31 protein-coding genes, 13 tRNA genes and 4 rRNA genes (2 of these 48 only partly in view) are annotated in these 57,671 nt (G+C 48.2%); 44 read left to right on the top strand and 4 right to left on the bottom strand.

All coding sequences use genetic code 11. The annotated features are described in order from the left end of the window. From sat to G7035_RS11700, 3 genes are all read left to right on the top strand, one after another. Positions 1-1,094, top strand: the 3' portion of a protein-coding gene (gene sat / locus G7035_RS11690; RefSeq protein ID WP_019688710.1) for a sulfate adenylyltransferase. It extends 76 nt beyond the left edge of the window; 1,094 of the gene's 1,170 nt are visible here — the last part of the coding sequence; its start codon lies off the left edge, out of view; it ends in the stop codon at positions 1,092-1,094. Positions 1,095-1,162: 68 nt separating this feature from the next. After that, entirely contained in the window at positions 1,163-1,939 is a 777-nt protein-coding gene (gene cwlD / locus G7035_RS11695; protein WP_019688709.1) for an N-acetylmuramoyl-L-alanine amidase CwlD, read from the top strand. 59 nt (positions 1,940-1,998) lie between these two features. Continuing rightward, complete coding sequence (locus G7035_RS11700; RefSeq protein ID WP_019688708.1) at positions 1,999-3,105, top strand: Mrp/NBP35 family ATP-binding protein; 1,107 nt, start codon at positions 1,999-2,001, stop codon at positions 3,103-3,105. Between the two features lie 33 nt (positions 3,106-3,138). On the opposite strand, the gene gerD is transcribed toward G7035_RS11700, so the two are convergent. Continuing rightward, positions 3,139-3,870, bottom strand: a complete 732-nt coding sequence (gene gerD / locus G7035_RS11705; RefSeq protein ID WP_019688707.1) for a spore germination lipoprotein GerD — start codon at positions 3,868-3,870, stop codon at positions 3,139-3,141. A gap of 106 nt (positions 3,871-3,976) precedes the next feature. Next, entirely contained in the window at positions 3,977-4,756 is a 780-nt protein-coding gene (pdaB, locus tag G7035_RS11710; protein ID WP_016818661.1) for a polysaccharide deacetylase family sporulation protein PdaB, read from the bottom strand. 95 nt (positions 4,757-4,851) lie between these two features. Between pdaB and G7035_RS11715 the strand changes: the two genes are divergently transcribed. The 37 genes from G7035_RS11715 (at position 4,852) to G7035_RS11895 (ending at position 35,126) form a co-directional block, all read left to right on the top strand. After that, positions 4,852-5,466, top strand: coding sequence for a stage II sporulation protein M (locus G7035_RS11715; protein ID WP_019688706.1), 615 nt, complete (start codon positions 4,852-4,854; stop codon positions 5,464-5,466). Between the two features lie 195 nt (positions 5,467-5,661). After that, the gene (locus G7035_RS11720) at positions 5,662-5,892 is read left to right on the top strand and encodes a hypothetical protein (protein ID WP_013312131.1); all 231 of its coding nucleotides are present in this window, start codon (positions 5,662-5,664) and stop codon (positions 5,890-5,892) included. A 365-nt stretch (positions 5,893-6,257) separates the two neighbouring features. Continuing rightward, positions 6,258-7,811, top strand: a 16S ribosomal RNA gene (locus G7035_RS11725). A 117-nt stretch (positions 7,812-7,928) separates the two neighbouring features. Beyond that, positions 7,929-8,045: ribosomal RNA gene (gene rrf / locus G7035_RS11730) — 5S ribosomal RNA — on the top strand. Between the two features lie 39 nt (positions 8,046-8,084). Continuing rightward, positions 8,085-8,161, top strand: a tRNA-Ile gene (locus G7035_RS11735). Between the two features lie 20 nt (positions 8,162-8,181). Next, positions 8,182-8,257, top strand: a tRNA-Ala gene (locus G7035_RS11740). Positions 8,258-8,441: 184 nt separating this feature from the next. Next, positions 8,442-11,366 (top strand): 23S ribosomal RNA (locus tag G7035_RS11745). A gap of 150 nt (positions 11,367-11,516) precedes the next feature. Then, positions 11,517-11,633: ribosomal RNA gene (gene rrf, locus G7035_RS11750) — 5S ribosomal RNA — on the top strand. Together the 16S, 23S and 5S rRNA genes with 13 tRNA genes alongside form the textbook arrangement of a ribosomal RNA operon. An 18-nt stretch (positions 11,634-11,651) precedes the next feature. Continuing rightward, a tRNA-Asn gene (locus G7035_RS11755) sits at positions 11,652-11,727 on the top strand. Between the two features lie 3 nt (positions 11,728-11,730). Further along, positions 11,731-11,803 (top strand) — tRNA-Thr (locus tag G7035_RS11760). Positions 11,804-11,814: 11 nt separating this feature from the next. Continuing rightward, positions 11,815-11,886 (top strand) — tRNA-Glu (locus tag G7035_RS11765). 11 nt (positions 11,887-11,897) lie between these two features. Next, positions 11,898-11,973, top strand: a tRNA-Val gene (locus G7035_RS11770). 55 nt (positions 11,974-12,028) lie between these two features. Continuing rightward, a tRNA-Gln gene (locus tag G7035_RS11775) sits at positions 12,029-12,103 on the top strand. 4 nt (positions 12,104-12,107) lie between these two features. Beyond that, positions 12,108-12,183, top strand: a tRNA-Lys gene (locus G7035_RS11780). Positions 12,184-12,195: 12 nt separating this feature from the next. Next, positions 12,196-12,276 (top strand) — tRNA-Leu (locus G7035_RS11785). A 10-nt stretch (positions 12,277-12,286) separates the two neighbouring features. Beyond that, positions 12,287-12,361 (top strand) — tRNA-Gly (locus tag G7035_RS11790). A gap of 5 nt (positions 12,362-12,366) precedes the next feature. Then, positions 12,367-12,443, top strand: a tRNA-Arg gene (locus G7035_RS11795). A 22-nt stretch (positions 12,444-12,465) separates the two neighbouring features. After that, a tRNA-Pro gene (locus G7035_RS11800) sits at positions 12,466-12,539 on the top strand. Between the two features lie 9 nt (positions 12,540-12,548). Next, positions 12,549-12,619, top strand: a tRNA-Gly gene (locus G7035_RS11805). Positions 12,620-13,346: 727 nt separating this feature from the next. After that, entirely contained in the window at positions 13,347-16,139 is a 2,793-nt protein-coding gene (gene ppc, locus G7035_RS11810) for a phosphoenolpyruvate carboxylase (protein WP_019688705.1), read from the top strand. 190 nt (positions 16,140-16,329) lie between these two features. Next, positions 16,330-16,896 carry an RNA polymerase sigma factor SigW gene (sigW, locus tag G7035_RS11815; RefSeq protein ID WP_013373239.1) on the top strand — a complete coding sequence of 189 codons (567 nt, stop codon included), beginning with the start codon at positions 16,330-16,332 and terminating at the stop codon, positions 16,894-16,896. Between the two features lie 150 nt (positions 16,897-17,046). Continuing rightward, positions 17,047-17,670: an anti-sigma factor gene (locus G7035_RS11820; protein ID WP_017427767.1), complete on the top strand. Its 624-nt coding sequence runs from the start codon at positions 17,047-17,049 to the stop codon at positions 17,668-17,670. A gap of 221 nt (positions 17,671-17,891) precedes the next feature. Further along, positions 17,892-18,725 (top strand): diadenylate cyclase CdaA, encoded by an 834-nt coding sequence (gene cdaA, locus G7035_RS11825; protein WP_013373237.1) that lies wholly within the window; start codon positions 17,892-17,894, stop codon positions 18,723-18,725. Next, positions 18,722-20,191, top strand: a complete 1,470-nt coding sequence (locus tag G7035_RS11830) for a CdaR family protein (RefSeq protein WP_016818745.1) — start codon at positions 18,722-18,724, stop codon at positions 20,189-20,191. The genes cdaA and G7035_RS11830 overlap by 4 nt, the downstream gene beginning before the upstream one ends. A gap of 59 nt (positions 20,192-20,250) precedes the next feature. Then, positions 20,251-21,591 carry a phosphoglucosamine mutase gene (gene glmM / locus G7035_RS11835; RefSeq protein WP_017427765.1) on the top strand — a complete coding sequence of 447 codons (1,341 nt, stop codon included), beginning with the start codon at positions 20,251-20,253 and terminating at the stop codon, positions 21,589-21,591. Positions 21,592-22,222: 631 nt separating this feature from the next. Next, positions 22,223-24,055, top strand: a complete 1,833-nt coding sequence (gene glmS, locus G7035_RS11840; protein ID WP_016818743.1) for a glutamine--fructose-6-phosphate transaminase (isomerizing) — start codon at positions 22,223-22,225, stop codon at positions 24,053-24,055. Positions 24,056-24,197: 142 nt separating this feature from the next. Next, entirely contained in the window at positions 24,198-24,512 is a 315-nt protein-coding gene (locus G7035_RS11845) for a helix-turn-helix domain-containing protein (RefSeq protein WP_049789292.1), read from the top strand. A 295-nt stretch (positions 24,513-24,807) separates the two neighbouring features. Further along, positions 24,808-25,044 (top strand): hypothetical protein, encoded by a 237-nt coding sequence (locus tag G7035_RS11850; protein ID WP_154654553.1) that lies wholly within the window; start codon positions 24,808-24,810, stop codon positions 25,042-25,044. An 824-nt stretch (positions 25,045-25,868) separates the two neighbouring features. After that, the gene (locus tag G7035_RS11855) at positions 25,869-27,008 is read left to right on the top strand and encodes a pentapeptide repeat-containing protein (protein WP_019688704.1); all 1,140 of its coding nucleotides are present in this window, start codon (positions 25,869-25,871) and stop codon (positions 27,006-27,008) included. A 29-nt stretch (positions 27,009-27,037) separates the two neighbouring features. Then, a complete protein-coding gene (locus G7035_RS11860; RefSeq protein ID WP_019688703.1) occupies positions 27,038-27,580 on the top strand; it encodes a hypothetical protein in 543 nt (180 codons plus the stop codon). A 22-nt stretch (positions 27,581-27,602) separates the two neighbouring features. Further along, a complete protein-coding gene (locus G7035_RS11865) occupies positions 27,603-28,262 on the top strand; it encodes a hypothetical protein (RefSeq protein WP_019688702.1) in 660 nt (219 codons plus the stop codon). Continuing rightward, positions 28,259-29,683, top strand: a complete 1,425-nt coding sequence (locus G7035_RS11870) for a phage baseplate assembly protein V (RefSeq protein ID WP_019688701.1) — start codon at positions 28,259-28,261, stop codon at positions 29,681-29,683. The genes G7035_RS11865 and G7035_RS11870 overlap by 4 nt, the downstream gene beginning before the upstream one ends. Positions 29,684-29,712: 29 nt before the next feature. Continuing rightward, complete coding sequence (locus tag G7035_RS11875; protein WP_019688700.1) at positions 29,713-30,147, top strand: DUF4280 domain-containing protein; 435 nt, start codon at positions 29,713-29,715, stop codon at positions 30,145-30,147. 11 nt (positions 30,148-30,158) lie between these two features. Further along, positions 30,159-30,803: a hypothetical protein gene (locus G7035_RS11880; RefSeq protein WP_029515233.1), complete on the top strand. Its 645-nt coding sequence runs from the start codon at positions 30,159-30,161 to the stop codon at positions 30,801-30,803. Positions 30,804-30,903: 100 nt separating this feature from the next. Continuing rightward, a complete protein-coding gene (locus G7035_RS11885) occupies positions 30,904-33,192 on the top strand; it encodes a hypothetical protein (RefSeq protein WP_029515232.1) in 2,289 nt (762 codons plus the stop codon). Positions 33,193-33,210: 18 nt separating this feature from the next. Continuing rightward, the gene (locus G7035_RS11890) at positions 33,211-33,624 is read left to right on the top strand and encodes a hypothetical protein (protein ID WP_019688699.1); all 414 of its coding nucleotides are present in this window, start codon (positions 33,211-33,213) and stop codon (positions 33,622-33,624) included. Between the two features lie 665 nt (positions 33,625-34,289). Next, the gene (locus G7035_RS11895) at positions 34,290-35,126 is read left to right on the top strand and encodes a hypothetical protein (RefSeq protein WP_019688698.1); all 837 of its coding nucleotides are present in this window, start codon (positions 34,290-34,292) and stop codon (positions 35,124-35,126) included. A 1,420-nt stretch (positions 35,127-36,546) separates the two neighbouring features. Here G7035_RS11895 and G7035_RS11900 read toward each other — a convergent pair. Further along, on the bottom strand, positions 36,547-37,425 hold the full coding sequence (locus tag G7035_RS11900) for a hypothetical protein (RefSeq protein ID WP_016818710.1): 879 nt from the start codon (positions 37,423-37,425) through the stop codon (positions 36,547-36,549). Between the two features lie 121 nt (positions 37,426-37,546). Here G7035_RS11900 and G7035_RS11905 point away from each other — a divergent pair, with 121 nt between their 5' ends. Next, positions 37,547-38,488, top strand: a complete 942-nt coding sequence (locus G7035_RS11905; RefSeq protein ID WP_019688696.1) for a zinc-binding dehydrogenase — start codon at positions 37,547-37,549, stop codon at positions 38,486-38,488. A 521-nt stretch (positions 38,489-39,009) separates the two neighbouring features. Here G7035_RS11905 and G7035_RS11910 read toward each other — a convergent pair. Then, positions 39,010-39,177 carry a helix-turn-helix domain-containing protein gene (locus G7035_RS11910; RefSeq protein WP_016818708.1) on the bottom strand — a complete coding sequence of 56 codons (168 nt, stop codon included), beginning with the start codon at positions 39,175-39,177 and terminating at the stop codon, positions 39,010-39,012. A 306-nt stretch (positions 39,178-39,483) separates the two neighbouring features. On the opposite strand from G7035_RS11910, the gene G7035_RS27360 reads away from it, so the two are divergent. The 3 genes from G7035_RS27360 to G7035_RS11925 all read left to right on the top strand — a co-directional run. After that, positions 39,484-39,861: a TnsA endonuclease N-terminal domain-containing protein gene (locus G7035_RS27360; RefSeq protein WP_019688695.1), complete on the top strand. Its 378-nt coding sequence runs from the start codon at positions 39,484-39,486 to the stop codon at positions 39,859-39,861. 1,249 nt (positions 39,862-41,110) lie between these two features. Next, on the top strand, positions 41,111-56,104 hold the full coding sequence (locus G7035_RS11920) for a non-ribosomal peptide synthetase (RefSeq protein ID WP_115293081.1): 14,994 nt from the start codon (positions 41,111-41,113) through the stop codon (positions 56,102-56,104). 154 nt (positions 56,105-56,258) lie between these two features. Next, a protein-coding gene (locus G7035_RS11925) for a non-ribosomal peptide synthetase (RefSeq protein ID WP_044786320.1) crosses the window boundary here: on the top strand, positions 56,259-57,671 show its 5' end (the start). The gene runs 1,896 nt beyond the window's last position; 1,413 of the gene's 3,309 nt are visible here — the first part of the coding sequence; it begins with the start codon at positions 56,259-56,261; the stop codon falls past the right edge of the window.

Consider the following 57,671-nt stretch of genomic DNA (forward strand, 5'->3'; position numbering starts at 1 on the left):
AGGTTGCAGGTGAATTGTTTCCTATCCCTGTAAACTCATGGACGATTTCTGATTTGGATTTAATTGGAGTAGGTGCCTTTTCTCCATTGACGGGATTTATGAATGAGTCAGATTATCGTTCAGTGGTAACGGATATGCGTCTTGCTGATGGTACAGTCTGGAGTATTCCCATTACTCTTGCAGTAGTAGAAACCATAGCCAGTGAACTGAAACTAGGTCAGCAGGTGGCTTTGGTGGGGGAAACAGATGGTATCATCTATGCTGTACTTGATATTGAAAGTATTTATCAGGTTGACCAGGCAGAGGAAGCCAGATGTGTATTCAAGACGGCTGACCCGGCCCATCCTGGCGTAAATAAATTGTTAGAACGACCTGCTACCTATGTAGGTGGAACGGTGCAAGTGCTGAATCGACCAGAACCCACACAATTTAGCGAATTTTATTACACACCAGCACAGACACGTAGCTATTTTGTTGAAAAGGGCTGGAAGACAGTGGTCGGTTTTCAAACACGAAATCCGGTACACCGAGCACATGAGTACATCCAAAAAAGCGCGATGGAAATTGTGGATGCTTTATTTCTAAATCCGCTCGTTGGAGAGACCAAGTCAGATGACGTTCCAGCAGATGTGCGTATGAAGAGCTATCTGGTGTTGCTGGACAACTATTATCCGGCTGATCGAGCCTTTCTGGGGGTCTTTCCTGCTGCCATGCGATACGCTGGTCCTAGGGAGGCCATTTTCCATGCTATTGTGCGGAAGAACTTCGGCTGCACTCATTTTATTGTCGGAAGAGATCATGCGGGTGTACGGGACTATTACGGTACCTATGAAGCGCAGGAAATTTTCAAGCACTTTACACCTGAAGAGCTGGGGATTACCCCGTTGTTTTTTGAACACAGCTTTTACTGCACCCAATGTGGAAATATGGCCTCAAGTAAAACATGCCCACATCCCAAGGAGCAGCATTTGACGCTCTCTGGCACCAAAGTGAGGGAATTGTTACGCTCCGGGGTTTGTCCGCCACCAGAATTTACACGACCGGAGGTTGCTCAAGTGCTGATTGAAGGTATGAAAGAATATGTTCATGCCTGAGTTGTACTAACTACACGCCTCGTCCCATATAGATTATTAGTATCTGTATAGGACGGAGGCGTTTTGTTATGCAAAAAAACAATCGTAAAAAAGAGGTCACACTGTGGATTCGCTATCGGACGCTGCAAAAAATGCTGTTAGGCTGTTGTCTCGCTGTTCTATTCATCATGCTGACATTGTATGAGATACCTGCTTCGAGAGCGTGGATTCATTGGAGTCTACCGCTTACTGGTAAGGTAATTGCTATAGATGCCGGACACGGAGGGCCTGATGGAGGAGCGGTTAGCAAAGAGGGGGTCATTGAAAAGGATATTAATTTGGCGATCGCTTTTTATTTGCGAGATTATTTGCAGCAAGCAGGGGCAGTTGTCGTCATGACACGTGAGGATGACCGCGATCTGGCGCAGCAAGAAACAAAAGGCTATTCCAGAAGAAAAACGGAGGATTTAAAGCAACGGGTACGTATGATTGAGGAGCAGCAAGCGGACCTCTTTTTAAGTATTCATATGAACAGTATCCCGTCGAGCCGTTGGAGTGGAGCCCAGACCTTTTTCGTACCTAATCATGCAGATAACGAGAATTTGGCATCCTTAATTCAGGAAGAAATCAAGCGCAACCTGGAAAATACGGACAGAGTGGCTAAGACCGTAAACACGGTCTATTTATTAAAGGCACTCAAAATGCCGGCAGCTCTTGTAGAAGTCGGATTTTTGTCCCATCCAGAGGAAGCCAGACGACTCAGTGACGAGAACTATCAGAGACAAGTGGCCGCATCTATATATAAAGGGATTTTGCGTTACAGTGCCGGGGAAAAGGCAACCTCATCAGCACCTGAAGCCAGATAGTGGTATACTGTAAGTGTTTACCACTACGTAAATCAATAAAGCAGAGGTGCTGATTATTCATGCAATCGAGAGAGCAAGTTATAGAGCTACTTCAGCAAGTGCGAGAGCCTCAAACGGGACGCCGTTTGGTTGACCTCCATTTTATTCGGGATGTGGTTGTTAAAGAGGATCGGGTATCATTGACTGCTATTACCCTGGATAGCCAAGAAGAGACTCGAACGGAACTGGATCGGGAAATCCGGCAGACGTTAGAAAAGGCGGGATTAAGTCACGTGCATATTCGTATTCGTGAGGCATCTGAGTCTGAAAAGTCAGCTATACAAAATGGAGAGGATACCGAGGAGGTAGCTGATCCGGTTTTGGCCAAAGGACATGCTGTCGGTATGGAAGAACATGAGCTGCTTAATCCAGCATCTGGCGTACGATTTATTGCCATTGCAAGCGGAAAAGGTGGTGTCGGAAAATCGACAGTAGCTGTGAATTTGGCGGCAGCTCTAGCCAGACAGGGTAAGCGAGTGGGTTTAATTGATGCTGATATCTATGGATTCAGTGTGCCGGATATGCTTGGGGTAGAGGACGTACCTTCTGTCGAAGATGGTATCATTCAGCCAGTGGAACGATTTGGTATCAAAATCATGTCCATGGGCTTCTTTGTGAGAGAAAACAATCCTGTTATTTGGAGAGGTCCCATGCTGGGGAGAATGCTTAGACAGTTTTTTAGTGATGTCGAATGGGGCAAGCTGGACTATATGATACTCGATTTACCACCAGGTACTGGTGATGTAGCGCTTGACGTACATCAAATGATTCCGCAGAGTGAAGAAATCATTGTCACTACTCCGCATGCGACGGCAGCTTTTGTAGCTGCACGTGCAGGGGCAATGGCCCTTCAAACGGATCATAAGGTCATAGGCGTCGTGGAGAATATGTCCTATTATGTGTCCTCCACTGGAGAAAAAGACTATGTTTTTGGACGGGGAGGCGGGGCTATGTTGGCAGAAACACTTCATACGAAACTTTTGGCACAAATTCCGCTGGGTATCCCAGATAATCATCCGTCAGAAGCCGATTTTTCTCCATCCGTATATAAATCGGAGTCGGCGACAGGAGCTATTTATAATAATATAGCCGCCCAAATTACCGGGTTGCACATGGAATCTGAATAATAAAAAAGGCTGGTTGTTGAACCAGCCTTTTTTTTACTGACCTCCTCCTTGACCTCCTTCACCACCACCTTGTTCTCCTTCACCACCATCACCATCTTGCTTTTGATCCCCGGATCCACCTTGCTCTCCGCCTTTTTTCTCAACCTTAGGTTGAAGTTCTTCTTGCACAACAGTTTTGAGTAAATTCATGACCTCAAGCCGAAAAATCGGATTCTGCATAGCATCATGCATGACTGTCATAGATTGTTTGCGATATTCCGGGGTTTTAGTTAAGTCCATATACATCTTGGTCAGTTCTGGCGATTTTAGCATCTCTTCAATTGATTTTTGGTAAGAAGGGTCTTTTATAAGCTGCATATGAAGCTGTTTGCTTTGACTGTTGATGGCTTTGGCAAATTCTCCGGCAAAACGCGGATCAGTCATAATTTTTTCGATTTCTTTTTTATATTCAGGTGAGATCAAAGTATCTTTTACTGCAATTTTCATCTGTTCAGCGGATTGTGTGGACATAAGCATTTTCATTCCCATGCTGCCTCCAGATCCACCTCCTCCACCACTTTGACCGGATTGTCCCTCTTTTTCCCCGGTTAAGGCTTCTTCTACGGCTTTTTTTCCATCATCACTTTTCAGGATATCAACCACCATCGTTTTCATCTCTTTATAACTGTTCTGGGGAGGTGCAGAACCCTGATCCGAGCCGCAGCCGCTCAGTGCAACGCCCAGTACGCATACCATGCTAACAAATCGCAAACGAGTCCAATTCATGGCCGTATTCCTCCTTTATCATGAATGTGGATAGTATGCGGATGATTGGGGAGAAATATGTCGAGTTGCTTTTGGTTTTTAGCTGAGAACGATGTAAAATAACTCCTTAAAGACCCAGAGCTTGATCGCGAACCTCTTTACCTTTTACTGTACCTTGTTGAAGCAGTTCGGATACAGTCACAAATTCATAGCCTTGTGCCCGCAACTTGTCGATAATGATGGGCAACGCTTCATGAGTTTGTTTACAAGAATCACTGGCATGAAGAAGGACGATATCACCGGGATGTGCTTTATTTACAACACGGTCGATTATGACCTGCGTACCAGGGTTTTTCCAGTCCAGGGAGTCAGTATCCCATTGAATGGTTTTGTAGCCTAAAGTGCTGGCAACTTGAAGTACCCTTTTGTCAAAGTCACCATTAGGCATACGGATTAACTTCGGGGATTGTCCAGTCAGCTCGGTTAATGTGGTATGAGCCGTTGAAATCTGCTTACGAATCTCTTCATCGCTTAAGCTGCTATAGTTTTCGTGTTTATGGCCATGACTGCCAATCTCAAATCCGCTTTCTTTAATTTGATTCACGAGTTCTGGGTGTGTTTTGCTCCAAGGGGCAGAAAGAAAAAAGGTGGACTTGGTCACTTTTTTATCTTCGAGAACTTTTAAAATGGGAGCAGTACGCTTATCACCCCAGCTAATGTCGAATGTGAGAGCGATCAGCTTTTTATCCGTAGGCACACTGTAAACGGCAGTTGGCGCTTCCTCGGAAAAAACCGTAACATTATCGGTTTCTACATAAATGACCCCGGCAGTAAAGACGGCCGCTGCCATTACGATCAAGAATCGTTTAATTTTTTTGCCGTTCAATACATAGAAAAAAGAATTCATGGTTAATGCCCCTTTCATCCTAGAAGTGCTTGTTTACTTAAAGCTATGCCAGGGGTTGTCAATTATTCCATTGGACTAGTAGGAGGAATCAACAAATGGGACTAAGAGCATTTTTTTATGATTTACGCACGACAAGACGGCTAATTTTGATCGCTGCACTTTTTTTCTGCGCAAGTATTGTAGTGGGATGGCTAAGTACAGGTGTTATTCAGTCTATGTTGGCACGACAAATGGAGGGACTGGGGGGAGTGGCACAACGATTGCAGAACTCTGAGCATCCACAATGGAGTTTTTTTGTGTTTATCTTTTTCAACAATGCAATCAAATGCGTGCTAGTAATATATACCGGAGCTCTTTTTGGAATCGTACCGTTTATATTTTTGATTGTGAACGGAATGGTTTTAGGTTTTGTAGTACACCTGCAGACAGATATGGGAAGAAGTATGTATGAAATTGTCGTAAAAGGATTATTGCCTCATGGTGTAATTGAATTGCCTGTTTTGATTATCGCCTGTGCCTTCGGTTTGAAGTTTGGGGTCAATATAATATCTACCCTAGGTACAAGCATAGGACTAAAACGCAAAGGTACTGGCCCATCGTGGGAGGTTTTTTTGAAACAAACGTTGACCGTGTCAATATGGTCTGTCATCTTTCTATTTATAGCAGCTGCGATTGAGAGCGGCATAACTTATCGTTTATTGTCGCATTAAAATAATATGGCCAATTATTTATATATTTCCCGAAAATTGAACATAACAAAGGGGAGAGCGTAAAGAAAAGCATTAAAGATTACTTGGAGTAAGTTTGAAACCTTAGCAGTTGAGTTTAAAAACAGGTAAAGTTTGGAACAATTAATTGAGCAAATATAAGTACTATATAATCTGCTGATAAGGGAGTATGGTCATATGTTGGGAATGCTGTTTAACGAAAAAGAATGCAAGGAACTTGACTACGTTCTTCGTAAGGAACTAGATGAAATGCTGCTTGATATGAGTGATACCCGATTGGACCAGGATATCCGTTATGCTATAGCACTTCGATATAAAACAGTTTTCCGCATGTATGCCCGTTTTGCACCCGCCAAGGAACTATCCAAATATGCACGCAGAGGCCGTGTCCCGCAAACCAAACAATAAAAAGATAAAGAAGAACTATATCAAACCGAGATATCAGGAAGTAAATATACTTTCTGATATCAAAAAAAGTATTGACTCTATTCAATATTTATGTTAAATTAACTTTCGTTCCTTTTTGAAGGATTTGCTCGAAAAAAGAATTAAAAAAAACTCTTGCAAAATTCAAAAAGAGATGATATATTATAAAAGTCGCCGCTGAGATGCGGTGATGAAGCAAAGTAAGATATAATGAAGGCTTGATCTTTGAAAACTGAACAACGAGTGAGTGAACCGATTTTGTTCGCAAAATCAAATAAAGAGATATTTTATCTCGTCAGTTTCAAAATGAGCTAATCGCTCTTTCTATAACCAACTTCGGTTGGTCTTTAATGGAGAGTTTGATCCTGGCTCAGGACGAACGCTGGCGGCGTGCCTAATACATGCAAGTCGAGCGGGGTTGTTTAGAAGCTTGCTTCTAAACAACCTAGCGGCGGACGGGTGAGTAACACGTAGGCAACCTGCCCACAAGACAGGGATAACTACCGGAAACGGTAGCTAATACCCGATACATCCTTTTCCTGCATGGGAGAAGGAGGAAAGGCGGAGCAATCTGTCACTTGTGGATGGGCCTGCGGCGCATTAGCTAGTTGGTGGGGTAAAGGCCTACCAAGGCGACGATGCGTAGCCGACCTGAGAGGGTGATCGGCCACACTGGGACTGAGACACGGCCCAGACTCCTACGGGAGGCAGCAGTAGGGAATCTTCCGCAATGGGCGAAAGCCTGACGGAGCAACGCCGCGTGAGTGATGAAGGTTTTCGGATCGTAAAGCTCTGTTGCCAGGGAAGAACGCTTGAGAGAGTAACTGCTCTTGAGGTGACGGTACCTGAGAAGAAAGCCCCGGCTAACTACGTGCCAGCAGCCGCGGTAATACGTAGGGGGCAAGCGTTGTCCGGAATTATTGGGCGTAAAGCGCGCGCAGGCGGCTCTTTAAGTCTGGTGTTTAATCCCGAGGCTCAACTTCGGGTCGCACTGGAAACTGGAGAGCTTGAGTGCAGAAGAGGAGAGTGGAATTCCACGTGTAGCGGTGAAATGCGTAGAGATGTGGAGGAACACCAGTGGCGAAGGCGACTCTCTGGGCTGTAACTGACGCTGAGGCGCGAAAGCGTGGGGAGCAAACAGGATTAGATACCCTGGTAGTCCACGCCGTAAACGATGAATGCTAGGTGTTAGGGGTTTCGATACCCTTGGTGCCGAAGTTAACACATTAAGCATTCCGCCTGGGGAGTACGGTCGCAAGACTGAAACTCAAAGGAATTGACGGGGACCCGCACAAGCAGTGGAGTATGTGGTTTAATTCGAAGCAACGCGAAGAACCTTACCAGGTCTTGACATCCCTCTGACCGGTCTAGAGATAGGCCTTTCCTTCGGGACAGAGGAGACAGGTGGTGCATGGTTGTCGTCAGCTCGTGTCGTGAGATGTTGGGTTAAGTCCCGCAACGAGCGCAACCCTTATGCTTAGTTGCCAGCAGGTCAAGCTGGGCACTCTAAGCAGACTGCCGGTGACAAACCGGAGGAAGGTGGGGATGACGTCAAATCATCATGCCCCTTATGACCTGGGCTACACACGTACTACAATGGCCGGTACAACGGGAAGCGAAGGAGCGATCTGGAGCCAATCCTAGAAAAGCCGGTCTCAGTTCGGATTGTAGGCTGCAACTCGCCTACATGAAGTCGGAATTGCTAGTAATCGCGGATCAGCATGCCGCGGTGAATACGTTCCCGGGTCTTGTACACACCGCCCGTCACACCACGAGAGTTTACAACACCCGAAGTCGGTGAGGTAACCGCAAGGGGCCAGCCGCCGAAGGTGGGGTAGATGATTGGGGTGAAGTCGTAACAAGGTAGCCGTATCGGAAGGTGCGGCTGGATCACCTCCTTTCTATGGAGAATCGTTTCCTGCAATGGAAACATTCAAATATGAAGCGTAGCTTCAAAACTCAGGTTTAGGCCTGTTACTCACTCGTTGCTCAGTTTTGAGAGCTCAAACTCTCAAGCGTTTGGTGGCGATAGCGGAGGGGTTCCACACGTACCCATCCCGAACACGACCGTTAAGCCCTCCAGCGCCGATGGTACTTGGACCGCAGGGTCCTGGGAGAGTAGGACGCCGCCAAGCGCAACCACTAAAGAATAATTTTTTTTGGTGGTTTATTATGGGCCCTTAGCTCAGCTGGTTAGAGCGCACCCCTGATAAGGGTGAGGTCGGTGGTTCGAGTCCACTAGGGCCCACCATAAATTTTATATTTTCTTTTGGGGCCATAGCTCAGCTGGGAGAGCGCCTGCCTTGCACGCAGGAGGTCAGCGGTTCGATCCCGCTTGGCTCCACCAATAGTTTTATCATTGCACCTTGAAAACTGGATACCGAAACGAAATTGCGTTTTAGAATATTCCTTTAAGCTGATCTTGTGTAAACAAGTGAAATAAAGGTAGCAGATAAGGAGAGATATTTTGCCTTTGGCAAAAATCACTCTTTATTAAACATTGACATTTTCTTTCGTGAAAGAGAAGTCTAGGTTAAGCTACAAAGAGCACACGGAGGATGCCTAGGCGCCAGGAGCCGACGAAGGACGTGGCGAACAACGATAAGGCCTCGGGGAGCTGTAAGCAAGCTTTGATCCGGGGATGTCCGAATGGGGAAACCCGGCTGTCTTCATCGACAGTCACTACTCATTGAATTCATAGGTGAGTGAGAGGCAGACCAGGGGAACTGAAACATCTAAGTACCCTGAGGAAGAGAAAACAATAGTGATTCCGTCAGTAGCGGCGAGCGAACGCGGATTAGCCCAAACCAAGGAGCTTGCTCCTTGGGGTTGTGGGACGTCTCACATGGAGTTACAAAGGAACCGGTTAGATGAAGAGGTCTGGAAAGGCCCGCCAGAGAAGGTAAAAGCCCTGTAGTTCAAAATCCGTTCCCTCCGAGACGGATCCCGAGTAGTGCGGGGCACGTGAAACCCCGTATGAATCCGGCAGGACCATCTGCCAAGGCTAAATACTCCCTGGCGACCGATAGTGAAGCAGTACCGTGAGGGAAAGGTGAAAAGCACCCCGGAAGGGGAGTGAAATAGATCCTGAAACCGTGTGCTTACAAGAAGTCAGAGCCCGATCTATGGGTGATGGCGTGCCTTTTGTAGAATGAACCGGCGAGTTACGTTCCCGTGCAAGGTTAAGGTGAAGAGCTGAAGCCGCAGCGAAAGCGAGTCTGAATAGGGCGCATGAGTACGTGGACGTAGACCCGAAACCGGGTGATCTACCCCTGTCCAGGGTGAAGGTGCGGTAACACGCACTGGAGGCCCGAACCCACGCATGTTGAAAAATGCGGGGATGAGGTGGGGGTAGCGGAGAAATTCCAATCGAACCCGGAGATAGCTGGTTCTCCCCGAAATAGCTTTAGGGCTAGCCTCGGAAAAAAGAATCGTGGAGGTAGAGCACTGATTGGGTGCGGGGCCCGCAAGGGTTACCAAGCTCAGTCAAACTCCGAATGCCATAGATTTAGTTCCGGGAGTCAGACAGTGAGTGCTAAGATCCATTGTCGAAAGGGAAACAGCCCAGACCATCAGCTAAGGTCCCCAAGTGTGTGTTAAGTGGGAAAGGATGTGGAGTTGCACAGACAACCAGGATGTTGGCTTAGAAGCAGCCACCATTGAAAGAGTGCGTAATAGCTCACTGGTCGAGTGACTCTGCGCCGAAAATGTAACGGGGCTAAACACACCACCGAAGCTATGGCTTGATGCGTTGCATCAGGGGTAGGGGAGCGTTGAATGCGGGTTGAAGGTGTACCGGAAGGAGCGCTGGACTGCATTCAAGTGAGAATGCCGGTATGAGTAACGAAAAGATCTGTGAGAATCAGATCCGCCGAAAGCCTAAGGGTTCCTGAGGAAGGTTCGTCCGCTCAGGGTAAGTCGGGACCTAAGGCGAGGCCGATAGGCGTAGTCGAAGGACAACAGGTGGAAATTCCTGTACCACCGTAATCCGCTATGAGCGATGGGGTGACGCAGTAGGGTAGTGACGCGGACTGATGGATGTCCGTCTAAGCAGTGAGGCTGATGTGTAGGCAAATCCGCACATCGTAAGGCTGGGCTGTGATGGGGAGCGAAAATTACAGTAGCGAAGGTCATGATCTCAGACTGCCAAGAAAAGCCTCTAGCCAGGAGAAGGTGCCCGTACCGCAAACCGACACAGGTAGGCGAGAAGAGAATTCTAAGGCGCGCGGAAGAACTCTCGTTAAGGAACTCGGCAAAATGACCCCGTAACTTCGGGAGAAGGGGTGCCTCGGTAGGGTGAATAGCCCGAGGGGGCCGCAGTGAAAAGGCCCAAGCGACTGTTTAGCAAAAACACAGGTCTGTGCGAAGCCGCAAGGCGAAGTATACGGGCTGACGCCTGCCCGGTGCTGGAAGGTTAAGGGGAGTGGTAAGCCTTCGGGCGAAGCTATGAACCGAAGCCCCAGTAAACGGCGGCCGTAACTATAACGGTCCTAAGGTAGCGAAATTCCTTGTCAGGTAAATTCTGACCCGCACGAATGGCGTAACGACTTGGGCGCTGTCTCAACGAGAGATCCGGTGAAATTTTAATACCTGTGAAGATGCAGGTTACCCGCGACAAGACGGAAAGACCCCATGGAGCTTTACTGCAGCTTGATATTGAATTTGGGTACGATCTGTACAGGATAGGTGGGAGCCGTAGAACTTTGAGCGCCAGCTTGAAGGGAGGCATCCTTGGGATACCACCCTGATCGTATCTAGGTTCTAACTTGGTACCGTAATCCGGTACGAGGACAGTGTCAGGTGGGCAGTTTGACTGGGGCGGTCGCCTCCTAAAGAGTAACGGAGGCGCCCCAAGGTTCCCTCAGAATGGTTGGAAATCATTCGAAGAGTGCAAAGGCAGAAGGGAGCTTGACTGCGAGACCTACAAGTCGAGCAGGGACGAAAGTCGGGCTTAGTGATCCGGTGGTACCGCATGGAAGGGCCATCGCTCAACGGATAAAAGCTACCCTGGGGATAACAGGCTTATCTCCCCCAAGAGTCCACATCGACGGGGAGGTTTGGCACCTCGATGTCGGCTCATCGCATCCTGGGGCTGAAGTAGGTCCCAAGGGTTGGGCTGTTCGCCCATTAAAGCGGTACGCGAGCTGGGTTCAGAACGTCGTGAGACAGTTCGGTCCCTATCTGTCGTGGGCGTAGGAAATTTGAGAGGAGCTGTCCTTAGTACGAGAGGACCGGGATGGACGTACCGCTGGTGTACCAGTTGTTCCGCCAGGAGCACCGCTGGGTAGCTATGTACGGAAGGGATAAGCGCTGAAAGCATCTAAGCGTGAAGCCCCCTCAAGATGAGATTTCCCAGTATGTAAGACCCCTTGAAGACGACGAGGTAGATAGGTTGGGGGTGGAAGTGCAGTAATGCATGGAGCTGACCAATACTAATCGGTCGAGGGCTTATCCTAAAGATAAGACGCAATGAGTTTCGGATCCAGTTTTCAGGGTGTAACCTTGAAGGTATGTAGAAGTACATACGACAAGCGTATGGCGATTCATTCACACGATCCGTGATGAACCGAATAACCTTACGGAAGAATTTGCGAGGCAAATTCATGTTTGGTGGCGATAGCGGAGGGGTTCCACACGTACCCATCCCGAACACGACCGTTAAGCCCTCCAGCGCCGATGGTACTTGGACCGCAGGGTCCTGGGAGAGTAGGACGCCGCCAAGCGAGTTTTATAATTATTATTCCCTGATAGCTCAGTTGGTAGAGCACTCGACTGTTAATCGAGTTGTCACAGGTTCGAGTCCTGTTCGGGGAGCCATTTGCTCTCATAGCTCAGTAGGTAGAGTGCATCCATGGTAAGGATGAGGTCACCGGTTCGATCCCGGTTGAGAGCTTGTTACAGGATGGCCCGTTGGTCAAGGGGTTAAGACACCTCCCTTTCACGGAGGTAACAGGGGTTCGAATCCCCTACGGGTCATAGGATAGTATGGAGGCTTAGCTCAGCTGGGAGAGCATCTGCCTTACAAGCAGAGGGTCGGGGGTTCGATCCCCTCAGCCTCCACCATATTTTGTTCTCTTACATGGATGAAATATGGGGGAATTGTGAATCATATGCATATTGGGGATTAGCCAAGCGGTAAGGCAACGGACTTTGACTCCGTCATGCATAGGTTCAAATCCTATATCCCCAGCCATTAAGAGCCATTAGCTCAGTTGGTAGAGCACCTGACTTTTAATCAGGGTGTCGAAGGTTCGAGTCCTTCATGGCTCACCATTATCATTGTATGCGCGTGTGGCGGAATTGGCAGACGCACTAGACTTAGGATCTAGCGTCTTTGACGTGGGGGTTCAAGTCCCTCCACGCGCATCTTGTTTTTGCGGACGTGGCTCAGCGGTAGAGCATCGCCTTGCCAAGGCGAGGGTCGCGGGTTCGATTCCCGTCGTCCGCTCCATATTTGCGCCCTTAGCTCAGCTGGATAGAGCGTTTGACTACGAATCAAAAGGCCGGGAGTTCGAATCTCTCAGGGCGCGCCATATTTTTAAAAAAATATAATATCGGGATGTAGCTCAGCTTGGTAGAGCACCTGGTTTGGGACCAGGGGGTCGCATGTTCAAATCGTGTCATCCCGATACTGATTTGCGGGTGTAGTTCAATGGTAGAACTTCAGCCTTCCAAGCTGATAGCGTGGGTTCGATTCCCATCACCCGCTTACCGATTACCTAGAAGCCGAAAGGCTTCTTTTTATTTTGTCCACAATATATTAACTTCTATGTATATAGATCATTAAATGATGTCTCTTGCCATGCACGGTTGGGGATGACTTGTGCATATCCTACATAGGCATTTATCACCTAGACCCGGATTTCCCCTCTTACGGCCCCCTTTTTCCTGTAGTAAGGCTAAATTCGTGATCAAATCCATTGAAAATAGGAATCCTATAATTATTATGTTACGAAATTCATGGGGATAACTTTATACCTGCTCCTTTTGTTCTACACACTCTTCTTTATTTATGTGGGTAACACGTAGGGATTAATGAGTAAACAGATTTAGAATACTGAGATTATGGCTTATTTGTGTATATCTTTGTGGATAGAGCGCAATGAATTTCACTTTGTCAACAAATAATAAACATATACACATCATGACACAAGAATTTGTACCTTTGGAAACACGCTTTTTAAAAGAGACTGTGCATAATGTTTCGCACATTTTTAGCGCTTAAAATCAGTTTTATTTATTAATTTCATTTTTATGTATAAGTGACCAATATATTCTCCAAAAAAGTATTTCAAAAGCATGATTTTTTCCTGTAAATTTTGCAGCTTTTCATACGTTTTTATTGTATGATGTTAAGAAAGTGTCAAATTTCGTGTGTATACGTACCTTTGCTACAACTGAATATGGTGTGGAACAGATCAGATGGGGGGAAAAGCATGACTGAGCTTACGTTAACCGCTAACAAAAACCAATCCAACAATCTGCTGCGGCGGGACGTTCGTTTTCTAGGAAATATTCTTGGTGAGGTTTTGGTTCATCAAGGTGGCAACGAACTTTTGGATATCGTGGAGAAAATACGTGAGGCAAGTAAATCGTTACGTGCCGGGTATCAGCCGGAGTTATACGAGAATTTTAAACAAATGGTCAGTGGACTGGATACGGATATTCGTCACCAGGTTATTCGCGCGTTTGCGATTTACTTTCAGTTGGTGAATATCGCTGAGCAAAACCATCGTATTCGTCGTAAGCGGGATTATGAGCATTCCGCTGGTGAAGAGGTTCAACCCGGTTCTATCGAAAGTTCCGTTCAGGAGCTTAAACAAGGAGGCTTCTCCGCTGAGGACGTTAGCAACATGCTGAATGAACTCTCCTTGGAGCTGGTCATGACTGCACATCCTACAGAAGCAACACGACGAGTAATTCTGGATATCCACAAACGTATTTCTGAAGACGTCATGCTGCTGGATAATCCGATGCTTACCTTGCGTGAGCGAGAACAGGTACGGGAAAATCTGCTTAATGAAGTAATTACACTGTGGCAGACGGATGAACTGCGTGATCGAAAGCCAACTGTATTAGATGAAGTAAGAAATGGAATGTATTATTTTCATGAGACCTTGTTTCATGTATTGCCAGATGTATACCAAGAATTGGAGCGATGTTTGGATAAATATTATCCTGAGCAAAAATGGCACATTCCAACTTATTTGAGATTTGGTTCTTGGATCGGTGGAGACCGGGACGGGAATCCATCTGTTACAGCTCATGTGACTTGGGAAACGTTGTGTATGCAACGCAAGCTGGCTTTGAGAGAGTATCAGCACACGCTGAAGGAACTCATGGGTTACTTGAGCTTTAGTACCAGCATTGTGCGAGTTTCTGATGATTTGTTGGCTTCTATTGAAGAAGATCGCGCCCATATCACACTTAAAAAAATGGAAGTATGGCATAACGAAAAAGAGCCTTATCGCATCAAACTAGCATATATGATTGCTAAGGTGAATAACGTTTTGGATGAGAGCAAACAGGGTACTAAGGAACGCTATAGCTCCGCAGAAGAGCTTATTGCAGATCTGAATGTGATTGCCAGCAGCCTGCGTCATCATTTTGCTGATTATGTGGCAGACACGTATATTCAAAAGATGATTCGTCAGGTAGAGCTATTCGGCTTTCATACAGCTACGCTGGATGTACGTCAGCACAGTCAGGAGCATGAAAATGCGATGACTGAAATTCTTTCTAAAATGAATATTGTGTCAGATTACAGTAAGCTGTCAGAGGAAGAAAAAATAGATCTGCTGGAACAGCTGCTAAATGAACCCCGTCCGATTACTTCGCCATATTTGAAATATAGCGATAGCACACAGGAATGTCTTGATGTATATCGTACGATTTATTTGGCTCAGGAGGAATTTGGCAAGCAATCCATTACAAGCTACTTGATCAGTATGACTCAGGGTGCCAGTGATTTGCTTGAGGTTATGGTATTAGCCAAAGAGGTAGGCCTTTTCCGCATTGAGAAGGATGGCACTGTCATTAGTACGCTGCAATCCGTTCCTTTGTTTGAAACGATAGATGATTTGCATGCTGCACCTGATATTATGAGAAGATTGATGAACCTGCCTGTATATCGACAATCTGTAGCCGCGATGGATGAGCTTCAGGAGATCATGCTCGGCTACTCGGATAGTAATAAGGATGGCGGTGTGGTTACAGCGAACTGGGAACTTCGGGTCGCTATGAATAGCATTACGGAAGTAGTGAACGAGTATGGCGCAAAAGTGAAGTTTTTCCACGGACGTGGAGGAGCGCTGGGGCGCGGAGGAATGCCACTTAACCGCAGTATTCTGGCTCAGCCTCCTCATACCATTGGTGGAGGAATTAAGATTACGGAGCAAGGCGAAGTGCTATCATCCCGCTACTCGCTCAAGGGGATTGCATATCGGAGCTTGGAACAGGCGACATCGGCGTTAATTACGGCTGCTGCGTATCATCGCTCAGGAAAGAAAGAAGTGTTCGAGGAAAGCTGGGAGGAGATTATTGCCCGTATTTCCGAAGTATCACTGGAGAAGTATCAGGATTTGATTTTCCAAGATCCAGATTTCTTCACTTTCTTCAAAGAATCTACACCGTTGCCTGAGGTAGGCGAGCTGAATATTGGATCTCGTCCTTCCAAGCGTAAGAACAGTGAACGTTTTGAGGATTTGCGCGCTATTCCATGGGTCTTTGCGTGGACACAAAGTCGTTACTTGCTACCTGCTTGGTATGCGGCAGGAACAGGTTTGCAAAGCTACTATCAAAACAATGAAGATAACCTTAAAGTGCTACAAACGATGTTTAGAGACTCTGCCTTCTTCCGGTCGCTTATTGATACACTCCAAATGGCAATCGCTAAAGCGGATTTGCTGATTGCAGAGGAGTATGCTGGGATGTCGGATAACGAAGAAGCACGGCAACGTATATTCGGGCAGATTTCTGCAGAGTTCAAGCTGACATCTGAATTGATTTTGAAAATAACCGGACAATCTGAGATTTTGGACGATGTACCTGTTATTCAGGAATCTATCCGGTTGCGTAATCCTTATGTCGATCCGTTAAGTTATTTGCAGGTTCAATTGCTGAGTGAGCTACGCGAGCTGCGTAATCAGAACGGTGATGACGCTGAAATGCTGCGTGAGGTACTATTGACGATTAACGGAATTGCCGCAGGCTTGAGAAACACAGGCTGATATAGTTTGGCCGTATGATACAGGCAATCGGGTACTCATGGAGTGCCCGATTGTGCTGTGTTTATAGTAATGAAGCGCGAGTTTGTTACTTGTGTCCACACTTCAGTTGATTTCTGGATAAAATTAAACTACGATGAATAATCATAAACATGTAATAAGTAACCCATCAGCAAGTCTGGGGGAGTATAGAGTGGATAATATGGAAAGCCGCTTGGTTAGGCTGGTGCAGAAAGGTGATCAGCGAGCTTTTGCGGAGTTAGTCGAGTTATATAAAGATCGGATTTTTCATCTTTCCTACCGGATGCTAGGTAATCGTCATGAGGCGGAGGATTTGGTGCAGGAAACTTTTTTGCGTGTGTATCGTAACCTGGAAAAGTATGACCATGGACAGAAGTTCTCAACCTGGATTTATCGGATTGCTACAAATCTGTGCATTGATCGTCTGCGAAGGAGAAAACCTACATACTCACTTGATGCTGAAATGAATGATCAAGAAGGTGTTGATGGGTACGCCATGCTTGCTAGTGAAGAGCTTACCCCTGAAGGGAGTACGCTGTTGTCGGAAACGCAAGCTTTAATTCATGACGCCATTGACAGCCTTCCGGATAAATACAAGACGATTATGGTTCTACGATACTTGCAGGAGCTTTCCTTACAGGAAATTAGCGATGTGCTCAATCTCCCAGTTACCACAATTAAGACAAGAGTACACAGGGGACGGGATTTTCTACGCAAAAAACTGGAGCACAAGCTATAAATGCTGTGCATACATTCTAGGAAAAGAGCCTGCGTAGATGTTTTTATGAAACATAATGTTCGTTGTAACGTATGTAAGATGAGCAAAGTTTCTAAGCCGGAGCATGTTATGTTGAGAAACACGGAAGAATATTAGAAAGGATTGGCTCATATGGATTGCAAACAAGCCGTCTCTTTTATGCATGACTATCTAGATGGCGACCTGTCTGAGCAGGACAAACATGAGTTGGAACAACACTTGTTAGTCTGCCCGGAATGCCGCATGCGTTTTAAAGAGCTGGAGCGGACGGATGCGATGCTTTACGGTACACGCTATCATCAAGTGCCGTGTGTATCGGATGAGCTGACATTTCGCATTATGAATGCTTTGCCGCCGCATAAACGACAGCCTGCGGTGCCTATGCTAGCTTGGGTGAAGAGGCATCCCGCTGTAACAGCCGCCGCCTTCTTCCTTATTGTGATATGCTCAAGTATGGCCAGCTTTTCTAGCACGGACCATCAATTAGTAGTCAAAGGAAGCAATCTAGATCAAGTTGTTATTCAGGGCGATACTGTAATTGTACCTGAAGGGAAATCCATTGCCGGAGATTTAACAGTACAGAATGGTGAGGCACGTGTATACGGTGATGTAGAAGGAAATCTTACTGTGATTGACGGCTCGTACTATCAAGCTTCAACCGCCCATATTGCAGGACAGGTTAAAAGTATCGATCAAACCTTGGACTGGATTTGGTACAAGGTTACCGATTTGTTCGGGGGACCGTCTTCTCCATAAAAGAAGCTTGAAATGGCAAGAACGATATCGAGCGCCTTTTTCCGCTGGAAAAGGCGTTTTTTTGTATCTAGGTCTGGCGAATTGTACTGTATTTTACTGATTTTGGCGATTCTTTTGTCGCACAGCTTGCAACGCGAGCCTGATCGTTATAACCTAGATAGAGAGAGCATACTGTGTACATATTACACCCACTCACTACAGAAAATTGCGGGGGCATGCGCATGTTGGATTATTTTGCGGACCTGACTTGGAAAGAGTCCATTAAAGATATTATCGACATTTTAATCGTAACCTATATTATGTATCAGCTTATTTTACTTGTTCGCGGAACGCGAGCAGTTCAATTGTTAAAAGGGATTCTGTTCCTGGTTGTTATTTGGGCGGTTAGTACCTGGTTTGATTTGTACACGCTCAAGTGGTTGATGAATCAGATGTTCACCTTTGGTGTAGTGGCTATTTTTATTATTTTTCAGCCTGAGTTACGTCGTGCTCTAGAGCAGTTGGGGCGTGGTAAACTATTTGGGCGTTCGTCAGTAGATGATGAAGAGATCAATAAGTTAATTGGAGAAATGATTAAGGCGCTGAATTATTTATCACGTAGAAAAATAGGAGCATTGGTCGTATTTGAGCGCGAGACAGGACTGAACGAATATACGGAGTCTGGTATCAAGACACAGGCCGTAGTTAGTTCTGAACTGCTAATTAACATCTTTATTCCCAATACGCCTTTGCATGATGGTGCAGTGATTATACAAAATAAACAGATTGCCTCTGCGGCCTGCTATTTGCCATTATCGGAAAATCCCTTCATTAGCAAGGAGTTGGGAACCCGTCATCGGGCTGCAATTGGGGTGAGTGAGGTAACGGATGCCGTAACTGTCGTGGTATCGGAGGAAACAGGGCAAATTTCGTTGGCTATCAATGGTCAGGTCGTGCGTGACATTAAGGAAGAATCCCTAATCTCCAAGCTGTATGAGGAGTTGCGGCCAACACCGTCTTTGAAGGAAAAACGCGGCTCATTCTGGAATCGGAGGGGAGGCCGTGGAAATTCATGATGGACAAATGGATTAACAATAATACGATTTCCAAGATATTGGCGCTTGCGGTTGCTATAATGCTGTGGGGAATGGTTCATCTGGATACAGGTACTCCTTCGTCTACATTGACCGTTTCCTACAATAATAAAATAATTGATAATGTGGCCATTCAGGCCAGTGGTCTGGATGATTCAAAATATGTGCTGTCTACGATGGACACTGATCATGTAAAGATGGAGGTCAGAGGACAGCGCTCTGTCCTGACTACTTTTTTCGCGGATAATTATCAGGCAAAATTAAACTTAAGCGGCTTAGGAGCAGGCACTAAAACATTGTCACTTGAACCGGATTTACCGGATGGGGTGGAATTGGTATCCATGACTCCTAACCGTGTTACAGTAACAATTGAGGAAAAACAAACGAAATCATTTAATGTATCTATAGTACCTAAGGGTAGTCCAGATGCGGGGCTACAGCTCGGTAAGCCTGTGATTGCTCCTCAAACAGTAAAGGTTACTTTACCCAAAAGCCAGCTGAATACCGTTACTGCGGTGCAAGGGGCTGTTAACACGGATGGCATCTCAGAAAAGTTTGAACAGAAACGGGTAAAGCTGAAGGCCTATAACAAAAAGGGGCAGGAACTCACAGGTGCGGTCATTGAGCCATCCACTGTGTCAGTTGAAATCCCGGTCACTCAGCAGGCGAAGTCTGTGCCTGTCAAAATAGTCTATTCCGGAGAGCTGCCAGACGGATTGGCGCTTTCTAAAGTAAACGCAAATGTGAAGGAAGCAGCGGTATATGCATCACAGGATGTATTAAGCAGCCTGAGCTCTTATGTCACGGCTACACTCGATCTGAGTCAATTTACAGAAGCGGGAACCCGTACAGTTCAAGCTAATTTGGCAGCTCCCTCAGGTTCTGATAAAATCGAGCCAGGGTTAATACAAATTCAGGTGACCGTCGTTCCTTCCAATGAAGTAACAGATACGGAACGGACGCTGTCAGGCATCCCAATCGTTTTACAAGGTGCAGGAGATGGAGCTAACGCAACTATTATAGCACCGGCAGGCAAGACGATGGATGTTACTGTGAAGGGCCCGCAGGATTTGGTAAACAATTTAACCAATGATGACGTTAGTTTGGTGGCAAATGTAAGTGGCCTCGCGGCTGGTCAACACGAGGTTACCCTAAAAGTAGGCTTGCCTAAATACATTACGCAAGCCGGGAATGCCGGCCAACTAAAGGCAACGGTAAACATTGAGAGCCCTTCTACGCCTGCTGTAACGAATCCGAATAGTGAGAATGAATCAAACCCCTCTGGTAGTGGTGATAAGGGGCAGGAGAGGCCACAGGAGGGGCAAGGCAATCAAGGTGGCAACTCTGACGCAAATACCGGGGACAACGCAGCTGCGGAGGATAAAACAAGTCCTCATAACGGCGCAGAATCTTCTGCGAATGGAACCTCGGAGAACGGTCAGCCATAACATGTTTTATCTGTAGTAAATGATCAAGATTATTAGACAAAAAAAGGGAGTCATTTTACATGGGGAAATATTTTGGTACAGATGGTGTACGAGGCGTTGCTAATCAGGAACTAACAGCCGAACTGGCATATAGCATTGGCCGCTGCGGCGGATATGTTTTAGCAGGTAATGTAGAGAAACCGACAGTTGTTATTGGTATGGATACACGGATATCTGGACTGATGTTGGAATCGGCACTGGTAGCCGGCTTGTTGTCTATTGGGGCTAATGTGGTTCGCCTAGGTATTGTTTCGACGCCTGGGGTGGCATATCTCACACGGCAATTGAAAGCGGACGCTGGTGTCATGATCTCAGCATCTCACAATCCTGTTGAGGACAACGGGATTAAGTTTTTTGGCGGCGATGGGTTTAAATTAACCGATGAAACGGAATTGAAAATTGAAGAGCTCATGGATGCGAAAGAAGACCAATTGCCTCGTCCGATTGGCAGCGGATTGGGCACGGTTGTTGTAGACGAGCATTCCCGCTACGATTATCTGGAGTTTTTGAAAACAACAATCAGTCATTCTTTTGAAGGCCTAAAAATAGTATTGGACTGTGCAAACGGAGCAGCTTATGAGCTGGCGCCGAAGCTTTTTGCGGATTTGGGAGCTGAAGTGCATACGATCGGCGCGGAGCCAAACGGATTGAATATCAATGATCATTGCGGCTCGACTCATCCTGAAAAGCTAAAAGAGGAAGTGCGCCGCTTGAAAGCGGACATTGGTCTTGCCTTTGACGGCGATGCCGATCGCCTAATCGCAATTGATGAGAACGGGGAAGAGGTTGATGGAGACTATATTCTCTGTATTTGCGGAGATGCAATGAACCGGGCTGGAAAACTCAAGGACAGCACTATTGTATCGACAGTAATGAGTAATATCGGTTTTTATAAAGCTACTGAAAAGCTAGCTCTCAAGACTGCAAAAACTGCGGTCGGAGACCGTTATGTGATGGAAGAAATGCGTCGGGGTGGATTTAATCTGGGCGGTGAGCAGTCTGGTCATGTTATTTTCCTGGACCACAATACGACAGGCGATGGCATGCTGACGGGGATTCAATTGGTAGATACCCTGAAAGCTTCTGGCAAGAAGATGAGCGAACTAAAATCGCTTATGAAACAATATCCACAAGTTCTTGTAAATGTACGTGTGCAGGACAAACGTAATTACGAGGGGAACCCTGCGATTGCAGAAGCGATTGAACAGGTGGAACAACAATTGGGCGATAATGGGCGTGTATTGGTCCGTGCTTCAGGTACAGAGTCACTTATTCGTGTGATGGCCGAAGGCCCGGATAAGGATGAGCTGGAGCAATTTGTCGGACAGATCGTAGATGTCGTGAAAAAAGAATTAGTTTAAAATTTTGTAAACGTGGGTTGCCTGTTAAACACAAGCAGGCAACCGCGTTTGCGTTTATTCACTAATGCTTTAATGCCTTTAGGGTGTAATTATGAATAAAGTGTCATTGCCAAATGATGCTCTGCTGAATATAATATAGGGATGCTGTGACTCAGATAGAGAAAGCGAGGGTTGTGAGGTAACGTATTACAAGCGCCAGAGCTTGATTTTGTGCGGGGGAACTTGGTGGAGAAGCAATAGATTCCGTTGAGATGATGTTGCTCGCAATCGGTTCACGACAAAGCAAGCTGACGAGGTGAAGGTGTTCGAAACATTCGGCGGGGACCTTCCGGTGAAGCATCAACCCGTAAACCGGCAGCGGAAAATGAACAGGCAACTGTTTACACAACGCACCGGTAGATGCCCAAATTATTTTATAACCTAAATTATAAGATTCATTTCATGAATGTGCGGCCATCATCATTGGCGTGCGCGGTTTGGGAATTTCGTTACATTCGTGAAGAGATGCCTGTAAATTCTATAGTTATCATTGACAACTTCATAGATGAATGAACTTTATTCCACAATCTACCGCACACGTTAGTCCTGTGATGAGTCGTCTTGTGAAATGATGATCGGGAGGATAACGAATATGTGTGGCATTGTAGGATATATTGGTAATCAGAATACGCAAGAGGTATTGATTGACGGACTGAAGAAGCTGGAGTATCGCGGGTATGATTCTGCGGGTATTGCCGTGTTTACAGATTCAGGACTGCAAGTAGCCAAGGCAAAAGGTCGTCTGGCGAATCTGGAAGCTAAACTGGATGGTACACCGTTGGTAGGCCATGCAGGCATCGGACATACACGTTGGGCAACACACGGTAAACCTTCTGATGAAAACTCCCATCCGCATTTGGATGAGAGCCAAAAGTTCTCTGTAGTTCACAACGGAATTATTGAGAACTATCTGGAACTGAAGGAACAGCTGATCAGCGAAGGTCATACCTTTATTTCCGAAACGGATACAGAAATCATTTCCCATCTGGTTGCGCGTGAGTATGAAGGAGATATTGTTAAAGCAGTACAAAAAGCAATTACCTTTATGCGCGGTGCTTTTGCACTGGGAGTGCTGACCGAGCACGAGCCTAATAAGCTGGTAGCTGTTCGTCAAGCCAGTCCGTTGGTTATTGGTGTGGGAGAAGGCGAGAACTTTATCGGTTCCGACATTCCGGCTATTCTGAAATATACACGCAATGTATTTATTTTGAACGATGGCGAAATGGCTGTTCTGACTAGTGATGCTGTCGAATTAATGACAATCGAAGGCCAATTTATTTCTCGGGAAATGATTCATGTCGAATGGGATGCTGTTACAGCGGAAAAGGGCGGCTATGAGCATTTCATGTTGAAAGAAATTCACGAACAGCCTAAGGCTTACCGTGACACGATGTTGGGTCGTATCGATAAAGATACTAAAAAAGTTGTTCTTCCAGAGCTGAAGCTGACAGAAGAACAAATTAAAAATATCCGCAACATTCAAATTGTAGCGTGTGGTACAGCTTACAATGCTGGTTTGATTGGCCGTACGGTTATTGAAAGTATGGCTCGTATTCCGGTAGAAAACGATGTAGCTTCCGAGTATCGCTACCGTTCTCCTATCGTAACACCAGAGACATTGGTGATCGTGGTGAGTCAATCCGGTGAAACTGCTGATACATTGGCAGCACTGCGTGAAGCACAAGCAAACGGGGCTCATGTACTGGCGATTACAAATGTAGTCGGCAGCTCTATCGCCCGTGATGCAGATGATGTGTTGGTTACACTGGCAGGACCGGAAATTGCCGTAGCCTCCACCAAAGCGTATTCTTCCCAGTTGATTGCATTTTATCTGTTGGGTCTGTATCTGGCTCAAGTACGTGGCACACAAACGGATGAGCAAGTAGCTCATGTGCTGGCTGCTATGGAATCACTGCCAGAGCAAGTAGAAGAGATGTTGGGTAAAGCAGATGCGATCAAAGCCTATGCTGAGCAAATTGCTAGCAACAAGCACTTATTCTTTATTGGTCGTGGTCAAGACTATGCTGTAGTACAGGAAGGTTCCCTGAAGCTCAAGGAAATCTCCTACATTCATTCCGAGGCATATGCTGCGGGTGAACTGAAGCATGGTACACTGGCATTGATCGAAGAGGGAATTCCAGTTATCGCTTTGGTAACACAGGAATCCGTGTTGGAAAAAACCGTGAGCAACATTAAGGAAGTCAAAGCTCGTGGCGGTGACGTGCTTGCAATCACATATGAAGAGCATGCTGTCGAGCTGTTGAAATCCGTAGATCAAGTATTTGCAATTCCAAAAACACTTCCGATTCTGTCGGCTGCTATTTCAGTTATAGCTCTCCAACTGTTGGCTTACTACGCATCGCTTGCACTAGGTCATGATGTTGATAAACCACGTAACCTGGCGAAAAGTGTTACTGTAGAATAAGCTCTAGTAAAATTCTAAATTCATTGTCTGGTGATAAAAAAAAGTGTGGAACCAGTAAAAAAAGTCTGGAACTATTCATTTTACAAACATCAAGAAAGATCCCGATGATATATCGGGATCTTTTTAGTTTAGGAGGGCAATTTTGTCTACAATAGGCCAACGAATTCGAACGATTAGAAAAACAAACAACTTAAATCAAATAAAGTTTGCAAATATAATTGGAATTTCTGAAGGAACGTTGAGTGAGCTGGAGCAAAATAAATACAGACCCTCTCTTGATATAATTATAGCAATTAAAGAAAACTTCAATTCCCATATAGAGTGGTTAATCGTTGGAGATACGCCTGTATCAAAGAACACTATTTTTAATTTAGCCATTGAAGCTCAGGAATTAGAACTTATTCTTTGTTTCGAGAACTTACTAAAGAAGATAGAGATGAAATTATTGATTTTATAAAACTGAAGATTGTTCGGTACTAATCTTTTACGGGAGTTCCTTAATAATATGTCTTAGAAATACTGATTTTAATCTTGGTACATAAAAGTCACGAATTATCCATATACCGATTATTCCTGGCATTTATATATAAAAAAATTAACAATGACTATAATATGAATAGAGAAAGGAGTGTAATAATTCATATCCCTAAATTCACTTAGCATATTGCTTTTGTAACATCCCACGGTTTCTGTTTCAGCAGGTTTTTTATACTTGCTCAAGAGCCGTACGTGAGAAATGGTTAGAAAGAGCTTTGAAAGAAGGCGGTTGGAATCTCAGCATTAGATATACCCCAACTGATCTAAAATCAATTTACATAAGAAATGAATTTGAAGATTATGAAGAATGTAGATTGGTGGTAAAAGAATCATTACAAGGACTTGACATAGAGACCTATTTACAGAGTGTTCAACTAATGAAACTTGCAAAAGAAATATTGAAAGATTATGGAAGAAGACATAGTCATAGTAAGGAAGATACCCCCTACTGAGTAATTGAAGTGCACCCCACAGGAGCTTTAATACAGCCTTAAGACTAAAAGCGGTTAATTCTTTGAGATTGGCCGCTTTTGCCTTTTGAAATTGCTGTGTAAAGCTAGTTCAGAAAAGTATTATTTTCTTTCTTTTAATAACTTTTTAGCTCATATACAAGAGTAATTTACCATTTATGGATATGTAAAGAATAATATCAGAGAATGGACAGAAGAAATGTTCAGCAATATTCTTTGAACATGCTCTCGCTCTACACGTCTATGTCCAAAATAAGAGCTCAACCTATAGTGGTTCCTAGTATGCGGATAGCCAATGACCCGAAGTTAATTCGGCGACAAGGAAAAGGGAAGCCTGTCATTACACCCACAGAATCCTATGTTTCTTTGCCTCTGGAAGAGGTTTGATTCCCGTTGCTCTACCTGCTCATCCCGCTCTCTGAGCGGGTTTTTGCTTTTTATTGAGTAGAGTATAGAAATGAGATTATTAAGTCTTAAAGGTTCACTATGATTTATAAACATCATATGAAACGAGGAAAGATGGAGGGATAAATTAATTATATTTACTCACTCTCCTAAGCTAAACGATTTGATAGATTAATTGTATAGCAATGTCTTTATTGTATACATTGTAAATAACACGTATTATGGTTTTTTCTGTAAACAAAATCACTATTCTATCCGATACATACATAAGGACGATTTATTGTTAAATATACCCTTGAAAATTATGATTTCACATATCATTTATATAAAATTCAGATTTAGGATATTGAATATTTTTTTGCGCAGTATTGTAATTTCGGTTGTAAGAAAGGAGATGGAACGTGAATCGTGAGGAAATTCTTCAACATTTTGCAAATGAGGTCTACGAACCGTTAAAGCATCAAATGTTATTTACGTTTGAAGCCTCTTTTCAAAATCGTAAGCATGCTTTGGCGAAGACATTTCGTAATTCACTGGAGCAACTACTCGGGAAAGTCAAGCAGATGCAGCAAGAGGGTAACAAACAGGCGTTGGGATATATATCTTACTCCATGCTTCGTACCGAATTAGCAAACGGAAGGGCGACCTATCTAGTGGAGGCCATGGACAAGACGTGGTTTATGGATCGCTATCCTTGCCGGGATGCTTATGATGCAGAATGGGCTTTTCGCTATTTGGACGAGTGGGAGACGGAATTAAGTAAGCATGCCAAGAAATATGGCGGAAGAATCGGATTAGATGATATTGAAAGGATGAAATTGCGCGCGGCAATACATATTCATCAATATATCATTGCTTTGGCACGTTTTAGTATCACAGAGGAATGGCTGGATGCAATACAGTTTGCTCATGAAATACAGTTGGAAGATGTGTTCGAACTGAGAGTCGGAGAGTATTTAGATCGAAGCGAAGTCGTTTATAAAAGGGATGTGCGTGTCAAAGATTCGACGGTGATGAAAGAGTGGCTTGAGGAAAAGAAGCCATATGACTACATACATGAAGTTTTTCGGGGAATTGACGGATCTCAAGGAGATTATGAGGGAATACGTCTGCAATATGCCGATTTGAGTGAAAGTTCTTTTAACAATAGTGTTTTTAGAGGAGGAAATTTGATCGGCTCCTGTTGGAATAAAGCCTGTTTACAAGAAGCGAATTTTAGCGGCTGTTTGATTCAGGAAGCCCGTTTTGAACAAGCCAACTTAAAAGGAGCATCTTTCCGGGATGCAATAGCTGTACCTGGAATTTACCAGTCTGGATATTGGGAAAGACCTGGTTTTCAACCCGTAAGTTTTGCAGGAGCGAATCTTACAGGAGCCCAGTTTCAGGGAGCTTACTTGAAGAATGCAGATTTTACCGGGGCCATATTGCAGGGGGCTGACTTTATGGGTGCAGCGTTTGAGGGAGCCTGCTTCAAAGAAGCGGTGCTGGATGGAGCCCGATTTAGTTTAGGTATGCATCCAGTCGTACAGAGTCTAATTTAATTTGGATAACACAATGTGGAGCAAACGGAATGGAGGGACGTGGCATAGTGGAATATTTTCTTTGTCAGCAGGATGATCGGATGTTGTATGCTGCTGTACCCGTGTGGGATGAAGAGGCAAATGCAGAGATGATGGACCTAAATGACTGGACGAATTGGCCCCCATCTTATGCTGCACAGTTTAAGGTTAATGGTCACGATTATACAGTTTACTCTGATATTTTAATGGGTTCAAGGATGATGGTATCTGATGCTGTGCATGAATTGTTACAGGTCTTTGTGCCGGGCTTGTTCAGCCGCATGGCTTTGCTTCGGGATATGGAACGTTCGCAGCAAAAGTTGTATTGGATGATTCAACCCCCTTTAGTGGATTGTTTGGGTGAGCAAAGCCAATTTCGTCCCGGAGGAACATTGATGAAGCTGGTCGTAGATCGAAAACGTACCGAGGGGAAATCCCTATTGCAAGTCCAAGGGTTGCGTGAAACCTGCATGTTGGTCAATCTGGCATTGGCGGAAAGTCTGTTGCGGAGAGGGACAAGTGGCATCACCTTTCAGGAAGTCGCCATGCAGTAATAAAGATGGGAGTGGATGATGTATGGAACATCTGGATAAGAAAATTGTCTCGTTGCTACACACAGTAACAGCAGAAAATACCGAAAATGATCAATCTTTAATTGAGCATGAAGGGTTGAATCACGCTCACGGGAAGGAACCGTTTGGACAGCCCTTACAAACATTTATGCAACTCGGTGGGAAAAGATTGATTTTTGCTCAGCGACATTTGCTGGATGAACGCATCAGTATTACGATGCCAAAGAGCTTTCGGGATATGCCCATGCACGAGCAACGATTAAAATATCCCTCTCATCATCGTCCGGATTTTATTTTTACCAATGACGCAGGCACGATTAATTTAACCTTCAAGCATACCGAGAGTCCATTACAAACCGAAGAGTTGGAGAACTTTACGCATGAGATGGCTCAGGTGGTAAAACAAACCCAGAAGTTGACTGAATGGTTTGGCCATGAAGTGCTGGAGAACGAAGAGTGTCAGATTGGATACTGTGAATTTGTGACACCGGTATGGAATGCGCGTGTGTATAATTTATCCTTTTTTACGGTGCTGGAAGGACGTGCGCTCATGTGTACTTTTAACTGTACGGATGAAGAGATGGCGACCTGGCAGCCAATAGCCCGCAGTATGCTGCTAACGTTGAAAATCGAGTCTGAGCGAAAGGAAAATCAACCCTTATGACATTAACCCATATTACATATGATCGGCTGCAAATTACACCATTTGAAGTGGTTAGCATTCAGGAACTGCATATGACCAAGCGACTGAATGAGCACACCCGGCTCTCTTTTACCGCTATTTTGCCTGAAGAACTACAGGACAGTTATGTCCAGTTGATCGAAGTCGATTCACCGGTTTGTGTATCACAACTAGATGAGGCAGGCACTCCAACACCGCTATTTAACGGAACGGTGCTCCATATGGAAGTCAAAGTGGTCAGAGATGTGTATTACCTGGAGGTCGAGGCAATATCACACACGTATAAACTGGATATTCGTAAAAAGAACGGGTCCTTTCAAGATAAAAATATGAAGGTTGAGGAATTGCTGCGAGCTGTAGGTGCAGATTATCCCGGTTTTGATATCATTGATTCGGCTACAGGGGGAGCGACTTTAGGCCGTATAGCAGTCCAATATCGTGAAACCGATTGGGAGTTCCTCAAGCGGATCGCTTCGCGTTACCATACTTCACTCACGCCTGCGTCGGTATTTGATGTGCCGAAGTGCTATTTTGGAGTCGAGGAAACCCAGTCTGGACTGGACTTAACCAATTATCATTATACCGTCAGCAAGCGAGTTGGAGATTATCGTTATTTTAACGGCAATGATACAGCACATGTAAACGAGCATGATTTTATTGATTACCGGGTTGAGGCGGAGCAGGTATTGGAGCTCGGCAGCACCGTTACCTTTAAGGGTAAAAATCTGTATGTGTACAAGGTAGACACTCATATGCAAAAAGGAATGATGCAGCACGTGTATACCCTGACTTCCCACAAGGGATTGAGACACCAAGAGGTGTTTAACGAGCAGCTTATCGGTCTGTCTTTACCTGGTAAAGTCATTCAGGTAGAGCGAGATCGTATCAAACTACATTTACATATCGATGCTGCGCAGGACCCTGCAAAGGCCCACTGGTTTACCTATGTTTCTCCTTATACTGCAGAAGGACATAGCGGATGGTACGTAATGCCTGAGCTCGGGGATACCGTTCTGCTCTATTTCCCTACCCATCGAGAAGAAGAGGGCATGGCAAGTACATCTTTGCGCGAAAAGAATCGGAGTGCGGGGCAACACGCTCTTGCACATCCTGACATCAAATTGTTTCGTACCGCGCACGGCAAGGAAATCAAATTAACCCCTGATGAAATTGTCATCACCAGTAAAGAGGGGACGATGTATATCCAGTTAAATGAGAAAAATGGAATTCACATTGTAAGCGATAAACAGATTCAATTTTCAGCAGGAGGGAATATCTCCCTTCATTCCGGCAGTAAAGTGAAAATCACGGCCGGGGATGAAATTAAAATGACGAGCAAAGGCAGTACCGTATCGCTGGGTGGAATAACCAATGTTCTGGGTAGCGAAGTGAAAACAAACTAAGAAAGGACATGGGGAAGGGGAAGAGAAGAATGGTAAAAAAGTCTCATTCGGAAGAGGAACCTATTCAGGCTGGACGGGGAAGTAAGCAAGGATACGTAGTTGCCGGGGCCATCTTGAGCTGCAGCTTTGGTACGCAGCCGACACGGCTCAAACGTCCATTCAGCCACGGCGTATATGTGAAGGAGAAAGCCCAAATGAATGTTGGAGATTACTTGTCCGGCACCAATATCAGCAATTTTGGCCGTTGCTCCTGTCCAGCCAATCCAGCGGTCAAAAGCAGTGACATGGTCGATATCTATGGGGTCAAAAAAGCGAACTGTGTTCCGGTTATTACCGGACCCTGGATCGGCGGCAAAAGCGATGTGCTTGTTGAAGGAGAACCAGCCCTGCTGGATCAATGTTCGAATGCGTGCATATACGGGGGAATGATTCGGATTACAGACGATGGCCAGACGCTGGAGTAGGGAGGCACAAGTTGAATCATACACAAACAATGTTAACGTATACGGAGTTGGAATGTATAGGTCCATATCCTCTTCAGACGATCCATGAACTGCGTATTGAACGGAAATTGAACGATCATGCCCGGTTAAGGATCAGTGGATGGATAGATGAAGAGCAAAGAGATCACTACATAGAACAGGATCAGGATAACGAACCTGTCATCATCCGAACCAAAATAGACAATGGTCAACCTGAACGCATTTTGTTCCATGGTTTATTGGTTCGTGCAGAAACACGAATGGTGCGTGGTATCTATTACGTGGAGCTTGAAGCGGTTTCCCATACGATTCAGTTGGATATCACGCCTGTCACCCGTTCTTATCAGCATACCTTAATGCCCTATGAAAAGTTAATCAAGCAAATCATTCAGAACTACAGTCAGGCTGATGTTATTGATAATGCAACAAACGGTGCTACCCTGCATGCATTTACTTTACAGTATCAGGAGACGGATTGGGACTTTCTCAAACGGATCGCTTCCCGATTTGGAGCTGTGCTGGTCCCGGAAATTTCACTAAACGGGCCCAAATTCTGGTTGGGTATGCCGGAGGGACAATACGTTGAAATGAAGCATCCCGTTTACCGTACTCGGCGCAGTTTTGATCCCAACAGCTAAACGAAATTCAGCTACTTGCTGCAGAGTGAAACGCTTGCCCCACCCGGGGATCTGACGGATTGGAATGGCGAGCAATGGATGGTAGCAAGTCACTTCTGAATTGCAAAAAGGAGTGCTGCTACACGAGTATGAACTGATTCACGAACAGGGAATTCATCAAACAGAGATTTTGTGCTCGAACCTCACCGGAGCCTCACTGGAAGGGCATGTATTAGAGATCCAGTCAGGCCGAATACGTGTTCACCTTACAGTGGATGAGAAGCAGGATCGGGAAACGGCGTGGTGGTTTCCATATGCCCGCAGTTATACAGCCGAAGGGAACAGTGGTTGGTATGTCATGCCGGAACAAGGAGATAGGGTATCCGTCCGGTTCCCTACAGAGCAGGAGGCGGACGGATATGCGGCAAGCTCCATACGACAAGGGAGAAACTCGCCGAAGCTCGCTGACCCAGCCACCAAGTATTGGGGGACACCTCATGACAAGAACATCAAGCTAAGTGCCAGTGAATTGAAGATGACGGCCAAGTCGGAGCAGGTTCATATTCAATTGAATGCATCGGGTGTTCAGGTCGTCAGTGAGCATGAGTTGTCATTGTCGGCAGGGAAGATGCTCTCTTTGCATGCAGATGGGGAGCTGAATATTCAAGCTGCCGAGGCTATTTATTTCAAAGCGGGCAGCAGCAGCTTGGTGTTGGATGGAGAAACGGATATACGGTCCGCTAAAGTACAGCTGGAAGGCACGGTTAAAAGACCGGTTTTTGTTGCTGATTTAGCACCGATTTGGGAGCCCCCATTAATGTCTGTAAAAGCCTATGCAGAGGCGCAGGCGGCGAAAAGTGCAGCAAACAGCAGTACAGGAGGAAGCTCCAATTCAAGCGTTACATCGAAAGATGGGGGAGCCGTTAAGTCATCCGTAAACACTCCGAATTCACCGAAGGCTAGTCTACTCGATGGCGTATTAGGATTAGCTCAGAAAGTATGTGATGTGGCTGCGTCTATTCCTGTATTGGGAGCTATACCGAAAGCAGCAAGTCAAAAAATAGCTTCGATTCGTTCCGAAGTGGCTTCCTCTGGACCGTCATCCATAGTTAAATATGCGGCAGCCGGATTATCCATGATTGCCAGCGTACCTTCCCATGGTTGGGGAGTGGTGTTGGGGAAGACGGCCAAGGTTGCTGCTCAAACCTTACATGCGCACGCGGAGGAACAGAGAGCGCGTGAACAACACGCGATGATGGATTTTCTAGGCAAGGTGTGGACGAGTGCCAGAGGATATGGAGGAGTACAATCCATATCGGATTTCATCAACTATGTAAAAGGAGTCAATCAGGCTTCCGTCCAAGCCTATAGTTATATTCCTTTTGATATACGGGAACGCTGGTATCAAAGAAATGTGGATCAACAGTTTGAGGATGCGCTGGATGCTTATTATAATGATCAGGCCCCCTTCTCAGATATAGTCGCATTAATGGAACATCAGCGGCAGACAGGCAATCATTTTCGATATAGCGACAGAGCTTTGATGAGTCCCAACTATCGGGATGATATGAAAGGGTATACGACGGAACAGAAGAAATATCTAATTGATTTTCTGAATTCGATTGACGAATATAGAAAAGAGTATGGGCACTATCCGTATAGGGAAATTCCTTTTATGAAAGACCTGGATGAGACTGAGCGGATTGTGTTCAATGAAATCAAAAACTCCTCTCATGAATATCTAGAGGCAACATGGGAGCGAATACGTAACTTTCCTAATCTAGATATTCGCCAAATGGTAGTCGATAACTTTAAAGGAAAACAAGACGTAGCAGATAAAATTGTTAAAGTCATAACGCAACCAGAGGCTGTTTATGAAAAAACGATAAACAGCTCCAAACAAGAAAATGCCCGTCTGTTAGTAGAAGCAGCATTTTTATTTGCCGTTGGAAGGAAAGGAAAGAAGCATGATGACGGTGCTTCACCAGGAGGATCACCACATAAGAAGAAGGACCATTCTTCTGAGGGGACGGGTGAAGTTAGTGAAGTATGGCTAAATCCGAAATGGAAATGGGGAAATCCTAAAAGTACTCCCACGTATGGTCACACTTTTTCAGAGCACGGAGCTAAGAAAAAGCCAAATCAGCTTATAGACAGAGCCAGAGGAAAGGGACATCAAATCAGTCAATGGCTTGATGAGAAGAGTGCGGTAGACTTTCTTGCAGAGGTAGCGAAAAAGGGTCCTGGTGTTCATGAAGTTCCGCTACCATCATCTATTAAATCAAAAGGGTACTTGCCAGATGGTACTGAAATAAAACCTGATATGGCTAGAGTGATAGTGAAAGAGGATGGTGGAATTAGGTCTGCTTTTCCATATAGCAGTGCTCATCCATCAGGAATAGGAAAATAATAAAAAGGAGAAATAACCATGGAGAATGTAAATCCAGAGTATGTTACTAAGAGTGCTATTGAAGGTCTTGTACAAAAAATCAAATTACCTGCTCCTGATGAATTTTCACAAGATTGGGAATATGAAGTGTCGGATTCTTCAAGAATAACCGAATTCTTATACGCCTATGAAAATATCGAATTAAACAAAGACGAAAAATTCGCTTTAATGATTATTATTATTTCATCATTCAATGATGCTATAGTAGAAGGAAAGACTGAGAAGAATTGGGCTAGTTTGATCAGATATCATCTTCTTCAAGATCTTAGTATTCATAAAAATACTATTTATTATTGGTCGATGTTGGACGAGGATGATCTGGAAAATCGTCATGCTGTAACATCATTCATGAGAGAGATTGCACATGTCGCCAAATTAGATGATCAAAACTAGAGTTGAGAGAGGGGAATTAATTTATTGGGTTTACAATTCCAACAACAAGATTGTACAATACAACCAACAAAGTCACAATGCGAGATAGCCGCCCGTACTGTTCTCTTTTATCCTAATTGTTGTTTGCTTTTGTTGAAGAGTAGACCCCATCCAGTGCCGAATGAGTAGAGCGCTGAATTCAAGAGACTTACCCCATGTATTACCCGTATAAAGATTTCTCCATTTCTGTTGTACGCACATCAAATGCTTTAATTTTATAACCTATATATCGCTATTCCTATATATAAACAGGTTGATTATGGTTAGATACCACCATGATTGAGCTGTTTTTTGTTATCTTTGTTTTCTCCATGTTTTTGAAAAATTCTATGTAACTGTAGAATACGGCGCCTCGATATGGAAGAGCAGAAGGTAAAAATTTGCTATTGTTTAAGATAAATCGCGTGACAATTAATAGTGGGCGGCTAAAACGAAAATATTTTTGATTTTGTCAGCAACAGAACGGTACATTATTGCGAATTTACTCCAAAGAAGGACTTGGTGACTCCCAGTTTACTTAAAGAGTAGGTCATGTGGTAATTGTTTTTTTATTGCCATTAATCTGATATAAAGTCGTGTAAAAAGTTAAATTAAGTAACATTAACAATAGAAAGGGAGAAAGTCTAGTGGACGAGAAAGTTAAATATATTAATGAGCTATTCAAATATCTAACACAAAATAATGATACAAAAGAATATCAAACGTTTTTTACTCTACTAGAAAAAGTGAAATATAATCCTAGCTTGCTAGAATATTACGGAGAAGAATTTGTTGAACATTTGATAGACCTTCTCCCGCGTATAGAAGATAAGTATGATCAAGCTTCAGTAATAGAAACAATCATTGAATGTTTAGACATTTACACATTTAGTGAAAACTACCTAAAGGAAATCTTTGATAAATATATGTTATGTGTAGCCGAAAAAGCTGTTAATGTGAAAGGAATGTCAGCTTGTTTAATAGGGTTTATACAAGCGGGAACTAGTGAAAAAGAAATAATTAAGAAGTTGGAAGAGAATTTAGAGAAAGAACACTTAATAAACGTACTCTCAAAAATGTACATCAATTTTCTTGCTAATTCTGTAGAAGCCAAATCTTACTTGATGAAGGAAGTACAAGAGGCTTATTATTTAATCCAGCGTTCTGGAATTATCGCTCAATTTTTATTATTAGTGCATCCACACGTTCGGAAATATGCGGGAATAAGTCAGATCACATTCTTATACGATTCATACAGAGGTGTGTATGAGGATTGCTGGCCAAGAGGGTTACTTCCCAATATGAAAGACACGCTTATTAAGTCAAAGGTGCTGTCATCAAAGGAAGTAAGTATTTTAGAAGAGTTGGAAAGGTTAATTAATATGCAAGAAAAAGAATTAGATTCGATGGAAGTCAGAAAATTGTATGAAGATTTTTTCGAAGGTAAAGATCCACTTGAGGTAATCTTTACTTTGCCAGTGTAGAAAATTATGTAAGATGATTCTACCTAACTACTTGATGATATGTTCCTTGGATTAAGCGGGCGGTAGATAACGAAGCCAAGCAAATTCGATTATTCTTACCCCTGCTAAGATTGAATTGATATGTTATTCCGATGTGACATATTCAAGATTAAATAATCGACCTATGCTTCTGTGTGTGATTCCTACCTATAAAGTGTCTACCATATAAGGGGAAATATCTCGAAAGGAGGAGTCGTTTATATCATCCTGTAAAAAGACTGCATTCAAAAGTTTGGGCTAACACATCGGGCGTTTGTCGTTCTGTATGATGTCTCTTGAGAGGTTTCGTAGTTGCTTGTATTGCTACACTGATTCCATCCCCCGCTTCGGCTACGATGAACAGGAAGCATATATCTTATGTGGAAGTGGAGAGCAGCAAGAACCTACCGTCGCAGCGGTAGGCAGGGCGGATCAATGAAGCATCTCCTTTAGATACGACATAGTCCTTATACGGCGGGAGAATGTGCTTGAACATGGCTCTGACAATATGGACGAGCTTGTCGCAATCTTCGTCAAGCATATCAAAAACCAGTCGGCAATCTTCTACAACAAATTTATGAAGAAGATTTAATAAGGCAAATATACGATATTCAAAATAAATCAAAAAAACTTGTTTTGTATGCAGAAATGACACTCTTTTTCTTTATCCTGATATAAAATATTCTTCTCCTCACAACTTAATAAGGGAGAGCATTACTTTAAATTGGGTAAGACAGTTTGTACTAATTGTGGGTTTAAACTTTATAATGATGTAAGCGAACCAGCGGATTATGGAATAAACTAAGCGGAAGACCGCATTTGGGAGTCGGTTTCCAACTTTTTTTGTATGGAAATTTTAGGCGGTTCCAAACTTTTTATTTTTCGCCTGTTTCAAATGCCGCAACAAACCCTATAAAATCAACAAAATTGGTTCCATACTTTTTTATCATCCGACATTCATTTGTCTACGGACAATAAAGTTGTGTACTAAATATTAAGGAAACATAATAAAAGAATCACTTTTAGTAAAATCAAAAGCCTGATGAACAAGTGTCATCAGGCTTTGTTAAAATCAGGTCGGCAGCTTTGGTTTAAATAGAAATCGATATTATGGTAAAGAAATATTAGAAAAGTTAATGACAGGTGTTCGGTGAAAATAAAGTATTAGACTAGAGTTGTTGATTTAGCGAGGTTTTTGAACTGAAGAATCGTCAGCTTTTGAAAAATGAGTTTTAGACTGAACAATTAATATAAAGCAGCGGCAGACCAAGACTTGATAAATAAAGCCTTAGACTGCCGCTGTTGTCATTCAACTAACGTTCCCCAATAGTTTAATAAACCACCTATTCTGAATTATCAGCTACCAATAACTTTTCGATTCCATCTTCTTGTAAGTATCGGATTAGACAAATGTACAATCAGCTGGACATCCCAGGTTCTCGAAAACTGTGCGCGCGGCAGAATCTACCGGTAGGAAAACCTCAATTTGCGGATATAAGCGGCCGCCTGCGGAAATCGAAACCTGTCTGTAGCGTACGGGAATAAGGTCTCCGGAGCTTTCTATTCTGGCTAGAATTGTTTGTATTTGATCAACATTTCCCCCTACATCCGGCACACTCAGATATTCGCACGCGTTATATTTCTGAACTCTATCCAGCAATTTTTGATACCACGCATCATAACGCGAGAGCATGTGCTCACTCTTAAAGGCTTGTATTCCGTTTATGATGTGCTCCTCCCACTGCTTAAACGACGCCTTGTCAAACGTGGAGCGGGACCGGATAGGAAAACCAGAATTAAAATGTAAATCGACCCTATTCATTAAACCGTCATATGAACGGTCGAGAGGGATTTCGAACAATTGATGAAACGGCTCATTTAATCCCTTGATGTCCTGAGTATGTGTTACGACCATGGCGGGAAAAGGGATACTCCTCATCGTTTGCTGAGCCCACTCTAATGCACGCTCCAACGACCGTCCATACAATTCGGTCTGAATTGGAAGAAAGCCGGCTGCCAAAAGCAAATCGTTACGCTCGTCGGATGTACACTCAAGATATTCTGCAATATTTATTATCGTCTGGCGGGTCGGTATGCGGCGGGTACGTCCAACCAGCAGATTTTTATACGAAGGAAAAGCCTCGTCGTTCAGCTCTTGTTGAGTAAATCGTTTCAAGGAGGGTTGAGGTCGATCGACAAGCTTTTGCTGGCGTTTTATCCGCAGGGCTTCAATTTCTCCCATTACGATTCTATGTCTGGAATTCTCCGTATCTATATCCATCTTCTCTTCCCTTCTCATATGAAGTGTAGTTTTGCACTTGGGCCGAACCTTTATTTAAAGTATACTCCTCATTGAAATGAAGGTCATCTAATGACCATAACCAACATGGAGGAAAACCGATATGATTCGTACTATTGTTGTTGATCCGCATGCCCCGTCTCATTTGGCCTTCAAGGAAGTTGACGCCCCGCAGCCTAAGCCATGGGAAGCGCTTGTGCAAGTGAAGGCCGTCTCACTCAACCGCGGTGAAGTGAGTGACGCTAAAAATCAGGAAATATCTAGCCGTCCTGGCTGGGATTTCGCCGGGATTGTCATCGAGCCGGCAGAGAACGGCGCAGGACCGCAAAAAGGGGCTAGGGTTGTTGGTTTGCTCCCGATGGGAGCCTGGAGCGAGCAAGTGGCTGCTCCCGTATCGTTGTTGGCCGAAATCCCAGACAAACTCACTTTTACGGAGGCGGCTACCCTCCCCGTAGCAGGGCTCACGGCTCTTTATGCACTTCGAAAAGGCGGCATGCTGCTTGGCAAACGGATTTTCATTACAGGCTCTAGCGGCGGAGTTGGGCTATTCGCCCATCAGCTTGCAGTCCAATCCGGCGCATACGTTGTAGGTACGGCAAGCACGGAAGAGAAGGCTGAGCTTGTTCGGGAGGTCGGATCCGACGAAGTGATCATTGGATATTCCGCAATTTCATCAGCCAGCAAATTTGGGCCGTACGATCTGATCATCGATTCAGTAGGCGGCAATGCACTGGCGGCGTTGCTGCCGCAGCTAGCGCCCCAAGGGATTTGCGTTGCGGTAGGATTTTCCTCTTCAAATACCGCAATGATCGATATGAAGAATATGGTGACCAGCGGAGGAAGAACCTTGTACAGCTTCTTTTTAGGTGAGGAACTCACTCGTCAATCAGCCGCGGACGATCTGAGTTTGCTGGCCCGGCTGGTCACAGATGAGCGGTTAATCCCACGAATCCAAGTGGAGGCGCCTTGGACCGAAATTGACGCCGTTGCCCGTAATCTTATGGAACGGAAATTCTCGGGCAAAGCCGTGCTTCACTTAGATTGATTATATAAGTTTGCAACTATAATATCAGGAATCTAAAAACGAATCTGAAAAAGAAACGGCAGTAGTACACCCTTACTCGTTTGAGTGGGAGTACCGCTGCCTTTCAATGAACCCGGCTATTTGACCTTTATATTTCGTATAGTAATCCATCCAGCTTTAATAGCAACACAGTTATTCCTCTAACCTCAGTGGCACTGCTTTAAGAATGTTCATTTTCTCTCACTATTCTGCCAGTTGGCTTAATGAAGTGCTCACCAGTCTAATACTTTATTTTCTTCGGACAACAGGACAACATATTTATAAGGAATTAACGTTCATATTTTTAGAATTTTAATAAAAAATATAAATCACATATATTGGATTTTTGTACACAACTTTATTGTCCGAAGAGAAATGCTAAAAGATCAAAGGATTTTATGATTTTCTCGTTATTAAGGTCCGAATGAATTGTATCAATTGAGTCCACATAGTAGGGGAACGGCATTTGATTAGCAATACAGGGTAAATAATCGGTTGTAACATCAAAAACCTTTGCTAAAGATTATTAAATGATTAATTTCAGGCCGTGCTACATTTCGCTCCCAATTAGAAACAACCTGTTTAGTTACCCCGATTTTATTAGCAAGTTCCTCTTGTGTCCATTTATGGAGTAGTCTTAAATTTCTACATTGGTGTCCCAAAGTATTCATGAGTTCACCTCTATTGAGAATATCAAATAGGTTTTAACCCGACCCATATGCTTACTAATTATGCCTACTTAATAGCTCATATTATAGCTTATTCATACCCTACGAGTAGCCTATGAATAGGCTACGAAGTAAAATATAGCTAAAAAATATTACTTTGCTATTGTATAAAGCGGTGAGTTGTTATATTCTACATTTGTATTTTGAAGTAAACCTAAAATATATCTTAGGAGTAGATCTATAGCATCTATTCAACGGAAAATAAAAGAAGGAAGAGGTCAAGGCCACTTTTCGGAATATAAACCTTGGTTGACTGTACATGATGTACCTTCAATAGGGATAGTTACTCGAATTCTTGGTTGGAAAAGTGGTCGACTTCACCATTATCTGTCTAAACACTTTGAATTGACACATCATTACCAAATGGAGTGGTCAGAGCAAGTGATTGATATTCGCGAACAATTTCCTTTATTACCCCTAGATAAAACCCTCTATATTGCACAAAAGTTAGGCATTAAACATCCAACTGACCCCAAGAATAAGCTTCCCATCATTATGACTACAGATATGTTACTTACAATAAAACAAGAAGAAAGTATAAAATTTATTGCATATTTTTTGCGAAAGTTACAAGAGAACAAGATGAATTATTTGGTTTACCAAGTGGGTACTGCATGCAAATCGTGAAATATTTAATAGCGAAGCGCTATTGGGTAGTGGATATGACTCATCTAATACAGCCTACTCTACAATCCATGATTATTTTAGAAAATGACTTCCCATCGGGAGGTATCTCTTTTATCTGACGGAAGATACCTTGCGGGATTTTTCGCGGATTTTCCAGCAGAATATCTAGCTGACATCCAGTCACGTTTTCAGCTAGGCTTCCAGAAATTTGTCAGGTAATCATGTTAAGTTATCGCAAAGTGCAAGGATTCGGAGCACCGGCAGAGAATATCTACAGGGAAGATCTCCCAAATCGGCCGGCACCCCGTCTGAATGTCGACATTCGTCGAATTCCTCATTGATGGCAAACCATTCCCAGCGTTTCCTCTCCATTCGCTCTTTTTAGGCAAAATATTAACATCTTATGTTGGACAGACCAAATTTAACTGAAGTTTTACTATACATTCTTGGAAATTTTGATATAATTCTACATAGGTCAACCTTCCAATTATGATAGAAAATAGAATTTGATGGTTTTTATACCTATCCAAGCTGTGCGCGAGAGACCAGTCCACTGGCTACCCAGCAAGTCGGCATGCGGGGACCGACAATTGTGGAAAATGACAGCCGAGAATATGTTGCTCCATGACGTCGGAAGGTTCAGAAAGGACAAATCCAACCTTATCCCAATTCCGATGGAGGATGAAGCGCGTGATCATTTTTGAAAAGCTAGAATTCTCTGCCAATCCAAGGGCTGTCCCGTTCATGCCATACGGTGCATTCTTTGAGCCTCATGCAGCACCATCGTCACATCTAATCGTCAGGAAAAGCTCACTACCCCGCAGCCGATCTTTACTTATCCACACCAGGCGGGGGAATACACAAATCGTACATAGAGTGTATCAATATCCCTTAAACATAGGCTTCGACAAAGGCAACTCCGGTGCCGAATCCGGAGGTACGGCCGACTTCCTGCTGGCCAGCCGGAACCCTACGCAAGCCTTACATCGATGGGAGGAACATCCCTTGTCCAACCCCCAAATCCAATTCCGAACCCATTGTTAAACCAAAGACCGTCTTCGGGCGGCTTGTCCGCAGCAAGCATAATGAAGCAGACGAGCCGGAAGCAGCGCTTCTCTTGCGTAGAACGATGCTCTTTGTTGTCTTTCACGCATGGGAGCCGAGCAGCTGCTAGACAGAGGATTGCCGCATGCGATCAACTGGGCAAGCGAAGCGGTGACCTGGCGAAAGCCATTGACATTGTTGGCACATGTTTGAAAAGGCGGAGAGCGAGGCTGGTGCGTTGCTGCTGCATATGCTCCGCCGGATTGCTTTTACCGATGAAGAGAGGGGAACGATCCAGATGGCTTTTGAAAAAGAAACGTTGTTTTGGAACGAAAAATTCGGTAGCGACGATTATACCTTGACGCGGCTGCCTTACAGCAAAGCTCCAAGCTCCCTGACGCCCATTATGACAACCGTCGGCGGGACGCTTTCGGAGGAAGTGGCGCAGCGCGTCCTTCAAATGAGCAAGGGCGCTCCTCTGGCCACTTTTATGATTTTGCTCGCAGGTGTTCAGTCCCTCTTGCATAAATATACAGGTGCTTCTGACATTCTGGTCGGCATGCCGGTTGTACGGAAACCGACGGAGACGCGCCGATCCGTTAATCATACGATCATTTTGAAAAACTCGCTTTCGGCGGGTGCGACTTTTAAAACGCTTCTGAGCGAGCTGAGGACTTCCTTGCCGGAAGCGATTCAGCATCAACATATTCCGTTCCTGAAAATGACGGAGAAGCTGGATCTGCAATATGCAGACGGGATACCCGTCGTCCATACGCTAGTATCCCTTAAGGAGCTGCATCTGGACGAAATCGGGAAAAATGTGGTCACGGATTGTTCCTTTGACTTCAGCTTAACGGGCGGGACGATACAGCTAGTGCTGTCATATAACGAGCACTTATATGACTCCGAGTTCATGACTCGGGTCGTCGACCATCTGAATCGCCTGTTGTCCGTGGGGCTTCACGAGTTGGAGCTGGACATCGTGCGTGTGGACATGCTGTCGGAGGACGAGAAATTTCAATTGTTGCAAAGCTTTAACGATACCGAGAAGGACTATCCCCGTGATCGGACGATTCATCAACTCGTGGAGGAGCAAGCGAAGCGGGTGCCCGAAGCGACGGCGGTTGTCTTTGAGGGTCGGCGGCTTTCGTACGCGGAGCTGAACGAACGGGCGAACCGGCTGGCGCGGACGCTGCGATCGGTCGGCGTGCTGCCCAATCAGCTGGTAGGCTTGATGGCCAGGAGATCACTGGAGACGGTCGTTGGCATACTGGCGGTTCTGAAAGCTGGCGGTGCCTACGTGCCGATCGACCCGGAATACCCGGAAGAACGCATCCGCTACATTCTGGAGAACTCGAACGCGCAGCTGCTGCTGACTCAAAGGGAGCTGCTGCAGCAGGTGCCGTTCGAAGGAACCGTGTTGGCGCTGGATGACGAGCAGACCTACAGCGACGATGGCTCGAACTTGGAGCCGGCCAGCGGTCCGAATGATCTTGCTTATGTCATCTATACGTCAGGTACGACAGGCAAACCCAAAGGGGTCATGCTGGAGCATCGCGGTTTGGTCAGCTTGAAGCTGATGTTCGCGGATAGGCTAGGCATCACGGAGCATGACCGGATCGTTCAATTCGCCAGCCTGTCGTTCGACGCGTCCTGCTGGGAAATGTTCAAAGCGCTCTATTTTGGCGCGGCTTTGTACATCCCGACGGCCGAGACGATTCTCGACACCCGCTTGTTCGAGAGTTATATGAACGAGCATGCGATTACGGCGGCGATTTTGCCTCCAACGTACAGCGCTTATTTGAACCCGGACCGCCTTCCCAGCTTAACGAAGCTCGTAACGGGAGGCTCTGCGGTATCGGCCGAATTCGTGCAGCAGTGGAAACCGAAGGTCCACTATTTCAATGCTTACGGCCCTACCGAAGCTTCGATTGTTACGACGCTTTGGGATGCAGATGAGGAGCAGTCGGAGCGCAGAGTCATTCCGATCGGGCGCCCGCTGGCCAATCACCGGATTTTTATTTTGGATACCCACCTGCAGCTTGTGCCACCGGGAGTGGACGGCGAGCTGTGTGTGGCAGGCGTGGGGCTTGCGAGAGGTTACCTGAACCATCCGGAGCTGACGGCAGAGAAGTTCGTGGAACATCCGTTTGCGCCTGGAGAACGCCTTTACCGGACGGGAGATCTCGCCCGCTGGCTGCCGGACGGAAATATTGAGTACTTGGGCCGGATCGATCATCAGGTGAAAATCCGTGGATTCCGGATCGAGATCGGCGAGATTGAAGAGCAACTTCTGAAGATCGACTCCGTGCAGGAGACGATCGTAATCGCGCGGGAAGGCAAAAGTGGACAAGAACTGTGCGCTTACCTGGTCGCGGGCCACCCGCTTACGCTCGGCGAGTTGAGAAGCGCGCTGGCGCAAAAATTGCCGAATTACATGATTCCGGCGCATTTTGTTCAGCTTCCGCGGATGCCGCTCACGCCGAACGACAAAATCGACCGCAAGGCTTTGCCCGTCCCGGAAGGAAACGCACTGACCGGCGGCGCGTACGTAGCTCCCCGCAATGAAGCCGAGCGGACGCTTGCCGATGTGTGGCAGGCGGTATTGAACGCCGATCGCGTTGGGGTAACGGATCATTTCTTCGAGCTGGGCGGAGACTCGATCAAGTCCATTCAAGTATCTTCGCGGCTTCATCAAGCCGGGTACAAGCTGGAAATCCGGGATTTGTTCAAATATCCGACTATCTCACAGCTCAGCCTGCGTGTGAAACCGATCGGACGTACCATCGATCAAGGCGAAATAACGGGTGAAACGGCGCTGACGCCGATTCAGCATTGGTTTTTCGAGAGCTCCTTTGCGGACCCGCATCATTTCAACCAGTCGGTGATACTGTACCGGAAGGAACGCTTCGACGAAGAGACGGTGCGTCAGGTGCTGCAAAAGCTGGCCGAGCATCATGACGCCTTGCGGATGGTGTTCCGCAAAACGGAACAAGGGTTTAGCGTGCGGAACCGCGCGATTCAAGAAGGCGGGCTGTTCACGCTGGACATGTTCGACTTCAAGGATGCAGAGAATACCGCGCAGGCTGTGGAAGCGAAGGCAACGGACATTCAAGCGGGCATCGATCTGGAGAACGGGCCCCTCGTGAAGGCAGGACTGTTCCGATGCGCGGACGGCGATCATTTGCTGCTCGCGGTTCATCATGCCGTGGTGGATGGCGTGTCTTGGCGTATTTTGATGGAGGATTTCGCCCTGGGTTACGAGCAGGCCGGCAAAAGTGAGGAAATTCGTTTCCCGGCGAAAACGGATGCGTACCGCACTTGGTCCGAGCAGTTGGCCGCTTACGTGCAAAGCCCGGAGATGGCGAAGGAACGGGCCTATTGGCAGGCCGTGGAACAAATTGCGGTTCCGGCCGTGCCGAAGGATCTGAAGGCGGACGTTACGACGCAGCAGGACAGCGAATCGCTGTTCGTCTGTTTGACTCCCGAAGAAACGGAACTGCTGCTGAAGCGGGTTCACCGGGCCTACAACACCGAAATGAACGATATTTTGGTAACGGCGCTCGGCATAGCCATTCGCAAGTGGACGGGACACGAACGGGTGCGGATCAATCTCGAAGGACACGGACGCGAATCGATCGGAACGGATATCGACATCACGCGCACAGTCGGCTGGTTTACGACCAAGTTTCCGGTCGTCCTGGAGCCGGAAACCGACCGGGATTTGGCCTATCAGATTAAACAGGTCAAGGAAAGCTTGCGCCGCATTCCGAACAAAGGGCTTGGGTACGGCGTATGCCGCTATCTCTCCAAATCGGAGGATGGCTTTGTTTGGGGTGCAGAGCCGGAAATTAATTTTAACTACCTCGGTCAGTTCGACGATGATGTCAACCAGGACGAGATCGGCATATCTTCTTATTCCAGCGGCAGCCCGGCCAGCGACCGGCAGGCCCGCAGCTTTGTGCTGGATATCAACGGCATGGTGCTGGACGGCGCTTTATCGCTCGATCTCAGCTACAGCCGGAAGCAGTATCGCAAGGAAACGATGGAAGCCTTCGCTCAGCGGCTTGAGCAAAGTCTCCGAGAGCTCATTACCCACTGCGCAGGCAAAGAAAACACCGAATTGACGCCGAGCGACGTGCAATTTAAAGGCTTGACCATCGCGGAATTGGAGCAAATCGCCCAGCGCTCGGGCCATCTCGGGGAAATCGAAAATATTTACTCGCTTACGCCGATGCAGAAGGGCATGTGGTTCCACAGCGCGCTTGACCGGCAGACGGCCGCTTACTTCGAGCAAACGCGGTTTACGATGCGGGGAGCACTCGACGTCCAGCTTTTCGAGAGGAGCTGGATGGAGCTTGCGAAACGTCATCTGGTGCTGCGGGCAAATTTTGTGAAAGGACCGGCGGGCGAGCCGCTGCAAATCATATACCGCGACAAGACGGTCGGCTTTGAATATGAAGAGCTGCTCCATTTGCAGGCGGACGAGAAACAAGCGTATTTGGATAAAAAGGCCGAGGATGACAAGCTTCGCGGCTTCGACCTGGAACATGACGCGCTCGTTCGGGTTACGATCCTGCGCACCGAAGAGCAAAGCTATCATGTGCTGTGGAGTTTCCAGCATATTTTGATGGACGGCTGGTGCCTGCCGCAGCTGACGCAGGAGCTGTTTGAGACGTATTCGGCTTTGGCATCCGGCAAGCAACCAGCGGGAGATAAGGGATCGGATTATGGCGCTTATATCGAATGGTTGGAGAAACAGGACGATCAGGCGGCATCCGGCTATTGGACGGCATTCCTGGCAGGTTATGAAGGGCAAACCGTACTCCCAGGACAAAAGGAACCGGCGCCAAACGGCAGATTTACGGCTGATCACGTCACCGCCGAGCTCGGCAAGGACTTGAGCGAGCGAATGGACCGGGTGGCGAAACAGCGCCTGGTTACGGTCAATACGCTGCTGCAAGCCGCTTGGGGCGTGATGCTGCAAAAATATAACGGGACAAGCGATGCCGTATTCGGCAGCGTCGTAGCCGGAAGACCGGCGGAAATCCCGGGCATCGAGTCCATGATCGGGCTGTTCATCAATACGGTGCCGGTCCGCGTCACGAGCGAAGCGGACACCGTGTTCGCCGACCTGATGGCGAAGCTCCAAGAGCGGGCGCTGGAGTCTGGGCGTTATGATTACTATCCGCTGTATGAAATTCAAGCCCACAGCGTGCAAAAGCAGAACCTGATCAACCATATCATCGCTTTCGAGAACTATCCGGTGGACGAGCAGATGGAGCAGGCGGGCGACCAGCAGCACGGAGACCTGACGATCGCTGACGTTCAGATGGAGGAGCAGACGAATTATAACTTCAACGTGACCGTGGTGCCGGGAGACGAGATCGAAATTCGGTTCGACTTTAACGCAGAGGTGCTCGATAAAGACAGCATCGAGCGGCTCAAGGGGCATCTCGTCCATCTGCTGGAGCAGGTGACGGATAACCCGGAAATTACAGTGGGCGAGCTGGAACTTGTGACGGAGGCGGAAAAGGCCGACCTTCTCGGACGTTTTAACGACACCATCACGGAATTTCCGCGCGGGAAGACGCTCATTCAATTGTTCGAAGAGCAGGCGGAGCGCATCCCGGATGCAGCTGCCATCTCCTTGAATGAGCAAGAGCTGACCTACCGCGAGCTGAACGAACGCGTCAATCGCCTTGCCCGTACCTTGCGTAGCCACGGGATATCCAAAGGCCGTCTGGTCGCCATTATGGCTGAGCGTTCCATCGAAATGGTGGTGGGTATGCTGGCGGCACACAAAGCCGGAGCGGCTTACGTACCGATTGACCCGGAATATCCCGAGGAGCGTATCCGTTTCTTGATCGAGGATTCGGGAGCGCAGGTCATGCTGACGCAAAGCCGCTTGCGCGAGCGCCTGGCGGGTTCGGGATCCGTGATCTTACTGGATGACGAGTCCTTCTATCACGAGGACGGCACAAATCTTAATCCGGGCACCGAAGCGACAGATCTGGCCTGCGTCATCTATACGTCAGGTACGACGGGCAAGCCGAAAGGCAACCTTGTTTCGCACCGCAACATCGTGCGGATCGTGCGAAATACGAATTATATCGACATCACCGAGCGGGATCATGTCCTCCAGCTTTCAAGCTATTCGTTCGACGGAGCGATTTTCGATATTTTCGGCGCTTTGACCAATGGGGCGCGGCTGGTGCTGGTTCCCCGCGAGACTTTGCTGGAAATCGGCCGGCTGGCGGATCTCATCCAGCACGAGCGCATCTCGGTCATGCTGATTACGACGGCTTACTTCAACGTCCTTGTAGATGTGAACGTCGACTGCCTGCGGGATGTCCGGGCGATTTTGTTTGGAGGAGAGCGCGTGTCGGTCGGCCATGTACGTCAAGCGCTCGCCCATATCGGACCGGGCAGGCTCAACCATCTGTACGGCCCGTCGGAAAGCACGGTTTATACCACGTACCTTCCGGTCGACTTTGTCGATGAGTCGGCGGTTACCGTACCCATCGGACGGCCGATCAGCAATACGACGGTGTATATCGTCGACAGCCGGAATAAGCTTCTGCCGATCGGCGTGGCTGGAGAGCTTTGCGTCGGCGGAGAAGGCTTGGTACGGGGCTACAACAACCGGCCGGAGCTGACGGCGGAGAAATTTGTCGACAATCCGTTTGTGCCGGGAGAGCGCATGTACCGAACGGGGGATTTGGCCAAATGGCTGCCGGACGGCACGATCGAATACGTGGGACGGACGGACGACCAAGTGAAAATCCGCGGCTTCCGTATTGAACTGGGCGAGATCGAAGCTCAGCTTCAGAAAGTGGAGGGAATTCGGAAAACGACGGTATTCGCGAGGGAAAACGCCTTCGGCGAGAAGCAGCTTTGCGCCTATTATGAAGCGGACCGCGAGCTTCCAGCGGCCGAGCTGAAGAGCGTGATTTCCCAGGAACTGCCGGCCTACATGATCCCGGCGTACCTGATCCAGTTGGAGCAGCTCCCGCTGACGGCGAACGGCAAGGTCGACCGCCGATCCCTCCCGGCGCCGGAGGAGAGCTTGCAGCCGGGCGAAGGACGTACTCCGCCTCGTACTCCGCTGGAAGCCAGCTTGGCCGGAATTTGGAAAAGCGTACTCGGATTGGAGCACATCGGCGTTCATGACAACTTCTTCGACCTGGGCGGCCATTCCCTGCGGGCGACGACACTGGTGAGCAAGGTGCATCAGGAGCTGAACGTCGAGCTGCCTCTGCGCGACGTATTCCGCTACTCGACGATCGAAGAGATGGCTCTCGCCATCACCCGGATCGGAGAGCAGTCATTCTCATCGATTCCGCTGGCAGGCGTAAGAGAATATTATCCGCTTTCCTCAGCTCAGAAGCGGCTGTTTATCCTGAATCAGCTAGAAGGGTCCGATCAGAGCTACAACATGCCGGGCGTGCTGCTGCTGGAAGGATCGATTGACCGGAGCCTGCTGGAGAAGGCTTTCCGCGGACTGATCGTACGGCACGAAACGCTACGAACCGGCTTTGAGATCGTACAAGGCGAAGCAGTACAGCGCATTTACGAGAGCGTCGACTTTGCCGTCGAGTACCGTCATGCGAGCGAGGAAGAAGCGCCTGAAGTCGTGCAGGCCTTCATCCGACCTTTCGACTTGGCGAAGCCTCCGCTGCTGCGGGTGGAGCTCGTAGAGCTCGCAACCGAACGTTATTTGCTGATGTTCGACATGCACCATATCGTCTCCGACGGGGTTTCGATGGACGTGTTAGTCGAGGAACTCGTTCGTCTGTACGGTGGCGAGTCATTAGAGCCTTTGCGCATTCAATACAAGGACTATGCGGTATGGCAGCAGTCGGACGAGCAAAAAGCGCAGTTGAAACGCGAGGAAGCTTACTGGCTGGACCGTTACCGGGGTGAACTGCCGGTTCTGGAAATGCCGACGGACTATCCGCGTCCTGCCGTGCAGAGCTTTGAGGGACAAACGCTGACGTCCTTCGTGGACGAGGCAACAAACGAAGGCTTGAAGCAACTGGCCGCTCAAAGAGGAACGACGCTGTATATGGTGCTGCTTGCGGCATATACCGTGCTTTTGCATAAATACACAGGTCAGGACGATTTGATCGTCGGAACGTCGATTGCGGGCAGAACGCACGGAGACACGCAGCCTTTGATCGGAATGTTCGTCAATACGCTGGCGCTCCGCAATTATCCGGCTTCGGAGAAGACCTTCCTGTCGTATCTGGAAGAAGTGAAAGAAACGACCTTAGGTGCTTACGAGCATCAGAATTATCCGTTCGAAGAGCTCGTCGATAAAGTGCAGGTCAGCCGGGATTTGAGCCGCAATCCGCTGTTTGACACGATGTTCTCCCTGCAAAACTTGGAGGATAAAGAGTTTGAGCTGGAAGGGCTGAAATTGTCCCCGTACCCTAGCGAATACGGTACGGCCAAGTTCGACCTGAGTGTGGATGTTACGGAAGAAAACGGCGGCCTGGAGTGCAGCTTTGAATTCGCAACGGCTCTTTATAAAGAAAGCACGATCCGGCGGTTGTCGACTCATTTCGGACATTTGCTTGCGGCGATCGTAAGCTGTCCGGATGCGAAGATCGCCGAGCTGAACTTGCTGACGGCAGAGGAAAAAGAACAAATTCTCGGCGCGTTTAACCCGGCGCAGCCGGAAGTGGCTCCTGCGGCCGCGTTCCACCGGCTGTTTGAGGAACAGGCGGAGCGCACGCCGGAAGAGACGGCCGTCGTGTACGAGAACGACCGGCTGACGTATGCGGAGCTGAACGAGCGGGGAAACCGCTTGGCGGCCACGCTGCGCGCAAGCGGCATCGGCCGGGAGACGATCGTCGGCATTCTCGCCGAGCGTTCGGTGGACTTGCTGGTGGCCGTGCTGGCCATCTGGAAAGCGGGTGGGGCGTATGTGCCGCTTGACCCGGATTATCCGGCGGGCCGCGTGCGGTTCATGCTTGAGGACAGCGGAGCGAAGGTGCTGCTGACGCAAACGGCGCTGCGAGAGCGTGCCGAAGCCTGGCTCGGCGAAGAGGAGCTGGCGCTAGCGGCGGTGCTGTACCTGGACGACGAAGCGTCGTACAGCGAGGAGCGGGCGAATGCGCCGATTGTCTTCGGCATTTCCAGCAAGCTGACGGATGCTGTGGACGACGGTGATGAGAGCCCTCAGAATGTTGGCACCGACAGCTTCTATGAAGCCCGTCCGGAGGATCTGGCTTACGTAATCTACACGTCGGGAACGACGGGCAAGCCGAAGGGAGTGATGATCGAGCACCGCAGCCTGGTGAACACGGCGGCGGGCTACCGGCGGGAATACCGGTTGGATCAGTTCCCGGTGCGGCTGCTGCAGCTCGCCAGCTTCTCGTTCGACGTGTTCGTCGGCGACATTGCGCGGACGCTGTACAATGGCGGCACCATGGTCATCGTGCCGAAGGACGACCGGATCGATCCGTCTCGTCTGCACTACTGGATTGAGCGGGAGCGGGTCACCATCTTCGAATCGACGCCAGCGCTGATCGTGCCGTTCCTAGAGTATGTGCACGAGCAGCGGCTCGATATGAGCTGGATGGAGCTGTTGATCACGAGCTCGGACAGCTGCAGCGTGGGGGATTACCGGACCTTGCAGGAGCGCTTCGGTTCGTTGTTCCGGATCATCAACGCATACGGCGTGACGGAAGCGGCGATCGACTCCAGCTTCTACGACGAGGAGCTAGCGAAGCTGCCGCAGACAGGCCATGTGCCGATCGGCAAAGCATGGCTGAACGCCAAGTTCTACATCGTGGACGTGCATCTGAACCCGGTGCCGGTCGGGGTGCTGGGCGAGCTGGTTATCGGCGGAGTCGGAGTGGCGCGCGGGTACTTGAACCGTCCGGAGTTGACGGAAGAGAAGTTCGTAGACAGCCCGTTCGCCACGGGCGAGCGGTTGTACCGCACGGGAGACTTGGCGCGGTGGATGGAAGACGGCAACGTGGACTTCATCGGCCGGATCGACAACCAGGCGAAAATCCGGGGGTACCGGATCGAGACGGGCGAGATCGAGTCGCAGCTGCTGCGGGTGGAAGGCGTACGCGAAGCGGTGGTGCTGGTTCGAAGTGACGCGAACGGGCAGAAGGCGCTATGCGCGTATTACACGCCGGATACCGGAGCGGAGCTGGCAGTAAACGATCTGCGCAGCGCGCTGGCGCAGGAGTTGCCGGGGTACATGATCCCGTCGTACTTCGTGGAGCTGGAGCGCCTGCCTCTGACGCCGAACGGAAAGATTGACCGGAAGGCGCTGCCGGCGCCGGAAGGGGAAGCGGGAAGCGGAACGGAGTACGTCGCACCGCGCAATGAGCTGGAAACAAAGCTGGCGGCGATTTGGCAAGAGGTGCTGGGGCTTGCGAAGGAGATTGGCGTTCACGACAATTTCTTCGACATCGGCGGCCACTCCCTGCGGGCGACGACGCTGGTCAGCAAGATTCATAAAGAGTTGAACGTGGATCTGCCGCTGCGCGACGTGTTCCGCCATTCCACCATCGAGAGCATGGCGGCCGCCATTTCCCGGCTGGATGAGCAGACATTCGTTTCCATTCCGGTGGCGGATGACCGAGAGGTGTACCCGCAATCTTTTGCTCAAAAACGTCTCTTTATCCTGAATCAACTGGAAGGCGCGGAGCTTAGCTACAACATGCCGGAAGCGATGCTGCTGGAGGGTGCTTTGGACCGGGCAAGGTTCGAAGAAGCGTTCCGTAAGCTCGTGACGCGGCATGAAACGCTGCGCACCGGGTTCGAAATGGTGGATGGCGAAGCATCGCAGCGGATTTATCAGGACGTGAATGTTGCCGTGGAGTTTTATCGAGCGGATAAGCAAGAGGCCGAAGAGACGGTTCGTCGTTTCGTCCGTCCGTTTGACTTGGCGAAGCCTCCGCTGCTGAGGGTAGGCCTTGTCGAGCTGGCTCCGGAACGCCATATTCTAATGTACGACATGCATCATATTATTTCCGACGGCGTATCGATGGAAATCTTTGTTGAAGAATTCGTCCGCTTGTACGGCGGCGAGCAATTGGAGCCTCTGCGCATTCAGTACAAAGACTACACCGTTTGGCAGCATTCGCAGGAGCAGAAGGAACGGCTTCAGCGCCAGGAGGCATACTGGCTGGACATGTTCCAAGGCGAGCTTCCGGTGCTGGAAATGCCGACCGACTATCCGCGTCCGGCCGTGCAGAGCTACGAAGGCCAAACGCTGGAGTTTTTCTTCGACGCTTCGAAAACCGACGGCCTGAAGCAGCTGGCCTCGGAAACGGGCACGACGCTGTTTATGGTGCTGCTTGCGGCGTATAACGTCCTTTTGCATAAATATTCAGGTCAGGAAGACGTGATCGTCGGTACACCGATTGCTGGAAGGAATCATGGAGATGTACAGCCGTTGATCGGGATTTTCTTAAACACGCTGGCTATCCGCAGTTATCCGGCTTCGGAGAAGACATTCCTGTCATACCTGAACGAAGTCAAAGAAACGACCCTCCACGCCTTCGAGCATCAAAACTATCCGTTCGAAGAATTGGTGGACAAGGTGCAAGTCACCCGTGATTTAAGCCGCAATCCGCTCTTCGACACGCTGTTTACGATGCAGAATACGGAGAACGAGGAATTTGAGCTGGAAGGGCTTCGCCTGATTCCTTATCCGAGCGCACTGGATACCGCGAAGTTTGATATCAGCTTGGATGTGGGCGAGGAGAACGGCGGCTTGGATTACAGCTTCGAATATGCGACGGCTCTCTACAAAAGGGAGACGATCGAACGGCTGGCGAAACATTACGAACAGCTGCTCGTAACGATCGTAAGCCGTCCGGATGCGAAGATCGCCGAGCTGAACTTGCTGACGGCAGAGGAAAAAGAACAAATTCTCGGCGCGTTTAACCCGGCGCAGCCGGAAGTGGCTCCTGCGGCCGCGTTCCATCGGCTGTTCGAAGAACAAGCGGAGCGCACGCCGGAAGAGACGGCCGTTGTGTACGAGAACGACCGGCTGACGTATGCGGAGCTGAACGAGCGGGCAAACCGCTTGGCGACCACGGTGCGCGCAAGCGGCATCGGCCGGGAGACGATCGTCGGCATTCTCGCCGAGCGTTCGGTGGACTTGCTGGTGGCCGTGCTGGCCGTCTGGAAAGCAGGCGGGGCGTATGTGCCGCTCGACCCGGATTACCCGGCGGAGCGCGTGCGGTTCATGCTTGAAGACAGCGGAGCGAAGGTGCTGCTGACGCAAACGGCGCTGCGAGAGCGTGCTGAAGCCTGGCTCGGCGAAGAGGAGCTGGCGCTAGCGGCGGTGCTGTACCTGGACGACGAAGCGTCGTACAGCGAGGAGCGGGCGAATGCGCCGATTGTCTCCGGCATGGTCTCCGGCAAGCTGACGGATGCTGTGGACGACGGTGATGAGAGCCATCAGAATGTTGGCACCAACAGCTTCCATGAAGCCCGTCCGGAGGATCTGGCGTACGTGATCTATACGTCGGGAACGACGGGCAAGCCAAAGGGCGTGATGATCGAGCACCGCGGCCTGGTGAATACGGCGGCGGGCTACCGGCGGGAATACCAGTTGGATCAGTTCCCGGTGCGGCTGCTGCAGCTCGCCAGCTTCTCGTTTGACGTGTTCGTGGGAGATATCGCGCGGACGCTGTACAACGGAGGCACGATGGTGATTGTGCCGAAGGACGACCGGATTGATCCGTCTCGTCTGCACCACTGGATTGAGCAGGAGCGGGTCACCATCTTCGAATCGACGCCGGCGCTGATTGTGCCGTTCCTGGAGTACGTGCACGAGCAGCAACTGGATATGAGCCGGATGGAGCTGTTGATCACGAGCTCGGACAACTGCAGCGTGGGGGATTACCGGACCTTGCAGGAGCGCTTCGGCTCGTTGTTCCGGATCATCAACGCTTACGGCGTGACGGAAGCGGCGATCGACTCCAGTTTCTACGACGAGGAACTGGCGAAGCTGCCACAGACAGGCAATGTGCCGATCGGCAAAGCGTGGCTGAATGCGAAATTCTACATCGTGGACGCGCATCTGAACCCGGTGCCGGTCGGGGTGCTGGGCGAACTGGTCATCGGCGGAATCGGAGTGGCGCGCGGGTACTTGAACCGTCCGGAGCTGACGGAAGAGAAGTTCGTAGACAGCCCGTTCGCCGCGGGCGAGCGGCTGTACCGCACGGGAGACTTGGCGCGGTGGATGGAAGACGGCAACGTGGACTTCATCGGCCGGATCGACAACCAGGCGAAAATCCGGGGGTACCGGATTGAGACGGGCGAGATCGAGTCGCAGCTGCTGCGGGTGGAAGGCGTGCGCGAAGCGGTGGTGCTGGTTCGAAGTGACGCGAACGGGCAGAAGGCGCTATGCGCGTATTACACGCTGGATACCGGAGCGGAGCTGGCGGTGAACGATTTGCGCAGCGCGCTGGCGCAGGAGCTGCCGGGGTACATGATCCCATCGTACTTCGTGGAGCTGGAGCGCCTGCCTCTGACGCCGAACGGAAAGATTGACCGGAAGGCGCTGCCGGCGCCGGAAGGGGAAGCGGGAAGCGGAACGGAGTACGTCGCACCGCGCAATGAGCTGGAAACGAAGTTGGCGGCGATTTGGCAGGAGGTGCTGGGGCTTGCGAAGGAGATTGGCGTTCACGACAACTTCTTCGACATCGGCGGCCACTCCCTGCGGGCGACGACGCTGGCGGGCAAGGTATTTAAGGAATTAAACGTCAACCTGCCGCTGCGCGACGTATTCCGTCACTCGACGATTGCGGCGATGGCTGAGGCGATCGCCCGGATGGAACGGCGGGAGCATGAGGCCATTCCTCAAGCGGAGGAGAGAGAGTACTACCCTCTGTCCTCCGCGCAGAAACGGCTGTTCATTCAGCATACGCTGGATGGAGCGGATCAGCTTTACAACATGCCGGAGTTGGTGCAGGTGGAAGGCGAGTTTGATTTAGACCGGTTGGAAGCCGCCTTGCGGAAATTGATAACGCGGCATGAATCGCTGCGCACCGGTTTTGAAATCGTGAAGGGCGAAGCGGTTCAGCGGGTTTACCCGCAGGTCGATTTTGCTATCGAGCATCATCAAGCGGATAAAGAGGATGCGGCTCAAATCGAGCAGATCGTCCGCAGCTTCATTCGTCCGTTTGATCTCGGCAAGCCGCCGCTGCTGCGCGCCGGGGTCATCGAGCTGGAGCCGAACCTGCATATTCTCCTTTTCGACATGCACCATATGGTGTCTGACGGCGTATCGATGGCGATTGTGATCGATGAGTTCTCAAGTTTCTACGCCGGGGAAGAACTGCCGCCACTGCGCATTCAATACAAGGATTATGCCGTTTGGCAGCAGTCGAAGGCCCACCGAGAGCGGATCGGGCGGCAGGAAGCGTACTGGCTGCAAACCTTCGAAGGCGAGCTGCCGACGGCGGACCTGCCGATCGACTACGAACGGTCCGCGGCTCGCAGCTACGAAGGCGCGCATCTGGAGTTCAACGTCGAAGCTTCTCTCTCTGCGCGGCTGCGCGAATTGGCGGCCGAGCGTGAAAGCACGCTGTTCATGGTGCTGCTTGCGGCTTATACCGTGCTGCTGTCCAAGTACAGCGGGCAGGAGGACTTGATCGTGGGCACCCCGGTGGCGGGAAGAACGAACGCCGATTTGGAATCGGTCATCGGGATGTTTGTCAATACGCTGGCGATCCGCAATCGTCCTTCGGGCGACAAGACGTTCTTGTCCTACCTGGAAGAAGTGAAGGAAACGGCTTTGGGTGCTTTCGAGAACCAGGACTATCCATTCGAGGAGCTCGTGGAGCGTTTGAATGTGAAGCGGGAGCCGGGCCGCTTCCCGCTGTTCGATGCCGTTTTCGACTTGCAAAATATCGAAGAACGAGACGCCGAGCTGGAAGGGGTCAGCCTGAAGACTTACGAGCTTGACCATTTAGAAGAAGCGAAGTTCGATCTGACGCTGTTTATGTATGAAAACAACGGGGCGCTGAGCGGGGGCTTCTTCTACGCCACCAAGCTGTTCAAAGAAGCGATGATCCGCACCTTGACCGAGGATTACCTGCGGGTACTGTCTCAAATTGCGGAAAATCCACAACTCGAGCTAAGCCGGATTGAATGCCATAAACCGGCGGCAGGCGCAAAGAGTGCCGTCGATACGATCGAATTCGCGTTCTAATCCTACAAGCGCGCCTCCGCCGTCAAACGAAAGCAGCGCGCATCCCAAGGAAGACGGCGAACAACGTCCAAGCCCGTAAACGCGCAGGCCGAAAGCAAGCTTTTTCGGACCTGCGCCGGGGCATGCGGTCACTTCATTTTTAGGGGAGGTACGAATGAAATCTTTGTTTGAAAAGGAAGAACGGTACTGGAGCGGCAAGTTTGACGCCGATGACAGCCTGAGCTTCCTTCCCTACAGTCAATCCTCCAAATTATCGGCCGACGGGGAAGCTGCGGCCGAGCCGGGTTTGCTTCACCGTACTCTGCCGAGCGAAATCTCGGAGAGAATCATTTGCCTTGCCAACGGTTCGGATTTGGCTTTGTACATGATTGTTTTAGCAGGAGTAAAAAGCCTGCTGTTCAAATATACCGGGCGGGACCAAGTGCTGGTCGGGATGCCTTCTTATAGCGCAGACCCCGACGGGACTCCGCCGCCGCATGACATCTTGGTGATCAAGACGTCCGTAAGCCGCGAGACTACGCTGAGAACGCTGCTCGGGGGCATCAAAGCCTCCATCGGCGAGGCGCTGGAGCATCAGCACCTGCCTTTTCGGAAAATGGTGGAGCCGCTCCATCTGGACTATACGGGGGAGGGTCTCCCGGTCGTCAACACCGTCGCATCCTTCGCCCCGATTCATCCGGAACCGCTGGGTAACCGGGTGGCGGCCGATACGGTTTTTCGCTTCGACCGTCAAAACCACTCCATCGAGCTGGAAATAAGCTTTGACGGGCAGCGGTACGAGCGGGCATTTGTAGAACAGGCGGCCGACCATCTTGTTCGGCTGCTGTCCGCGCTTTTATTTCAGCCGGATCTGGAGCTTGGACAAGCCGATGTGCTGTCCCCGGACGAGAGGGAGACGCTGCTGAAGCGATTTAATGACACCGAAACCGGGTTCGAGCGGGGGAAAACGATTTACGGCTTGTTCGAAGAACAGGCGGAGCTTTACCCGGACAACGTGGCCGCCGTCATGAACGAGCGGCAGCTGACCTACCGCGAGCTGAACGAGCGATCCAACCGCCTTGCGCGGAAGCTGCGGGAGACGGGAGTAGAAGCGGACCAGCTGGTAGCGATTCTGGCCGAACGCTCGCTCGATATGGTCGTCGGCATTCTGGCGATTCTCAAAGCGGGCGGAGCATACGTGCCTGTCGATCCCGACTACCCGGAGGAGCGCATCCGCTTCATGATCGAGGATTCGGGTGCGCCGTTATTGCTGATTCAAAAGCATCTGCACGAGAAGACCGACTTCGTAGGAACGCGCCTCGAATTGGACGATTTCGTTTGGGGCGACAGAGGGGCGGACTCCGAAAGTGCGCTGGACGCTTCGAACCTGGAGCCGATTTCCGGGCCGCTCAACCTGGCTTATGTCATCTACACGTCGGGAACGACCGGCAGACCGAAAGGAACGCTGATCGAGCATAAGAACGTCGTGCGCCTCCTGTTCAACGACAAGAACCTGTTCGACTTCGGGCCGTCCGACACGTGGACGCTGTTCCACTCGTTCTGCTTCGATTTCTCCGTCTGGGAAATG

It is taken from the genome of Paenibacillus polymyxa (assembly GCF_015710975.1).
GTDB classification, from domain to species: Bacteria; Bacillota; Bacilli; order Paenibacillales; family Paenibacillaceae; genus Paenibacillus; species Paenibacillus polymyxa.

Excerpts from the sequence above, each read along its gene's own strand:
- cwlD (WP_019688709.1), top strand. The coding sequence starts at position 1,163 with ATGCAAAAAAACAATCGTAAAAAAGAGGTCACACTGTGGATTCGCTAT.
- G7035_RS11700 (WP_019688708.1), top strand. The coding sequence starts at position 1,999 with ATGCAATCGAGAGAGCAAGTTATAGAGCTACTTCAGCAAGTGCGAGAG.
- gerD (WP_019688707.1), bottom strand. The coding sequence starts at position 3,870 with ATGAATTGGACTCGTTTGCGATTTGTTAGCATGGTATGCGTACTGGGC.
- pdaB (WP_016818661.1), bottom strand. The coding sequence starts at position 4,756 with ATGAATTCTTTTTTCTATGTATTGAACGGCAAAAAAATTAAACGATTC.
- G7035_RS11715 (WP_019688706.1), top strand. The coding sequence starts at position 4,852 with ATGGGACTAAGAGCATTTTTTTATGATTTACGCACGACAAGACGGCTA.
- G7035_RS11720 (WP_013312131.1), top strand. The coding sequence starts at position 5,662 with ATGTTGGGAATGCTGTTTAACGAAAAAGAATGCAAGGAACTTGACTAC.
- ppc (WP_019688705.1), top strand. The coding sequence starts at position 13,347 with ATGACTGAGCTTACGTTAACCGCTAACAAAAACCAATCCAACAATCTG.
- G7035_RS11820 (WP_017427767.1), top strand. The coding sequence starts at position 17,047 with ATGGATTGCAAACAAGCCGTCTCTTTTATGCATGACTATCTAGATGGC.
- cdaA (WP_013373237.1), top strand. The coding sequence starts at position 17,892 with ATGTTGGATTATTTTGCGGACCTGACTTGGAAAGAGTCCATTAAAGAT.
- G7035_RS11830 (WP_016818745.1), top strand. The coding sequence starts at position 18,722 with ATGATGGACAAATGGATTAACAATAATACGATTTCCAAGATATTGGCG.
- glmM (WP_017427765.1), top strand. The coding sequence starts at position 20,251 with ATGGGGAAATATTTTGGTACAGATGGTGTACGAGGCGTTGCTAATCAG.
- glmS (WP_016818743.1), top strand. The coding sequence starts at position 22,223 with ATGTGTGGCATTGTAGGATATATTGGTAATCAGAATACGCAAGAGGTA.
- G7035_RS11860 (WP_019688703.1), top strand. The coding sequence starts at position 27,038 with ATGGAGGGACGTGGCATAGTGGAATATTTTCTTTGTCAGCAGGATGAT.
- G7035_RS11865 (WP_019688702.1), top strand. The coding sequence starts at position 27,603 with ATGGAACATCTGGATAAGAAAATTGTCTCGTTGCTACACACAGTAACA.
- G7035_RS11870 (WP_019688701.1), top strand. The coding sequence starts at position 28,259 with ATGACATTAACCCATATTACATATGATCGGCTGCAAATTACACCATTT.
- G7035_RS11875 (WP_019688700.1), top strand. The coding sequence starts at position 29,713 with ATGGTAAAAAAGTCTCATTCGGAAGAGGAACCTATTCAGGCTGGACGG.
- G7035_RS11890 (WP_019688699.1), top strand. The coding sequence starts at position 33,211 with ATGGAGAATGTAAATCCAGAGTATGTTACTAAGAGTGCTATTGAAGGT.
- G7035_RS11900 (WP_016818710.1), bottom strand. The coding sequence starts at position 37,425 with ATGGATATAGATACGGAGAATTCCAGACATAGAATCGTAATGGGAGAA.
- G7035_RS11905 (WP_019688696.1), top strand. The coding sequence starts at position 37,547 with ATGATTCGTACTATTGTTGTTGATCCGCATGCCCCGTCTCATTTGGCC.
- G7035_RS11910 (WP_016818708.1), bottom strand. The coding sequence starts at position 39,177 with ATGAATACTTTGGGACACCAATGTAGAAATTTAAGACTACTCCATAAA.
- G7035_RS11920 (WP_115293081.1), top strand. The coding sequence starts at position 41,111 with ATGTTTGAAAAGGCGGAGAGCGAGGCTGGTGCGTTGCTGCTGCATATG.